General features: G+C 46.1%; 57 protein-coding genes and 1 riboswitch (2 of these 58 cut by a window edge). Of the genes, 16 read left to right on the top strand and 41 right to left on the bottom strand.

Features of this window, described 5'->3' with window-relative positions; translation table 11 throughout:
• Positions 1–1,005, top strand: the 3' portion of a protein-coding gene (locus tag NLX82_RS09380) for an aromatic ring-hydroxylating oxygenase subunit alpha (RefSeq protein WP_028542939.1). Its footprint begins 27 nt before the window's first position; the window shows 1,005 of its 1,032 coding nt (coding positions 28–1,032); its start codon lies off the left edge, out of view; it ends in the stop codon at positions 1,003–1,005.
• Here the strand turns inward: NLX82_RS09380 and NLX82_RS09375 are convergent.
• The 7 genes from NLX82_RS09375 to NLX82_RS09345 all read right to left on the bottom strand — a co-directional run bounded on the left by NLX82_RS09375 (position 992) and on the right by NLX82_RS09345 (position 8,705).
• Positions 992–2,173, bottom strand: coding sequence for a TolB-like translocation protein (locus tag NLX82_RS09375; RefSeq protein WP_254347865.1), 1,182 nt, complete (start codon positions 2,171–2,173; stop codon positions 992–994). The two genes, NLX82_RS09380 and NLX82_RS09375, sit on opposite strands and share 14 nt — an antisense overlap.
• A gap of 122 nt (positions 2,174–2,295) precedes the next feature.
• Positions 2,296–3,879, bottom strand: coding sequence for a sensor histidine kinase (locus NLX82_RS09370; RefSeq protein WP_023987824.1), 1,584 nt, complete (start codon positions 3,877–3,879; stop codon positions 2,296–2,298).
• Entirely contained in the window at positions 3,876–4,562 is a 687-nt protein-coding gene (locus NLX82_RS09365; RefSeq protein ID WP_254347863.1) for a response regulator transcription factor, read from the bottom strand. The genes NLX82_RS09370 and NLX82_RS09365 overlap by 4 nt, the downstream gene beginning before the upstream one ends.
• 34 nt (positions 4,563–4,596) lie before the next feature.
• On the bottom strand, positions 4,597–6,132 hold the full coding sequence (locus tag NLX82_RS09360) for a PucR family transcriptional regulator (RefSeq protein ID WP_028542942.1): 1,536 nt from the start codon (positions 6,130–6,132) through the stop codon (positions 4,597–4,599).
• Positions 6,133–6,390: 258 nt separating this feature from the next.
• Positions 6,391–7,017, bottom strand: coding sequence for an aspartate/glutamate racemase family protein (locus NLX82_RS09355; protein ID WP_028542943.1), 627 nt, complete (start codon positions 7,015–7,017; stop codon positions 6,391–6,393).
• Positions 7,018–7,032: 15 nt separating this feature from the next.
• Entirely contained in the window at positions 7,033–7,983 is a 951-nt protein-coding gene (locus NLX82_RS09350; RefSeq protein WP_023987820.1) for an aminopeptidase, read from the bottom strand.
• 26 nt (positions 7,984–8,009) lie between these two features.
• Positions 8,010–8,705 carry an AroM family protein gene (locus NLX82_RS09345; RefSeq protein WP_069080722.1) on the bottom strand — a complete coding sequence of 232 codons (696 nt, stop codon included), beginning with the start codon at positions 8,703–8,705 and terminating at the stop codon, positions 8,010–8,012.
• Between the two features lie 326 nt (positions 8,706–9,031).
• On the opposite strand from NLX82_RS09345, the gene NLX82_RS09340 reads away from it, so the two are divergent.
• From NLX82_RS09340 to NLX82_RS09315, 6 genes are all read left to right on the top strand, one after another.
• A complete protein-coding gene (locus NLX82_RS09340; protein WP_023987818.1) occupies positions 9,032–9,733 on the top strand; it encodes a response regulator transcription factor in 702 nt (233 codons plus the stop codon).
• A complete protein-coding gene (locus NLX82_RS09335; protein WP_068940128.1) occupies positions 9,730–11,091 on the top strand; it encodes a sensor histidine kinase in 1,362 nt (453 codons plus the stop codon). Before NLX82_RS09340 ends, NLX82_RS09335 begins: the two co-directional genes overlap by 4 nt.
• 22 nt (positions 11,092–11,113) lie before the next feature.
• On the top strand, positions 11,114–11,707 hold the full coding sequence (locus NLX82_RS09330) for a PepSY domain-containing protein (protein WP_023987816.1): 594 nt from the start codon (positions 11,114–11,116) through the stop codon (positions 11,705–11,707).
• 119 nt (positions 11,708–11,826) lie between these two features.
• A complete protein-coding gene (locus NLX82_RS09325) occupies positions 11,827–12,378 on the top strand; it encodes a PepSY domain-containing protein (protein ID WP_023987815.1) in 552 nt (183 codons plus the stop codon).
• A 206-nt stretch (positions 12,379–12,584) separates the two neighbouring features.
• A complete protein-coding gene (locus tag NLX82_RS09320) occupies positions 12,585–13,595 on the top strand; it encodes an aminoglycoside phosphotransferase family protein (RefSeq protein ID WP_028542948.1) in 1,011 nt (336 codons plus the stop codon).
• Between the two features lie 18 nt (positions 13,596–13,613).
• Complete coding sequence (locus NLX82_RS09315; protein WP_023987813.1) at positions 13,614–14,510, top strand: aminoglycoside phosphotransferase family protein; 897 nt, start codon at positions 13,614–13,616, stop codon at positions 14,508–14,510.
• A gap of 151 nt (positions 14,511–14,661) precedes the next feature.
• On the opposite strand, the gene NLX82_RS09310 is transcribed toward NLX82_RS09315, so the two are convergent.
• Positions 14,662–15,684, bottom strand: coding sequence for a globin-coupled sensor protein (locus tag NLX82_RS09310; protein WP_023987812.1), 1,023 nt, complete (start codon positions 15,682–15,684; stop codon positions 14,662–14,664).
• A gap of 292 nt (positions 15,685–15,976) precedes the next feature.
• Positions 15,977–17,872 (bottom strand): PrkA family serine protein kinase, encoded by a 1,896-nt coding sequence (locus NLX82_RS09305; RefSeq protein WP_023987811.1) that lies wholly within the window; start codon positions 17,870–17,872, stop codon positions 15,977–15,979.
• Between the two features lie 283 nt (positions 17,873–18,155).
• Between NLX82_RS09305 and NLX82_RS09300 the strand changes: the two genes are divergently transcribed.
• Positions 18,156–18,989, top strand: coding sequence for a DUF2161 domain-containing phosphodiesterase (locus NLX82_RS09300; protein WP_053325038.1), 834 nt, complete (start codon positions 18,156–18,158; stop codon positions 18,987–18,989).
• Between the two features lie 19 nt (positions 18,990–19,008).
• Here NLX82_RS09300 and NLX82_RS09295 read toward each other — a convergent pair whose 3' ends face one another.
• Positions 19,009–20,262 (bottom strand): aminotransferase-like domain-containing protein, encoded by a 1,254-nt coding sequence (locus tag NLX82_RS09295; RefSeq protein WP_068940122.1) that lies wholly within the window; start codon positions 20,260–20,262, stop codon positions 19,009–19,011.
• Positions 20,263–20,312: 50 nt separating this feature from the next.
• On the bottom strand, positions 20,313–20,969 hold the full coding sequence (locus tag NLX82_RS09290) for a response regulator transcription factor (RefSeq protein WP_023987808.1): 657 nt from the start codon (positions 20,967–20,969) through the stop codon (positions 20,313–20,315).
• 275 nt (positions 20,970–21,244) lie between these two features.
• Between NLX82_RS09290 and NLX82_RS09285 the strand changes: the two genes are divergently transcribed.
• Together NLX82_RS09285 and NLX82_RS09280 are read left to right on the top strand one after the other, a co-directional pair.
• Positions 21,245–21,652 carry a hypothetical protein gene (locus NLX82_RS09285; protein ID WP_023987807.1) on the top strand — a complete coding sequence of 136 codons (408 nt, stop codon included), beginning with the start codon at positions 21,245–21,247 and terminating at the stop codon, positions 21,650–21,652.
• On the top strand, positions 21,649–22,716 hold the full coding sequence (locus NLX82_RS09280) for a phosphodiester glycosidase family protein (RefSeq protein WP_068940120.1): 1,068 nt from the start codon (positions 21,649–21,651) through the stop codon (positions 22,714–22,716). The genes NLX82_RS09285 and NLX82_RS09280 overlap by 4 nt, the downstream gene beginning before the upstream one ends.
• 99 nt (positions 22,717–22,815) lie before the next feature.
• Here the strand turns inward: NLX82_RS09280 and NLX82_RS09275 are convergent, their stop codons facing one another.
• The 12 genes from NLX82_RS09275 to NLX82_RS09220 all read right to left on the bottom strand — a co-directional run bounded on the left by NLX82_RS09275 (position 22,816) and on the right by NLX82_RS09220 (position 35,577).
• Positions 22,816–23,064 (bottom strand): AbrB/MazE/SpoVT family DNA-binding domain-containing protein, encoded by a 249-nt coding sequence (locus NLX82_RS09275; protein ID WP_013309439.1) that lies wholly within the window; start codon positions 23,062–23,064, stop codon positions 22,816–22,818.
• Positions 23,065–23,440: 376 nt separating this feature from the next.
• Complete coding sequence (trmL, locus tag NLX82_RS09270) at positions 23,441–23,905, bottom strand: tRNA (uridine(34)/cytosine(34)/5-carboxymethylaminomethyluridine(34)-2'-O)-methyltransferase TrmL (protein WP_023987805.1); 465 nt, start codon at positions 23,903–23,905, stop codon at positions 23,441–23,443.
• A gap of 239 nt (positions 23,906–24,144) precedes the next feature.
• Positions 24,145–25,236, bottom strand: coding sequence for a 3-phosphoserine/phosphohydroxythreonine transaminase (serC, locus tag NLX82_RS09265; protein WP_028542950.1), 1,092 nt, complete (start codon positions 25,234–25,236; stop codon positions 24,145–24,147).
• Between the two features lie 265 nt (positions 25,237–25,501).
• A complete protein-coding gene (gene glnA, locus NLX82_RS09260) occupies positions 25,502–26,926 on the bottom strand; it encodes a type I glutamate--ammonia ligase (protein WP_023987803.1) in 1,425 nt (474 codons plus the stop codon).
• A gap of 271 nt (positions 26,927–27,197) precedes the next feature.
• Complete coding sequence (aroF, locus tag NLX82_RS09255) at positions 27,198–28,235, bottom strand: 3-deoxy-7-phosphoheptulonate synthase (protein WP_013309435.1); 1,038 nt, start codon at positions 28,233–28,235, stop codon at positions 27,198–27,200.
• A gap of 263 nt (positions 28,236–28,498) precedes the next feature.
• Complete coding sequence (locus tag NLX82_RS09250) at positions 28,499–29,455, bottom strand: 4-hydroxy-3-methylbut-2-enyl diphosphate reductase (RefSeq protein WP_023987801.1); 957 nt, start codon at positions 29,453–29,455, stop codon at positions 28,499–28,501.
• 109 nt (positions 29,456–29,564) lie between these two features.
• Positions 29,565–31,043, bottom strand: a complete 1,479-nt coding sequence (locus NLX82_RS09245) for a sensor histidine kinase (protein WP_013309433.1) — start codon at positions 31,041–31,043, stop codon at positions 29,565–29,567.
• A gap of 1 nt (position 31,044) precedes the next feature.
• A complete protein-coding gene (locus NLX82_RS09240; RefSeq protein WP_013309432.1) occupies positions 31,045–31,734 on the bottom strand; it encodes a response regulator transcription factor in 690 nt (229 codons plus the stop codon).
• A gap of 149 nt (positions 31,735–31,883) precedes the next feature.
• Positions 31,884–33,470 carry a S1C family serine protease gene (locus tag NLX82_RS09235; protein WP_023987800.1) on the bottom strand — a complete coding sequence of 529 codons (1,587 nt, stop codon included), beginning with the start codon at positions 33,468–33,470 and terminating at the stop codon, positions 31,884–31,886.
• 195 nt (positions 33,471–33,665) lie between these two features.
• Entirely contained in the window at positions 33,666–33,974 is a 309-nt protein-coding gene (locus tag NLX82_RS09230; RefSeq protein ID WP_023987799.1) for a hypothetical protein, read from the bottom strand.
• A gap of 84 nt (positions 33,975–34,058) precedes the next feature.
• Positions 34,059–34,634: a 3D domain-containing protein gene (locus NLX82_RS09225; RefSeq protein WP_075153971.1), complete on the bottom strand. Its 576-nt coding sequence runs from the start codon at positions 34,632–34,634 to the stop codon at positions 34,059–34,061.
• A 61-nt stretch (positions 34,635–34,695) separates the two neighbouring features.
• Positions 34,696–35,577, bottom strand: coding sequence for a putative sporulation protein YtxC (locus NLX82_RS09220; protein ID WP_075153970.1), 882 nt, complete (start codon positions 35,575–35,577; stop codon positions 34,696–34,698).
• Between the two features lie 240 nt (positions 35,578–35,817).
• Between NLX82_RS09220 and NLX82_RS09215 the strand changes: the two genes are divergently transcribed.
• The 4 genes from NLX82_RS09215 to NLX82_RS09200 all read left to right on the top strand — a co-directional run bounded on the left by NLX82_RS09215 (position 35,818) and on the right by NLX82_RS09200 (position 39,094).
• Positions 35,818–36,213 (top strand): hypothetical protein, encoded by a 396-nt coding sequence (locus tag NLX82_RS09215; RefSeq protein WP_025723301.1) that lies wholly within the window; start codon positions 35,818–35,820, stop codon positions 36,211–36,213.
• A 207-nt stretch (positions 36,214–36,420) separates the two neighbouring features.
• A complete protein-coding gene (locus NLX82_RS09210; RefSeq protein WP_025723302.1) occupies positions 36,421–36,915 on the top strand; it encodes a cation:proton antiporter regulatory subunit in 495 nt (164 codons plus the stop codon).
• 4 nt (positions 36,916–36,919) lie between these two features.
• Positions 36,920–38,146: a cation:proton antiporter gene (locus NLX82_RS09205; protein WP_025723303.1), complete on the top strand. Its 1,227-nt coding sequence runs from the start codon at positions 36,920–36,922 to the stop codon at positions 38,144–38,146.
• Positions 38,147–38,230: 84 nt separating this feature from the next.
• Positions 38,231–39,094: a YitT family protein gene (locus NLX82_RS09200; RefSeq protein ID WP_075153969.1), complete on the top strand. Its 864-nt coding sequence runs from the start codon at positions 38,231–38,233 to the stop codon at positions 39,092–39,094.
• Between the two features lie 96 nt (positions 39,095–39,190).
• On the opposite strand, the gene mqnC is transcribed toward NLX82_RS09200, so the two are convergent.
• From mqnC to metA, 4 genes are all read right to left on the bottom strand, one after another.
• The gene (gene mqnC, locus NLX82_RS09195; protein WP_023987792.1) at positions 39,191–40,324 is read right to left on the bottom strand and encodes a cyclic dehypoxanthinyl futalosine synthase; all 1,134 of its coding nucleotides are present in this window, start codon (positions 40,322–40,324) and stop codon (positions 39,191–39,193) included.
• A 433-nt stretch (positions 40,325–40,757) separates the two neighbouring features.
• Positions 40,758–41,936 carry an aminotransferase class I/II-fold pyridoxal phosphate-dependent enzyme gene (locus tag NLX82_RS09190; RefSeq protein WP_028542955.1) on the bottom strand — a complete coding sequence of 393 codons (1,179 nt, stop codon included), beginning with the start codon at positions 41,934–41,936 and terminating at the stop codon, positions 40,758–40,760.
• A complete protein-coding gene (locus tag NLX82_RS09185) occupies positions 41,933–43,117 on the bottom strand; it encodes a PLP-dependent transferase (RefSeq protein WP_023987790.1) in 1,185 nt (394 codons plus the stop codon). Before NLX82_RS09185 ends, NLX82_RS09190 begins: the two co-directional genes overlap by 4 nt.
• Before the next feature lie 124 nt (positions 43,118–43,241).
• Positions 43,242–44,159: a homoserine O-acetyltransferase MetA gene (metA, locus tag NLX82_RS09180; RefSeq protein ID WP_068940112.1), complete on the bottom strand. Its 918-nt coding sequence runs from the start codon at positions 44,157–44,159 to the stop codon at positions 43,242–43,244.
• A 118-nt stretch (positions 44,160–44,277) separates the two neighbouring features.
• Positions 44,278–44,403: riboswitch (SAM riboswitch) on the bottom strand.
• Between the two features lie 551 nt (positions 44,404–44,954).
• Here metA and corA point away from each other — a divergent pair.
• On the top strand, positions 44,955–45,890 hold the full coding sequence (corA, locus tag NLX82_RS09175) for a magnesium/cobalt transporter CorA (RefSeq protein WP_023987788.1): 936 nt from the start codon (positions 44,955–44,957) through the stop codon (positions 45,888–45,890).
• A 160-nt stretch (positions 45,891–46,050) separates the two neighbouring features.
• Here corA and NLX82_RS09170 read toward each other — a convergent pair whose 3' ends face one another.
• The 12 genes from NLX82_RS09170 to NLX82_RS09115 all read right to left on the bottom strand — a co-directional run bounded on the left by NLX82_RS09170 (position 46,051) and on the right by NLX82_RS09115 (position 54,785).
• Positions 46,051–47,058: an HRDC domain-containing protein gene (locus tag NLX82_RS09170; RefSeq protein ID WP_023987787.1), complete on the bottom strand. Its 1,008-nt coding sequence runs from the start codon at positions 47,056–47,058 to the stop codon at positions 46,051–46,053.
• A gap of 166 nt (positions 47,059–47,224) precedes the next feature.
• Positions 47,225–48,103 carry an ROK family protein gene (locus NLX82_RS09165; protein WP_023987786.1) on the bottom strand — a complete coding sequence of 293 codons (879 nt, stop codon included), beginning with the start codon at positions 48,101–48,103 and terminating at the stop codon, positions 47,225–47,227.
• A 223-nt stretch (positions 48,104–48,326) separates the two neighbouring features.
• Positions 48,327–49,223: a 5'-3' exonuclease gene (locus NLX82_RS09160; protein ID WP_013309415.1), complete on the bottom strand. Its 897-nt coding sequence runs from the start codon at positions 49,221–49,223 to the stop codon at positions 48,327–48,329.
• Positions 49,224–49,295: 72 nt separating this feature from the next.
• Positions 49,296–49,661 carry an arsenate reductase family protein gene (locus NLX82_RS09155; RefSeq protein ID WP_254347861.1) on the bottom strand — a complete coding sequence of 122 codons (366 nt, stop codon included), beginning with the start codon at positions 49,659–49,661 and terminating at the stop codon, positions 49,296–49,298.
• A 43-nt stretch (positions 49,662–49,704) separates the two neighbouring features.
• Positions 49,705–50,664 carry an RluA family pseudouridine synthase gene (locus tag NLX82_RS09150; RefSeq protein WP_254348199.1) on the bottom strand — a complete coding sequence of 320 codons (960 nt, stop codon included), beginning with the start codon at positions 50,662–50,664 and terminating at the stop codon, positions 49,705–49,707.
• Between the two features lie 21 nt (positions 50,665–50,685).
• A complete protein-coding gene (locus tag NLX82_RS09145; protein WP_028542959.1) occupies positions 50,686–51,249 on the bottom strand; it encodes a cob(I)yrinic acid a,c-diamide adenosyltransferase in 564 nt (187 codons plus the stop codon).
• An 18-nt stretch (positions 51,250–51,267) separates the two neighbouring features.
• Entirely contained in the window at positions 51,268–51,837 is a 570-nt protein-coding gene (locus NLX82_RS09140) for a type 2 periplasmic-binding domain-containing protein (protein ID WP_023987782.1), read from the bottom strand.
• 101 nt (positions 51,838–51,938) lie between these two features.
• On the bottom strand, positions 51,939–52,145 hold the full coding sequence (locus tag NLX82_RS09135; protein ID WP_023987781.1) for an aspartyl-phosphate phosphatase Spo0E family protein: 207 nt from the start codon (positions 52,143–52,145) through the stop codon (positions 51,939–51,941).
• 114 nt (positions 52,146–52,259) lie between these two features.
• The gene (locus tag NLX82_RS09130) at positions 52,260–53,471 is read right to left on the bottom strand and encodes an aminotransferase class I/II-fold pyridoxal phosphate-dependent enzyme (RefSeq protein WP_025723315.1); all 1,212 of its coding nucleotides are present in this window, start codon (positions 53,469–53,471) and stop codon (positions 52,260–52,262) included.
• 12 nt (positions 53,472–53,483) lie between these two features.
• A complete protein-coding gene (locus NLX82_RS09125) occupies positions 53,484–53,984 on the bottom strand; it encodes an Lrp/AsnC family transcriptional regulator (protein ID WP_023987779.1) in 501 nt (166 codons plus the stop codon).
• Between the two features lie 143 nt (positions 53,985–54,127).
• Positions 54,128–54,514, bottom strand: coding sequence for a spore coat protein (locus NLX82_RS09120; protein ID WP_013309407.1), 387 nt, complete (start codon positions 54,512–54,514; stop codon positions 54,128–54,130).
• A 34-nt stretch (positions 54,515–54,548) separates the two neighbouring features.
• Entirely contained in the window at positions 54,549–54,785 is a 237-nt protein-coding gene (locus tag NLX82_RS09115; protein ID WP_013309406.1) for a hypothetical protein, read from the bottom strand.
• A 113-nt stretch (positions 54,786–54,898) separates the two neighbouring features.
• Between NLX82_RS09115 and NLX82_RS09110 the strand changes: the two genes are divergently transcribed.
• Complete coding sequence (locus tag NLX82_RS09110) at positions 54,899–56,137, top strand: NAD(P)/FAD-dependent oxidoreductase (protein ID WP_254347859.1); 1,239 nt, start codon at positions 54,899–54,901, stop codon at positions 56,135–56,137.
• A 71-nt stretch (positions 56,138–56,208) separates the two neighbouring features.
• Here NLX82_RS09110 and NLX82_RS09105 read toward each other — a convergent pair whose 3' ends face one another.
• Positions 56,209–57,462, bottom strand: coding sequence for an MFS transporter (locus tag NLX82_RS09105; RefSeq protein WP_023987777.1), 1,254 nt, complete (start codon positions 57,460–57,462; stop codon positions 56,209–56,211).
• Between the two features lie 116 nt (positions 57,463–57,578).
• On the bottom strand, positions 57,579–57,671 hold the 3' portion of the coding sequence (locus NLX82_RS09100; protein ID WP_069080471.1) for a hypothetical protein. 615 nt of this gene lie beyond the right edge of the window; 93 of the gene's 708 nt are visible here — the last part of the coding sequence; its start codon lies beyond the right edge, outside the window; its stop codon occupies positions 57,579–57,581.

Here is a 57,671-nt window from a genome sequence, read left to right as displayed (position 1 = left end):
GTTCGTGAAAGTGATCAGCAGGTATTCCCGATTGCCTGGTACGCCGTTGGCTGGTCCAAGGAGCTAAAAAATAAACCGCTTAAAAAGCGACTGCTTGGCAAAGATATTGTCCTGTACCGTGATGATCATCGTCAGGTACATGCCATCCATGCTTATTGCCCGCACCGAGGAGCTGATTTATCGCTCGGCTATTGTCAAAGCGGGCACATCACATGCCCATATCATGCATGGTCTTTCGATGAGAGTGGGCAGTGTGTGGATATTCCGGCACACCCGGGACGGGCTATTCCTGAGTTTGCTCATACCTATGCCTATCCCGCGATTGAAAAAGCCGGCCTGCTGTGGGTATATCCTCAGGCCGTTGGCTCAAAGTCTGAGATAAACTCAGAGATGGGGACATCCACGTCCCCACCTCCTCTGGAGATTTTTCCCGAGCTGGAGGACCCCTCTCTCATTTTGTCTCCCTACGATTCCGTGTGGAAGGCACATCTGACGAGAGTTGTGGAGAGCGTGCTGGATGTCGCTCATTTGCCAATTGTCCATAACAAAACGATCGGTAAAAAATCCTCCACCGACATTCATATCGAGTTTGAAGCGGATGACAATCATATTCGAGTGAAAAACGGGAAAGGTCTATTGCAATATACCTTTCCACAGCAATGGATTTTGACTCCCGTAAAAGAAGGACGCAGCAAGTTTATTAATTTCGTCACCTTCACTCCGATTGAGCAAGAGTTAACTGCCATCTACGGAATGGCTGGACGTAATTTTGCCAGATTTGTACCGGGTATGAGCCACATTTTTTCCAGATACAGTGGCAAGGTGCTGGAAGAGGATCGGGCCGTGGTGGAAAGCCAGCATCCGCGTCCAATCCCAGAAGCGCTGCGAATGGAGGCACACGTCCCCGCTGATGGACCTCAGGTTCGGTTTCGCAACCGCTGGTATGATTTCCTTGTCAACGATGAGCCTCGTGTACGACTGGGTCCAGAAACTACTTCCTCTTAAATTCGACGATGTAGCTTTGATTGAGCTGTTTTCCACCTTCCGAGATGTTCTGGTACATGGATAAAAACCGGGCGGATGGGCTCCATACCGTTGGGCTGTCATAGGATTGGATATCGGTCGTAACCGGAGTGGTTTTACCCGTAGACTGGTCAAACACATACAGCCCTCTCATGCCTTGCTGATCCTCATCATAAATGGAATAAGCAAGCTTGGACCCGTCGCTGGACCAGCTTCCACGACTCATTAAAGTGCCTTGACCGACGATTCCTTTCTCTTTGCCCTGTTCATCCAAAATGATCATACGGGCTGGTTCGGATGTATTCCATTTCCGCTTTTCAATGGCAATAGACTTACCGTCAGGCGACACGGCAAAGGACATGCCACCCTCTGCAATGGTCACAGCCTGAGAATGATTGAGGGTGAACCGATTCAGCACCGGATACCCTTGTTTATCACTGCCTGTATAAAATATGGCGTTACCCACTTTTTCGACATGAGACATCAATTCAGAGCGATTCGGATCTTGAAAACTCAATTCTTTAGCTTTTCCGTCCAGACCAATCAGCTGGATTTTACCATCCGGTGTGCCTGTAATGAGATCATTCTCATCGCTCCAGCTCACTTCGTTAGTCATATCCAGCTTGCCGATCGATGTAACCTTACCACTGCCTAGTTCCAAAATGTAGCCTTGAATATCATATTTGCTGCTGGTGCTACCTTCAGTAAAAAAGACATGGCGCTGATCCGGTGATACCACAGCAAGTAACTGTGGAGCCTTACGACCTGGTGTTAAAATCCGCTCCTTGTCTGTCTCTACATTATGAATCCACAGCTGGGTTTTACGCTCCACAATCAGCTCTTCGTCGCTCAGCCAAGACCTCGCGTAGACATCCCCCAGCCTGTCGATAGACGATACCACCAGCTCGTCCGTTACTTGCTGCTGGGCTGCATCCGTGTCAATCACAGTAAGCTGTTGGCCCGGTTTCATACCAGATGCTGGATTTGTCTCTCCTGCGCTCTTCATGCCGCAACCGCTGAACAATGCCCCGGCGATTAAGCCGGTCATGAGCACCCCCGTGGCTTTCTGTCTGAAAACTCTTGTACGGGAATCTTCGCGATGAGAGGAGCCGTTCTTTTGCCCATAGCTGCCTATGTTTTTCTTTATCATGTATAACGGCCTCCTTGTTAACGATACCCCCAGTTTAATGCCCGAACATCTCATGAATACATCGGATTGTTTCCAAGTTGTAAACAAGACACCATTTTAGCCCTGTGCTAACAGTTGGCCATTTACAGGGAGCCATCGTGAACCAAGAGAGGGAGTCTAAGCGAAAATTCATTCCCACTTACATTTGTATGCCCGTTGTCATTTTCCAACCCACTATGATCTGAAGCTGTAAGCTGCAACTCTCCCCCCATGCGCTCCGCCAGTCTGCGCGCCAGAGGAAGACCGAGTCCCGTACCGCTGTCCTGACGAGATCGATCACGACTTAAGGTAGCAAACGGCTCAAAAATCATGTCCCATTGCTCCCTAGGAATCCATGGGCCGGAATTGCGTATACACACAATCACGGTGTCCTGTTCTACTCGATTCGATAACGTAATCCATCCACCGTCCCGATTGTACTTCACTGCATTATCCAGCAAATTCAGTACAATATGCATCAGATGCTTAGGGTCTCCCCACACCTGGGCAGGAACGGTATCTATCGAAAAATTCAGCCTACGCGCTGCCGCTTTTCCTCGAATACGGCTCCCTGCATCTTCCAGCAACGAATGCAGTTTCACAGCCTCCGTATGCAATTCAAAATCATATTTATCCAGCACAGATAGCCGCAGCGAGTCCTCGACAAGCTCGTATAACCGTTTTGTTTCCTTACTGATACTTTCTCTCGCTTCACGCACCAGTTCAGGATCATCCCCATACATGTCCAGTAAATCAGCATAGGCCTGAATAGAGGTTAATGGAGTCTTCAGTTCATGGCTGATATTTCCAATAAAAGATTTTTGCTGCTGCTCCAGCTCTCTCAAACGCTGAACCGCTTCTTCCAGCCGAAGCTTTTCGTTTTCCAGCGCGGTAATGCTCTCCCGGATCACATGACTCATCAGGAGCATTCCTTCATCCAGTCTTCCCAGCTCATCCTGCCGCCGCAGCAGTCTGGTTTCCGGATAATGCCCTGCCGATATCTGTTCGGAAGCGCGAGTCAGTCGTCCGATATCTCTCGTCTGGCGGCTGACATAGCCTAAGCCCAAAATAAAGCTCAATACCAGCACCGCACCTCCCGTCCATAGAAACAAGTGGGCAATGGCCTGGTAGAACTGCTGCTGCGCTTCTGTTGAGCTATGAAGCTGTACCACTCCCAGCAAGCCGTCCGGACCTTGAAGCGGAGCCAAATAGGTGACTGCGCTACCTTCCGTAATATACGCAATTTTGCCTTGGAGCGCATAGGAAAGGGCCTGGCTGACATTTGTTCTAAAAGCCAGCGGTAGAGAATTGCCAACCTCATGCCCCTGACCATCATATAAAATAACGCGCATATTGCTGGATACGCCCAGTTCCACTGCGAGTTGGGGCGCCTGCTTCTTCATGAAGCCTTCCGGTGATTGGCGCACTCCCAACAGGTAAGACTGTTTTACACGCATTTCTACAATTTCGGCCTGGCGCTTTAAACTGCGTTCCATTTGGTCTGTCTGGTTAGCGCGAATGCCAGTAAGCACGAGCCAGCTCAGCACACCGACAGTAAACAGCAGCAAAGCCGCCAGTACCAGGGGAAATTTCCAACGCAGGCTTAAGCCTGTAGGTTTGCGTTTGCGTTTCTGTTGGTCGGTGGACCGCAAGCTTCCTTGCTGATGGAGTGAATGATGTTCGTTCACGTCATTTTCTCTGCCTTATAGCCGATACCATACACGGTCTGCAATATCGCCTGATGCGGCTCAAGCTTCTTGCGCAAGCGCTGGATATGAATATCCACCGTCCGCGTTCCGCCCACATAATCGAAGCTCCATACCTGCTCTAGCAGCTCGTCCCGTGTATACACCCTCCCGGCATGAGACACCAACAGCGCCAGCACATCAAACTCCTTGGGGGTCAGATCCAGCGCTATGGCTCCAAGTTCAGCCGTTCGGCTGAGCGGACGTACCCGTAATGGGCCGAGTACCATTTCTGTTCCTTCCGGGGCAGGCGCTCCTTCTCGCTCCAGTCTCCGTACCAATGCTTTAATACGAGCGAGCAGCTCCCTTAGGTCAAACGGTTTGCTCATAAAATCGTCCGCACCCAGCTCCAGCCCGAGTACCTTATCAACGATATCGTTTTTGGCCGTCAGCAGTAAAATACCGATGCCCTTCCGACTTTCCAAGCGGCGGCACACCTCATATCCACCCAGTTTGGGCATCATCACATCCAGTATGAGAACTTCCGGGTGGAACAAACGCACTTTTTCCAAGGCGTCCTCCCCATCAACAGCAGTTTCCACCAAAAAACCCTCTCGCTTTAACGCATAAGCCAGCGCATTCCGAATGCTCGCCTCATCGTCCGCTATCAGTATTTTTTTATCCATGTCCTGCCCTCCCTGCATTAAAAAAACGCTCCAGCTACCTATGTTCCCGCAAATAATAATGAATCAGACATGTATGACATATAAACTGCTCACGTGGATCGTTAAGATCAAAATCCGTCATGTCGCGTATCCGTTCCAATCTGTATTTTACTGAGTTACGATGTATAAAAAGATAATTGGCTGTATCTACCAGACTGCCCCTGTTTTCCAAATAATAAAATAACGTTTTGAGTAAGTCACTGCCATGTGAGCGATCATATTGCTGAAGTCTCCCCAGCTTGCGTTCAAACAAATTTGAAAATTCCTCTTTGTCCATCGCTTCTCCAAGCATATAGTGCATCTCTATATCGCTGTATTTGCATACACGTTTATCAGGATACAGCCGCTGGGCTACAGTAATGGCACGACGTGCTTCATTGTAGCTTTGCAGCAGCTCCCATAACTTTTTGGCACTTCCGATGCCTAAATAATAATCGGCGGTACCCCAGGCTTTTTCAGTTGACCAGTTTTTCAGCGTATCACTCCAGGACGTTTCCTGATCAGAGCCAGGTGCGTTCTGATGATCATTCGGCTGAAGAGTCGGCAGAAATAATATCGCACGATTTGAACGGAACTCAATATGAGACACCACACGCCGTCGGGTCGATTCCATACTCAATAACCCAGAAAGAATCTCTTCTGGCGGAGCCGTAGCACTTTCCAGTACAGCCACCTCCCAGTTATATTCCGGGTTGAATCCCAATTGACGACCTCTCCGCTCAACCTCATGCCGCACCGGCAACGGAGGTGTCATGAGCTCATCTATAAAATTCCCCCGTAGTCGGCTTTCCGTATCTTCTACTGCCTTTTCACGCATTAATTCTAACGCCATCACCAGCCGTGCCTGCTCAATACCAACCTGCTCCATATCATCCAGTTCATTGCGGGCAATGACCAACTTGGCGACTGTACGTTTATCCACACTAATTGGAAAATGACGAGCATCTTGTACCTTCGCCCAATCCCAATCTTGTGGTGAAGTGACAATGGCTTGACCACCATTATCAACCAAAGCAACCGGAGCTTTAAAAAGCTCTGCTATATTATCGCTTACAGCCTGTATGCCACTGTTCTCCAGCACCATCGTCGTTAACGTTCGATAGATTTCTTCCGAACGTCGCAGCAGCTCTGCCTGTCGGTTCAACACCATATCCATGACACGCTGCGTAATATCCGTATAGGGAATATCGGCTGGAATCTCAATCACAGGAAGGCCACAGGCATTGCTTTCTTCAAGCGCACTATGGGGAATTTCCGTGAGAAAGCGGGTAGGCTTGATCACAAGCGCCGCCGCCCCGCCCTGATGCAGTAATTGAATAATTTGACACAATACCTCAGGCTCATGACGGATCGAATAAGCCGTTGTCATTAACAATACACCTTCCCGGACCCAGCCTTTCAGGTCAGGGACTTCCATAATGTCAATAAACCGGACAACCCGGCTTAGCCCTTGTTCTCCGCTTAATACCTTCGCCTCCTTCAACACGGGTATTGCCATGAGCTCTTGAACTGTTACACCCGGTATTTTCATAAAGACAGACCACCCTGCTATTTATTTTGCAAAATCCTTAGTTCATCTAATTTTCAGGATAGTGTACCAAAAAAGTGTACAAAACAAAACCTTTTACCGCTTGGTCAAATCTATCCACACCAGCCCATTCCTATCTTTAGGAGCTCAATGGAACATAAATAAACCGCCCTTTTCTGGAAAAGGCGGTTTATTTTAATATTCAACTATTTATAATGAAGTTTAAGAACTATCCTGCTTGTACCCCACACGAAGTGGCTGCTAGCGTACCGAAACAGCTGCACCCAACGCCACAATCGGGTCAATAGCCCGAATCCCTAGTGTACGCTCCAGCTCTGGCGCAAAGTTCATCGTTACAAAACCTGTGCAGGCAAGTACAATTACCTCAGCCCCCTTCTCCTGAAGCCGTAACGCTGCTGCCATAGCTGCCTCTTTACCTTGTGGAGTGTTCAAGTCCAGTGTCGTCTGCACACCTATGGGACGCTCTGTACCGATATAGGAATCGCCCAAAATGCGGCGAATCAGCGGCGGAGCCTCCTCCAAAATGGTCAACACGCCTACACGGCTGGCCGATGTCAGAGCCAAGAGTGCCGCACAGGACCCCGCCCCGTATACAGGTACAGATACAGCCTGACGAGTTTCCTCTAGCGCTGGATCAGCCGCGCAGCTAATACCGATAGACGTACAGCCTTGTTCAACGAGTTGTTGCGCCGCGAGCACAATTTTAGGCACCGCTTCCCGGTCTGTGATATCATCGTAGATCCCTTTCGGCTGATCGGGAATACATACACTGGTGACAGGTAGCCCGTAGCGCTGCTCAATGACCCGGCCGTGAAGGTCGATAGCTGCTTTGTCCTGCATGGTAAGCACTCTGATCATTCCAAGCATGATAACTTCCTCCCTTTATCGCTCTAGCAACTGACCAGCCTTCATAATCAGACGATCATCCAGATATACATCCGGTTTTTGTACGACTCCGTCAATATGTACACCCGCAGCGACAGTTCCCCCAAAGGTATTATTGCTGCCAAAAGCGACATGAATCGTGCCATATACTTTCTCGTCCTCTAACACAACACCTGTAATGCGGGCTTTATCATTCGTTCCAATACCAAATTCGGCCAGCATTCTACCATCGCCTTCGCCGAGCATATCCAACAGGGACTGTCCGGCTTCCCCTTCTGCGGCGATTAATCTACCATTTTGCACCGTCAGCAGCAGTGGCTCTTTTAAGGCACCGATTCCTGCTACAGAACCGTCCACCACAATCTGACCCTGTGCCATTCCTTCCAGCGGAGCAATATACGCTTCACCTGAAGGCAGGTTCCCCGATTCGCCAGGATTCAAATACATACCTGTGCTGGGAACGCCGTTGCGCCCTTCTATGGTAAAGTTCAGACTATATCCATCCTTTTCAATCCGTACCTGCTTGGCAGCAGTCAGCAATGCGGTCACCTCTTCGGTCAGCGCCTTGACCTTCGGATAATCAGCAGCAATTGCTCCATTCATGAACATATCGTCTGTCATGCCGGGCATGGTCGCCAGGCGTGCTCCAGCAGCTGCGGCTTGCTTACGGGCACTTGTATGTGTCAGCGAATACCGGGTGACACATACAACAACGTTGGAGCGAAGCATGGCTTCGGCAACAGGGGCTGGAGGCTCCTCGCCCGATTTGGAACGAACCTTCATCGTCAAAATAGCTGCTTCTGCCCCCAGTGCCTTGCCAGCTTCATATATAGACTCGCCCAATTCTTTTTTATCATCGTCGGTTACGACCAGAAGCGTCTCTCCAGCGGTAAGTCCCAAACATTTTTGCAATACATTTTTACTGATTTCAATACGTTGTTGACTCATAGTTCTTACCTCCAATTTTTAGCTCCTTACACCATTTCCGATACCAGTTTGCCAATCAAGGCATTGGACAATACAACGGGAACCCCTGAGTAATGCGCCGCTAGCTCTCTATGCGTTTCCGTATAGCCCATGCAATCCAGTACGATCAGATCGGCTTGATTCTTGAACTGTCCTGCTGCTCGGCGAAATTCTTCCTCACTGCCACTGTAAGGCGAGGCCGCCGCAAACTCTGGATTCAATCCATAAGGGCTGAATTTAAGCTTGAGGTTGTTCTTCTGTTCTTCGAGCGGTCCAATGAGACCCAACCTTCTTCCGCTGGACATGGCCTTTAGTACAGGAGGAAGCACATGATCTGGCTCAATTAGAAAAGCGCTTCGGGTATGCAACCCAGGAAACACACCGGTACAGAGTAACAAAATAGTACGTATGCCCTGCTCCTCCAAACGTGTGATTTTGTCCTGGAGCAGTGGCTGGATTTTTTCGCGTGAAATGACCACCGACTCCCCGGTCGTCAAGCGCGAGGTTAATACATATTCTCCCGGTGACGGTGATAGATGCTGTTGTATATAGTCCAATGAGAGCCCATCTAGCGCACCAGCCTGTACCAGCTCTGCCCGTCCTTCCAATGCCCTTTCTACGATAGGGGTCACATCTGACCGGGGGGCTTGCCCAATCGTAATCATCCCAAGCTTATGCATTTTGAATCCCTGCTTTCGCTTCATTTTATTTTACGCTCCTGGCGACAAAGGGCAAGCTCGCGGTCTGCCCTTATTTCGGTTCTGGTGAATAGTTTTAACTTATGTTACTGCAACTTTCCTCACATAGACAATGTTCGTCCTGACCAAAACAAAGGCTTGTTTGTTGTGCATAAAGGATAAAAAAACAAAATCATAGCGCTACCATTACATTTTATTCCTTTTTAATGTCAAGAAATATAACGCAGCATAAACATCGCTTCCCTCACTGCCCTGCGCTTTGAAGTGCCTTACCTGTCCGTATATGCTAAAATACTTCCGTATCGGCTATTCGCCTACAGGAGGGCATGATCATGAAACAATCTATTTTGATCGTAGAAGACGAAGAAAAGATTGCCCGGCTTCTAGAGATCGAACTTCAATTTGAAGGCTATCAAGTATGTAAAGAAAAAAACGGAATTGATGGGCTGGAGACGTATTGCAAAGGCAATTGGGATCTAGTGTTGCTGGATATTATGATTCCCGGTCTCAATGGCATCGAGCTACTTCGTAGGATTCGTAAGCATGATGCGAACGTTCCTGTCATTTTGCTGACGGCTAAAAGTTCCATTGCAGATAAGGTCGAGGGACTCGATTTGGGAGCCAATGATTATGTTACCAAACCGTTTGTGATCGAAGAGCTGCTTGCACGTGTACGGGCCGCACTCAGAGTGGGTGCAACGAAAGACATGGCTCCACAAGGGGTAGATAAATGGCTTAGTGCCGGGGATTTACGTCTCCATGAAGGTACTCGTGAAGTTCTTCGAGGAGAGCACAACATTGAGCTTACACCGCGAGAGTTTGACTTGCTCGTTCATTTACTCAGACACCAGCGGCAGGTACTTAGCCGTGAACAATTACTGGAGAATGTATGGGGCATAGATTATATGGGCGATACCAATGTGGTCGATGTGTATATTCGCTACGTGCGCAATAAAATCGACCCTACGCGCCAGCTCCCTGAGCTGATCCATACTGTACGCGGAATTGGTTATGTACTGAAGGAATCTTTATGAAGCTACAAAACAAAATCCATACGTACACCTCGTTATTATTCGCGGTCTTACTTGTAGCCATTAATTTTTCGATCTATTTCCTATTCAGCCAATTTTCGATAGACAATCGAAAAGACCAGGTAGAGGCCGCAGCAGAGAACATAGTTCGTGGGATTCAACGTGCTCCGGTATCCGTAGCCGCTGAGGATCTTCTCCGAGCCTATGTACCGCTGGATGGCATGCTTCGGCTGATGAAACCAGAAGGCGACTTTCTTCCCCCTATCACCTCTTCTTCCGAGCAATCTCTTAGCTTGATGAAGGGCGTTTTTGATGAAACACGGCAGGTTCGCATGATTACCTATGAAAGCAATCGTTACATTCTTGTATCGCTCCCCATGATTTGGACCAATGGCGAGGTTGTCAATCTCCAGGTGACCGAAAGTCTGCAACCGACGATGCAGACGCTACAGGTACTCAGAATTGTACTTGTGGCTGTCACTGGAATTGCGCTCATTCCTGTTGTGGTGTCGGGAAGGCTGCTCGGCAGACTGATCACACGTCCAATTACATCTATGATTAGCACGATGAAAGAAATTCAGCGCAGCGGGAAATTTAAACGCCTTCCGCTCAATTCATCATCACGCGACGAACTGGTCGAAATGGGAGAAACATTTAATGACATGATTGAACTGCTGGAGCGGAATTTCGTCAGGCAAGAACAATTTGTATCTAATGCGTCCCATGAGTTGAAGACACCGCTCACCATTATTGAAAGTTATGCCAGCCTGCTCAAACGGCGGGGGTTGCAGCATCCCAACATTTTCGCCGAATCCGTTGAAGCGATTCATTCCGAGGCGATCCGAATGAAGGACATGGCAGAGCAGCTTCTTCTGTTGGCCAGAAACGAAGAACAATGGAATGTCGTGCTGGAGCCTGTACACCTGACCAGAATAGCGACAGAATTAAAAGCTACATTTGAAAATGCGTTCGCCCGACAAATTCAACTGGATGTACAGACAGACTGCATTGGCTATACCGATGAAAATAAGCTGAAGCAGCTGCTATTTATCTTTTTGGATAATGCACGCAAATACAGTGACGAGCCGATACACCTGATGATTGATACGGTGGGCGGTACAGCTCAACCCTGCATAAGAATCACAGATCAAGGAATTGGAATCCCGGAAGAAAAGTTATCTAAAGTATTCGACCGCTTCTATCGTGTGGATGAAGCCAGAAGCCGCGAGGAAGGTGGGGCTGGGCTAGGCTTATCATTGGCTACAGGAATTGCACAAGCTATACATGCTCAAATTGGGCTAGAAAGTGTAGAGGGGAGCGGAACAACTGCAACGATCATCCTCCCTACCGTTCCAAAATAATAAGCCAAAGGAGGGAATAACGATGAAAGCCATCTATGTGTGGATGATTGGGGGTACGCTGGCGGCTGTATTGATTACAATTTGTCTTTTACAGTGGCCTTGGGCACGGTCGTTAGCAGCTTCTCCATTGGAAGAAAAAGCCGTCATCCAATCCGTTTTGCATCAGTATCCCGGCGAGGTGCTCGAATCCCAACGCTTGGGTGATTTTTATCTGATCAGGCTGGAACGCGCCAAAGGGAAGTACGATATAAAAGCCAATGCCTATGACGGTGTCATCGACTCCATTAAGCGGACACAGGCTTATACAGATGCGAAGCAGGAGCCCCAAGATCACAAACCCGGTACCTCACCAACCAGAGACACATCGAATCCAGCTAATAAACCTGACCCGGTTTCTCTCGTTATTACAGAGAAAGAAGCAGCCAAGCTTGCTGCCAAAGCAGTTAACGGAACATCCGATGATATTGAGCTTCATCGCAACGACAAAGGCCTTTACTATCTGGTTGAGGTTGAGGTAAAAGATGGGCGTGAAGCAGTAGTACAGGTCAATGCAGTATCGGGCTCTATCGACTCTATAACGTGGGAAAAAGAAAAACAGGAGCACAACGAATCATGACGACTTGATGATCATCTCAGCTCATGTTTTCTCATGGTTTTCTCATGATTCTATTATGTTCCTCTCATGTTCAAGAGATAAGCTGTATTCATGCTTATAGCACAAGGAGGAATTATGTAATGAAAAAAAACTATACATTAGGAATTATGGCAGCCACGGTTCTGCTTGGAGTTACAGTTACGGGTGTCTCAGCGAATGCCGTATGGGCCGCTAAACCTACGGGCCTTATTGGAGCGACCGCCGCTGCCAACATTGCCAAGAAGGCTGTGGGGAATAATGCACAAGTTGAAGATGTCGAACTGGAGCGCAAGAACGGAAAAGTCTACTATGAGGTGGATCTCCAGCAAGGGGATAAAGATTGGGATATAGATGTTGATGCTTATACTGGGAAAACCATCCGTTCCCATTCTGAGCTTGATCATGACTCGAATGACGAGTCCTCCCTTAACAAGCCAAATCACATCACCCTGACTGAAAAACAGGCTGGACAAATTGCGCTTAAGCACGTACCCGGGAGTACCCTTTTGTCTTCTAAATTGGATAAGGAAGATGGACAGTTCATCTACGAGGTAAAGGTACTCACCAACGAAGGAACCGTTGAGCTTGAAATCCATGCATCATCTGGCGCAATCGTGGATACAGACGAAGATGATGATGACAACGAATATTAATCACCCAGGTCATAATCAGGGTAACTAAATACAGAGCTAATTAAAACGGAGCAGCGAACTTTCGCTGCTCCGTTTTTTTGACCAATGTGACATAGGAAAAGAACGAAGATGGCTTCATAAAACTGCACCTATTATTTCTTCATGAATAGACTGATAACTAACAGAGGATTACCTTTTTCTTCAATCCAAAGTCAAGCGAGGTTCTTATGGCGAAATCCTATACTAAAGCACAGATTCGCAAAATCACCCGTCGTTTCGGCCTGATCCCGTTAAAATCAAGCTTAGTCTCATCATTATACCGAAAAAATGCAGTGATCCAGGTGAAAACGAAAAAGGGAACTTATGCATTAAAGCCCTTTAGTCGTACAAAGATGATCCGTTCAAATACGATTCAACAGATGGAACGAGCTGCGAGTCATATAAGGCTTTTGAAAAAGAGAAAGTATACCTACATGCCCGCATGGCTCCCCACTCATTCCGGTAAGTTATGGACTCTACATCAAGGAACGCCATTTTATGTAAGTCAGTGGATCAAAGGACGGGGACTGGAGACCGCTGAAGATTTCGAAAAACTGGGGCGGGCACTTGCCACACTTCACGCCACCTCCACCGGCTTGCATCGGATGGATAAAGGAAAGTCCCCTCCAACCATTCAACAATTGCGGATATGGAAAAACCAGGATCGTCTTTTTCAAAGAAAAATGATAAAAAACAGTCGCCATGATAAAACGTACCGCAACTGGTACAATGCTCACGGCGAAGACTGCAAACGTTTATCCAGGCGAGCATGGAAGGATTTGCAGGATGCATCCATCATAAGGCTGCTTCGGATGGAACATCGGCATCCCTCCTTGATACACAGTGATATCACTACCCCAAATGTCATTATTTCGGATGACGGTCATCTCAAAATCATTGATTGGGATCGGGCTAAGATCGGCTCAATCTATGCTGATTTGGCAAAGGCCCTTATGAATACGACTCAATTCAATCCTGAATTTGTGCAATCCTTGCTGAAGGGATACCAAAAGCGTAAACCACTAAGCCGTACTGAACGGAAGATTGTTACAGCTTTATATAAACTACCACGAGAAGCCTGGCATGCTTCCCGACACCCGAATCGTTCAAGAGATCGCGAAATCCTGGACAATTGGGATCAGTCGTGGCCTCTTCGATTACAAATCATCCATATTTTACAAGAGTGGGCTCATGTATAAAAGAAAGTGAGGATCAAAATGTCGATTTTATCGAACGTTGAGCAGATGTACGGAATCAAAATTCAGCGTACCCGTCAAATGAAGGACATTCACAAGATTGAGACCGCTAATACGACTTATTGCTTAAAACCCTACAAATTTCCGGAAGAAGAGATCCGTTTTATTACACGTGTCTTGTCCTACTTGGATGAGCGCGGGTTTACACGCAGCCAAAAGGTCTATCCAACAGTGCAACAAACGGCTTACATGACCTATGAAGGTGTTTCGTATACATTAACCAATTGGGTTCATGGACTCAGACCAGAATTCACAAAAAGAATAGACTTCAAAAAGGGAATTGCTACTTTAGCCAAATTCCATTCCAGTGCCGTTAGCTTTCCTATCACTGAAGCTCCGCCATCCAGAATCCGTTATGAAGGCTTGAGCGATGAAATAGCTGGATACAAAAAACGCCTCATCCCATACAGAGGCACAGCACATCTCGTAGCTCTTTGTGAAGAAGTGTCCCATCGCCTACAGCAGCCCAAAGTTAGAGAAGCTATTGCTCAGGAGCAAAAAGCCGCCGCATTTATACACGGCGACTATAATTATCCCAATCTGATTAAAGACAAACAGCTCAAAATCCATTTGATCGACTTTGAAAATTGCTCCCTACATGTAAGGATGAAAGATCTCTCCCATCTTCTTCATCGGAATTGTCTTTGGAATGGGACAAAGATGCTGCGCGCGATAGATTACTATCAACGATATCGTCCATTGAGCACCCATGATTTGCATCTGCTTCACGCACTATTGATCTCTCCCTATCATGTAGTCCGCAATATCAGAATAGGCGGCTTCCGTTCTGCCAAGCGAGTCATTCCGTCGTTCGTGCATTTGAACAAATACCGACGTGAACTTAGATCGTTATTATAATCTGTCAGCTTGGAACTAAACAAAAAAAAAAAAAAAAAAACAGACCCGCTGAAAAGGTCTGTTTTTTTGTGTTCTGACAACAACTACAGGAAAAGCGCATGCCGCTAAAGCCAATCGACTTGCTGCCTCCATAGTACATTCAAGCCACATCTTACACCTGCAGCATTTCCGAGGAGTGCTGCAGCATTTCCAATTCCTTCACCATGTTTTCGATCAGCTTTGTGAACGAAGCCAATTCCTCTGAGCTGGAAGCCTGTTGCCGGGCACTGGCTGTTGTGGCAGCTGTTTCGGATTGTACACTGTCAAGCATACGGGCAATATCCAGCACCTTGCGCTGAATTTGCTCCTGTGCTTGCTTCGAATTAGATGCAAGCTTTCGCACCTCCTGTGCCACAATTTGAAACCCGCGCCCTGCTTCCTGCGCATGGGCAGCCTCAATCGCCGCATTCAGTCCCAGCAGATGAGTCTGATCGGACAGTTCCCGGATCGTACCGCTCATCTGCTCAATATGCTTAATCTCGTCACTCAAATGCTGTACCAATTCCTCTGTATGTTCCTGCGAAGAAGCAGTGTTGCAGGCACTCTCCGCGATATTATCCGTATTTTCCCTAAGCTCAGCAATCATCCCGGTCAAATTTTGCGCAATTCGGGACACAACGGTCAGCACCTGCGTTTGTTCGTCGGCCAGCTCGTTGATTTGTTCCTTTTCCTTTTCCTGATAAGCTTCCAGTACAAGCTGGGAATCCAGGTTGAACATTTTGGAAAGAGCATGCACAATAAAAAACCAGTCCTCTATCCCCGAACGCTTTAAAATGTCCACTGCAATATCAAGATAAGCAATGTACGTGCCCAAATAATAATCGGAAGACAATCCGATTCGGGAATGTACCTGCCCCACAAAAAGACGGTGTTCGATAAACGGATCATCTATTTTTCCATCTGCGAGAGAAAGCCAGTATTCACGTTGTGTTTGTTTTAGTCGTTCAATATTCGACCATTTGGAAATAATCGACATGAGATGCGGAACCTTTTCTACATGCTCATAAAACCGATCGACCACCTCATTCACAATAGATTGGAATAGTCCCTGATAATGATGTAATAAAGCCAAATCATCATCAGTAATACCAATATATTGTATCTGTTTTAATCTACTCTCCGCGACATGAATCATAAGTTCCTCCAAATAATAGTTTACATATATTTTACATTACCATATTTATCGGCAACTTTTTAGAAAATGTTAAAAAAGTAGAAGATTGATTATGGTTTTTTTCATAGCAATTTCAGAAAATACATAATCACAACTGCCTGATAATACAAAAAAAGAATCCGACAGCACCTGTAATCCCCTGTGCTTGCCGAATTCCCTCTACGAAACACGTTGATCGGATACCTCACAACCGTGTGGCACCATCCAGATCAACCCATGGTTTCACCATACTGTACTTGTTTATTATTTCGTCTTACCGATTCAGGAGGCTACCTACATACCTCAACAGATCGTTAGCGCTGGCTCCTGTGTAGCCATGCTCCTCAATCAGTCGCTTAATCACTTCATTCATCCGTTTGAGCTGATTAGCGTCAGGCGTTTTGGTCGAAGTTGTAATCTTCACAATATCCTTCAAATCGGCGAACAACTTCTTCTCAATGGCTTCTCGCAGCCGATCATGATGATGATACTCAAACTTCCGTCCCTTGCGAGAATACGCGGAAATACGGATTAATATTTCTTCACGGAATGCTTTTTTCGCATTTTCCGATACCCCGATTTGCTCCTCAATAGAGCGCATGAGCCGCTCATCCGGGTCGAGTTCCTCATCTGTGAGCGGATCGCGAATTTTCGCCCAATTGCAAAAAGCTTCGATGTTATCCAAATAGTTGTCAAACAACGTCTTGGCTGATTCCTCGAAAGAGTACACAAAGGCCTTCTGCACTTCTTTTTTAGCCAATTCGTCATATTCCTTACGAGCCACGGAAATGAAATTCAGATAGCGCTCTCGTTCTTCCTTTGTGATGGAGGCATGTTGATCCAGACCATCCTTAATTGCTCGTAAAATGTCCAGGGCATTGATGGATTCCACATTTTGCTTAATCAATGCACTAGAAATACGATTAATGACGTACCGCGGGTCTACCCCGGACATACCTTCCTCCAGAAACTCACTTTGCATTTCTTTCAGATCGGCTTCCTTGTATCCTTCGACCTCTTCACCGTCATACATGCGCATCTTTTTGACCAGATCCATCCCCTGTTTCTTCGTCTCCTTCAAGCGGGTAAGCACGGAGAAAATGGCAGCCGTTCGCAGCGCATGAGGCGCAATGTGGATATGTTTCATATCACTTTGTTCAATGAGCTTGGCGTAAATCTTTTCTTCCTCAGATACTTTCAGGTTATAAGGAATCGGCATTACAATCATCCGTGATTGCAACGCCTCGTTCTTTTTGTTTGCAATAAAGCTTTTATACTCGGATTCATTGGTGTGAGCCACGATCAGTTCATCTGCACTGATGAGCGCAAACCGCCCAGCCTTGAAGTTTCCCTCTTGGGTCAGAGAAAGCAAATTCCATAAAAACTTCTCATCGCATTTCAGCATTTCCTGAAACTCCATCAGTCCACGATTCGCTTTGTTCAATTCTCCGTCAAACCGATACGCACGCGGGTCGGATTCCGAACCATACTCCGTAATCGTGGAAAAGTCGATGCTGCCCGTCAAATCAGCAATATCCTGTGACTTCGGATCAGAAGGGCTGAACGTACCAATACCAATCCGGTTTTCTTCCGATATAAATACCCGCTCCACGCGGACCTTTTCAATATCGCCATCAAATTCCGTGCGCAATCTCATCTGGCAGGATGGGCAGAGATTACCTTCAATCCGTACACCCAGCTCCTTTTCAAAATCGGGACGCAGCTCATGAGGAATCAGATGAAGCGGGTCCTCGTGCATGGGGCAGCCTTCAATCGCGTATACAGCTCCCTGATCCGTTCTCGAAAATTTCTCCAGACCACGTTTTAGCAACGTGACCAGTGTCGATTTCCCCCCACTGACGGGTCCCATCAAAAGAAGGATACGCTTGCGTACATCGAGCCGCCTGGCTGATGAATGGAAATATTCCTCCACCAACTTTTCCAGCGCTCGATCCAGTCCAAAGATCTCCTGCTCAAAAAATTTGTATCGCTTATGTCCCCCAACCTCTTCTACACCAAAAGATTCAATCATCTTGTAAACCCGTGCATGAGCTGTCATCGCCGGCGTCGGGTCTTTCTTGAGTATCTCAATATACTCTCTAAAAGTGCCGCTCCAGGCCAGACGGTTGTTTTCCGCCCGGTACTCCGCAACGCGTTCAAAAATATTCATGCTCGGTTCCTCCCATGACTGCGTAATGACTATCCTCCACTCCTGATGATTATGGCTACACTCGTCACGCCTTTCAGGATATGATGCAATCCCCTTAAAAAAAGTGTAATACATACCTATGCAGATTGATTTAAGAATTGACCTATTTTTTATGACAGGTCTCTCTGCTTTTTCGAAAAAACCAAGGGATACACTGTGCTAAAATATACAACAACGACGCGGACCTGACGCATTATGGTACAATATAAGCTCGGAATAATGGGATAAAGGAGCGGGAGAAGTCATGGCGGTTCGGCATGAGACGGAGCTGTACGCTCCGGTGAAAGCCTTTTTTGAGAACTTGGGATATGAAGTCAAAGGAGAGGTACGCAACTGCGATTTGGTGGGTATCAAGCCAGGACAACAGACACCACTGATTGTGGAGATCAAAAAGACGTTTAACCTGGCGCTTGTGCTGCAAGGCATGCAGCGTTTGAAACTAAGCAGCAATGTATATGTAGCTGTAGAACGAAATCGTGCAAAAAAAGGAGCCGTGAATCAGCGCTGGAACGAGCTGGTAGGACTGTGCCGCCAGTTAGGACTTGGCTTGCTCACTGTCACCCATTTTAAAACTAAGCCGCCACTCGTTGAGGTACTGTGTAAGCCTGCGGCGCCTAGCGACAATGTCCACAATGCAGCAAAGGTACGCCCCGGCTCGCGCAAGGAAAAGCTGCTGCGGGAATTTCACGCACGCAGCGGTGACCACAATATCGGCGGCAGCACCCGACGCAAGCTGGTCACTGCCTATCGGGAAAAAGCGCTGCGCGTAGCCGTAGCCTTGCAGAGCTTGGGGGAAGCCGCTCCGGCGCAGCTCGCCCGCATAGCAGCCGTCAGCACAGCTGCTGCCGTACTTCAGCACAACTACTACGGCTGGTTTGAGCGCGTATCCCGCGGCCGCTATCGACTGACTCCGTTTGGCGAAACTGCCCTGAACGAGTATGCGGCAGTACTGCAAGAGCATGGCATTAAAACGGCCACTGGAATGGACGCAGAGCTTGACGAGGACAGTGGACAGCTTCAGATTGCGGAAGCGCCAATCACTTACTCCACCGTTGCTGCGGAAGCGGAGGATGACTGACATGGGGCGATGGTTTTTGCTAGCTCCGCGCAGTAAATTCACTGATCGTCTCACCGATCAGATTCATGCCCATAAGCAATTGCTCACGGCCCGGATGGCTAAAATTGAGTCGGATATGGGACGCGCCTTCACTGCCAACCGCACATAGCGCACCTGGCATAAAGGCTACGCCTTTGGGTAACGCCGCCTTTAGCAGCAATGCGCTGTCCAGCCCATCGGGCAACTGCACCCATACATACATGCCACCGGACGGAATATGATACGTCACGTCTTTCCAAAACGGGCGCTTGAGCAGCTCCAAGATTAATTGAAGTCGAGTCGAATATTCCTTGTTCAACATCGCCAAGTGCTCGTGCCATTGAAAACGCGAGCTGGTCAACAATTGGAACAGCAGCCGTTGGTTCATCGTACTGGATTGCATATCAGCCAGCTGCTTCAATGCGTACATCCCTTCAATTAACGGTGCAGGACCAGCAGCCCAACCCGTTCTCAGCGCAGGAGCAACTGTTTTATTGAACGAACCGATATAGAGTACTTGACCTCCCTGGCCCGCATGATCCAGCGCAAATAGTGAGGGGTAAGTCTCAGCAAATTTTCGACTCTGACCATGCGGACTCTTGTCATGGGACTCATTTTTTTGCTTGAAATGCAATTCACCATAAGAATCATCCTCAACTACTAACACCTCATGATGCCTGCACAGGTCCAAAATTTCCTGCCGCCTAGCCGCGCTCCACAAGGAGCCCGTCGGATTCGTAAACGTTGGCGTGGCAAAAAAAAGCTTGGGTCGATAACGGATCATTAAAGCTTCAAGCTTATTAGGAATGACACCTTCCCCATCTGATTCTACAGGAACGATCTGCGCACCCTGCATAGATAGTACTTGTAAACATCCAGGAGATGTCGGGTTTTCAACTAATACCGGATCACGCTCATCCACCATCAGCCTTATGATCAGGTCAATGGCCTGCTGACTGCCTGTCGTGAGAAGGATTTGACCTGGTGGTACTCTTACTCCTTTACGCTGTTCCCACTCTCCCGCAAGCCATGCCCGCAAAGGGAAATAGCCCTCCGGTTCACCATACTGGAGGGCGTCAGGGCCGGAGCCAAACACATCATGGGCCGCTTCTTCCAGCAACTTCACCGGAAACAGCTCTTGTGCAGGTAGTTCTTCAGCCAGAGATATAAAGGAGTGTCTTCTCGCATTTTCCCGGATATGACGCACTGGAGAAGCCAACATCGCAGCCGTTCGTGAAGCAAAGGAATATTGCATGAACATCCTCCTTCTCCTGAAAAATAGGTCATGATCTCCGGGCTGACGCGTCAGGCATATAGCTGCTTCATCTGACGCGCATATAAGGCATAACGTTCAATCGCCTGCGCCCGGCTGGACACGCCTAATTTCGCATAAATTTTACGTAGATAATTATCAATGGAGCGCCGGCTAACTTCGATCTCGATAGCAATTTTGTCATATGTAATACCTTGTACAATACGTTCCATAATAAACACTTCGGTTTGTGTCAATTCGTCAAAAGGCTCGGATGCCATTAACGGCATAAAGGGCCAGTTTCCACACCGAATCCAGTCCATTGGTAAAGAAGCAAATCCTTCGCGTAAACCGTTGATCAGATGGATTAACTGGCTCGGTGATGCCTGCTTGGATAACATTCCATTTGCTCCAAGCGAAATTAGCTGCTGAAACAACGTAATATTATCCTCATCCGTCATAATAACAATATGGCTGTCCGGAGACAAGGCCCGCATTTGTGTCAAAAATGGTTCCGCCGTTCCCTCAGGTAACCTGTAGTCCATTAAAATGATTTCCGGTCGAATGGAACAAGCCAGCTCCAAGCCTTCCGTTCCGGAGGAAGACATCCCTCTGACAAGCAAATCCTGCTGGTCTTCCAAAATAAGCTTTGTTCCCAGCATACTTGTAGGATGGATATCTATGATGACCACCTGCCATACTTTTCTCATATCTAAACCTCCTGATTTTACAAAAAAATACATAGTTAGTAGCGAAAATAATTCTAAAATTGGGGATTGCATATGTAGAAATTGCGCGAATGTGAACGTATAGGAAGCGAAAAACGTTTAAGGAAATTGTATCCTAGGACTTCCTTCCGATGCAATCTCTTTTTCCAATATTTTTATACGACTATTTCGCTTTTGCGAAATAAATAGGCCCATGATAGAATTGGTACTGCAAATAAAGACTGGAAATTTGACTTTACACGGGAGTTGAAAATCGTATGCAAGCTTCACCTGAACGTCCTCCTACCGAAGCTCGGCGGAGCAATTCAAGAAAGGGGTTACCCGTAAAGGCTTTTCTGCTATTTTGGTTCATTCTTATTATACTAGGTGCTCTCGCAACCTATCTGTATAGCAATCACTTAAAGCAGCAAATGCTAAACGAGATGCAAACCCATACAGACCAACAGATTCAAGCACTCAAATCTGACTATGAAAAGCAACTGACTGCTCTTTCCAAGGAAGTTAGCGGATTGCAAGGAAAAGTCCAGTCCTTCAATGAACTACTGACCTTTACGAAGGATAATGCAAACAATAAGACCGATAACAGCAATAAACTGTATACCCAATTAAACGAAGTCAAGCAGCAACTCAATACACTTCAGAAAAAAATGGACTTGCTAAAATGAATGTAGACGCAAAACAAGTGAACCGGTTCTTTATGTTGGCCCTTGCTCCTTTTATCGGTTTGTTGGGGTGTATTTTGTTAGTGCATCCCTCATTGAGCTTTCCTGGGTCTACTTCTTCGAGTCTGCAAAAAGCTGAAGTCACTCTACAAACGCAATCAGTAGGCAAGCAGCTTGATGAAGCCAAGCAAACGGCAACATACACCTTGTCTACGATTCGCCGGACTTCTGAGCTATACAAGCAAACGACCCAAACGATGAATCAGCTTGTCGTGACTGCCTCTACGCAGTCCAAGCGGCCCGCGATCATCTATGATCGACGTATCACCGCCAAACTGGGGGTTCCCTATGAGCGGGTAGATAGCAACCGGATTACCATTGAATTGTTTAAGGTAAACCCGGGAATTTATCATGGCTACGCTATGAAGGTCAAACTTAAAGATCCTACTGCTATGAAAATGTCTTTGGGAAGTGACAAATTGGGTGGCTCCGAAACCACCATGCGTGCAGTCTTGAGACACGGAGCTATTGCAGGCATCAATGCAGGCGGCTTTGCGGATGGAGACGGCAAACGCTATCCATTAAGCACTACTGTCTTGAACGGCCACTACCTTACTGGCTTTCAGTCCAGTTTTAAGGATTTATCCTTCGTCGGACTGAGTAACGATGGCAAGCTTATCGGTGGCAAATTTTACAGTCAAGGTGCTCTTGACAGCTTAAAGCCTGCCTTTGGGGCTACCTTCGTTCCCGTCCTGCTGCAAAGGGGACAAAAAATGCCTATTCCTGACAAATGGAAAGTCTCCCCCAAGCGGGCCCCGCGTACGGTCATTGGCAACTATAAAGATGATCAGTTGCTCATTATTGTCGTAGACGGCTACAATGAAAGCGGGGGTTCGGGCGCGACGCTCGAAGAACTGCAAGGGAAAATGTACAATCTAGGTGTTCAAGATGCCTATAATTTGGACGGAGGCGGTTCCTCGTCGCTTATACTTAACGGTCGAGTCGTAAACAAACCGTCCGATGGTAATTTGCGTCCAGTCCCTACTCATTTTTTGTTCTATAAATAGCTACCTAATAGTCTACTACTAAATTAAATATGCTAGCCGACGTACGGCTCTATCCGAAAAAAAGCATCACGAACGAATGTCGTGATGCTTTTGCCTCATTTAGGAGGAATACTGTGTCATTTCTGTCAGGCATTGAGCACAAATATAACGGTCTTTGAAATCGTTCACTTGTTCTACTGACCCGCAGAATACACATTTTGGACGGTAACGCTCCAAAATAATGTGGTCACCCTGAACCAAAATTTCGACAGGATCTCCCTCATTCATTTGGTACCTTTTACGCAGTGACTTAGGCAAAACTATTCTCCCCAGCTGATCAACTTTACGTACCACACCGGCAGGTTTCATCGTGATCGTACACCTCTCCTATTGAGTAATAACTTACAAATTTCTTACCATGCGAAAAACTAGGTACAAAGACACTATTCTTTATGTAGTATTCGCTGTCTTTTTGTCGAATCCTGCTGATCACAGGAAATTTTATTACATTTTTTCATAAAATCATGAACCATATCAAAGTATGGTACAGAATGTCTATAATATTTTTATCGACCGGAAAGCCAATTATCATTAGCCCTCGCTGAGAAATTTCGCAAATTTTCGACCATACAACCTTTATTTAAGCTCCACTGTCATGTACCTTTGAGCAACAAAGGTGAAACTCTTATTAGCAACTAAGGTCCTGGTTCTTTATTCGCATTTATACTTGTTCACTCGATGCTCTTTATGATAAATCCGGAAAATCCATTTGTCTCAGCGCTTCATATACAATAATCGCAGCGGAATTCGACAAGTTTAGAGATCTTACTTTATCAGACATAGGCATCTTGATACATGTATCTGGATTAGCAGCTAGCAGCTCTGGAGGCAAACCTTTCGTTTCTTTACCAAATACCAAGAAGTCTCCATCCTGAAATGCAATATCACTATATCGCTGATTCGCTTTGGTCGTCGCATAAAAAAAGCGGCCTTCCTGATATTTCTCCTGCACTTCAGCAAAAGACTCGTGATATTCAATGTGGACAGCATACCAATAATCAAGTCCAGCCCGTTTTAACGTGGCATCGTCGGTACGGAAGCCCAGTGGCTTCACCAGATGCAGATGAGTTCCGGTTGCAGCACACGTTCTGGCAATGTTACCTGTGTTAGCCGGGATTTCCGGCTCGACAAGCACAATATGTAATGGCATCACGTTTCGTTCCCTTCATCATTAAATTCATCAGACAAATAACCTACAGTTTAACCAAAGTGTATACATTAAAAACATACACATTCTTTTATTTTAACAAAATCAGACAGATATGAACATCAAACGACAAAAATTTCAACCCACACCACTAAAAGCCTTCCCCTATACACATTCAGGGAAGGCTCTACATTTACTTTTTCGATTTTAAATATCGTGTATCGAAATATATGTCCGCGTAATTAACTGTTACGTTGCTTGAATCCGTCCATAAACTCGGCTAATGCTTGACAGTTCTCCAGTGGAACAGCATTGTAGATCGAGGCGCGAAGCCCTCCTACACTGCGATGTCCCTTCAGTCCGATAAATCCGGCCTGTTCGGATTCCTTAATAAATTGTTTTTCCAGATCCTCATTCGCGAGGCGGAAGGTTACATTCATGATAGAGCGATCAGCGCTGTCCACACAACCACGATAGAAGCCTTCGCTACTGTCAATACGGTCGTATAGCAAAGCAGCTTTCTGCTGGTTCACACGCTCAATGCCTTCCAAACCGCCTTCTTCCTGAATCCATTTCAGCACTTCATTCACCATGTATATGGCAAAGGATGGGGGAGTATTGTAGAGAGAGTTATTTTTTTCATATGTGCTATAACGCAACATCGTAGGAATATTGTCTGGTGAGGAAGTCAGCAACTCTTCACGGGCAATCACGACCGTCACACCAGAAGGTCCCAGATTTTTTTGTGCGCCAGCATAAATCAATCCAAATTGAGTAACATCAAAAGGCTTGCAAAAAATATCGCTGGACATGTCCACAATCAATGGTACAGACCCCGTATCCGGGAATTGCTTAAATTGTGTACCTTCAATCGTTTCGTTGGACGTCATATGCACATAAGCAGTATTCTCAGGCAAGTCCAAGGAATCCACATTCGGAAGACGCATGTACTTCTCATCAGCGGAGGATGCGGCAATATGAGCCTTGCCCAGTAGCTTGGCTTCTTTATATGCCTTGTCCGACCAGCTACCTGTCATTACATAGCTCGCAGTCTGTCCTTCGCGCAAGAAATTTAAAGGCAGCATTGCAAACTGCGTACTTGCGCCCCCTTGTAGGAATAACACCTTGTAGCCTTGTGGATTGCCCAGCAGAGATAACAGACGTTCCTGCGCCTCATTATGAACAGATTCATACACAGCTCCACGGTGAGACATTTCCATGATCGACATCCCTGTTCCCTGGAAATCTACGAATTCAGCTTGTACACGTTCCAGTACTTTAAGCGGCAATGCCGCTGGTCCTGCATTAAAATTGTAGGCTCTCTTACTCAACAAATTCCCATCCCTTCTCTACTCTGGTGTGGATATTATCGCTATGATAGCAGTATTCATAAATGCGTTCAAGACTTGTATAAAAATGTTTTCAATTTCATTTATGATGTGACAAAGTTGTGAATGTTAACGTATTTAACATCTTTATTTTGTAATTTTCACTTTAATATTAAAAGGTCCCCGGCATAAGACCGGAGACCTATCTTGAATAACAACTGTTACCCGTAAGCTAGTGGTTGTTATTCAAAGCAGCTAAGCAATCAAGTTATTAGCAGTCAAAATACAGGCTATATTCGTGTGGATGAACACGGATGTTCACCGATTTAGCTTCAGAACGTTTGAACTCTACATAGTTATCAATAAAGTCCTTCGTAAATACGCCGCCTTCAGTTAAGAATTCGTAGTCAGCTTCCAGAGCATCCAAAGCCTCATCCAATGAACCAGGTACGCTACGGATTTTACCTTTTTCAGCGTCAGACAGCTCGTAGATGTTGGTGTCAAGTGGACCATAACCCAATTCGATTGGGTTCAATTTGCGCTTGATACCATCCAGACCCGCCATCAGCATCGCTGAGAAGGCAAGGTAAGGGTTAGCAGTGGAGTCTGGTGTACGGAACTCGATCCGACAGCCTTTTGGAGTAACAGCCGCTACTGGAATACGTACAGCCGCAGAACGGTTACCTTTGGAGAATACTAGGTTAACTGGTGCTTCGTAGCCAGGAACGAGACGTTTGAACGAGTTTGTGCTTGGATTTGTCAAAGCGATCAATGCAGGTGCATGGTACAGAATACCGCCAATATAATGAAGAGCCATTTCGCTCAGATTAGCATAAGCACCTTTTTCGTAGAACAAAGGAGTGTCGCCATCGAAAATGGATTGGTGAACGTGCATACCACTTCCGTTGTCCCCGAAAATTGGTTTCGGCATGAATGTTGCCACTTTACCATATTGACGAGCTGTGTTGTGTACAATGTATTTATAGACGAGCAGGTTATCTGCTGTTTTCTTGAGTGTGTCAAAACGGAAGTTGATTTCCGCTTGGCCTGCCGTAGCTACCTCATGGTGATGGCGCTCAATTCTCAGACCTGCTTCTTCAAGCAAACGGCACATTTCACTACGGATATCTTGTTGGGTGTCTACTGGCGCTACAGGTACATATCCGCCCTTCACTCCCACTTTAAAGCCCAGGTTGCCGCCTTCTTCCTTACGGTTCGTGTTCCAAGCTGCTTCCTCGGAATCTACGAAGAAGGAGGAGCTATTCATGCCGCTTTCGTAGCGAACATCATCAAAGATGAAAAACTCGGACTCAGGTGCAAAAAATGCTGCTGTACCCACTCCTGCGGATTGCAGAAATGCCTCAGCTTTTTTTGCAATGCCGCGAGGATCGCGGTCGTATTTTTCGCCATCTGGCGTAGCAATGTCACACAGAATATTCAGTGTAGGATGCTGAGTGAAAGGGTCGATAAAAACCGCTTCTGGATCGGGCAGCATAACCATGTCGGATTCCTCGATGCCACGATAGCCGGGAATGGAAGAACCGTCGAAAGCAACACCGTTAACAAATGTTTCTGCATCTACTTCGGAAGCTGGCAATGAAATATGGTGAGCACGACCAGACAAATCTACAAAACGAAAATCTACCCACTCAATATTATTTTCCTGAATTGTTTTCAATACGTTTTCAACGGACATGTCTTCTTCCTCCCAATTTTTCCGAACATTAAGTCTTATACAACCCTGAAATGTTCATGATCGAATGTTTTTTTCTGTCGTCATTATAAATCTCAAACATGACACGGGTCAATAGCTATGTAAGGTATTTTTTAAACTAATGTTAGATATGCTTACGCCCTTGATAACATTTGAATAGCACAAAAAGCCCGAAACATCGGGCTTTTAGGCAATTTAAATCTCATTACTGCGTTGCAGCAAAACTTTTATGCATTAATGTTAAACATTGGTTTTAAGCAATGGTAGTAGGCGTGTGAAATGTTTTCCCCACAGCAGGAGCCAATATTTCCAAATCTTTCAGCAAATCTGAAAATTGATCTGGGAACAGAGATTGTACGCCGTCACCCGTCATCGAGTTGTCGGGATCTGTATGCATTTCAATAATTAGTCCGTCCGCTCCGGCAGCGACCGAAGCCTTCGTCATAGGAACAACCAATTCACGTCTACCCGTGCCATGGCTAGGATCAGAAATAACCGGCAAATGGCTCAACTGTTGCAACACAGGGATCGCAGACAAATCGAGTGTATTTCTGGTGTAGGTTTCAAATGTGCGGATACCGCGCTCACACAGCATAACATTCGGATTTCCACCTGCCAAGATGTACTCGGCAGCATTCAAGAACTCGTCATAAGTCGAGCTAAAACCGCGTTTGAGCAACACTGGCTTGCCGCAAGTACCCAACTTGCGCAGCAGATCGAAGTTTTGCATATTACGTGTACCTACTTGCAGGATATCGGCATATTCCGCACAAATGTCTACGTATTCAGGTGTCATAACCTCTGTGATGGTCAGGAGGTCGTGCTTTTGACCTGCCTCAGCCATCATGATCAAACCTTCTACACCAGTTCCCTGGAAGCTATAAGGCCCTGTACGCGGCTTAAAAGCACCACCACGGAGAACTTGCGCACCTGCTGCTTTGACCAATCCGGCAATTTCATCTATCTGTGCAGCAGATTCAACGGCACATGGTCCACCCATAATGACAAGCTCGCCTCCGCCGATATTTACACCTTTAATGGAGATAACCGTATTTTCCGGATGAAAATCACGGCTGGCCAATTTGTAGGACTTCGATATTTTAACCACATTTTCTACGCCTTTCATTTGACGCAGATGTTCAGCCAGCTTGGGCTCTACGCTACCGATCAGTCCGATGATCGTGCGATCCGATCCCCTTGATACATGAGCCTGCAATCCTTCTTTCTCAATAACTTCAACAATAGCTTGAATATGTTCTTCAGGTGTTTGAACACCAGCGATAACGATCATTTTTTTCTTCCTCTCTATGACACATATTTTATTAACCCATTATAGATTGATATTATGACACTTAGACGCTTGTTCGCTTTTAAGCTTTTATTCGTTAAAGCAACTATACCTGTTTTAGCTATACTCGTCAAGGCTTAATTATCCCGAATTATTCAATATTCTAACTTAGTGAAGCTAACCGAATAATATCTATAAATTAAAACAATTTAAAAAGCCGCTATCCGGATGGTTGTATCCGAATAACGGCTGTAATCAATCACAAACTATTTCGTCGTTTTTGACTTCTCCCGTACAGGAGGCAGCAGTTTTTTCATATCTATGGTTCGCTGAATCTCCCACGTATCCGGGTTAGCCGCATCATACTGCTCCAAATACGTGATAACCTCTTTGGTAATCAGTGTCGGCGTGGAAGCCCCAGAAGTCACAGCCACTTTGGCTACGCCCTCAAGCCACTCCCTCTTCAGCTCGGTCACATCAGAAATACGATAAGCTGTTGTACCAGCAATTTCCTCCGAAACCTGAGCCAATCGGTTTGAATTGTTACTGCGCGGATCACCGACAACGATCACCAGATCCGCCTGTCCAGCCTGCTCAGCTACCGCTTCCTGACGTACCTGCGTCGCCAAACAGATTTCATTGTGTATCTCAGCACCTGGGAACTTCTCCAGCAGCTTCTTCATAATGTGCTTGATGTCCCATTGACTCATGGTCGTCTGATTCGTAATAAGGATTTTGCCAGCTGGTAACGTAAGACTGTCGATTTCTTCTTCCTTTTCAATCAGATGAACATGGTCAGGAGCAATACCGATAGCTCCCTCCGGCTCTGGATGATTCTTTTTGCCAATATAAACAATCTGATAGCCTTCGGCAGACTTCTCCCGAATCAGATCATGCGTTTTTGTGACGTCAGGGCAAGTCGCGTCTACCGTAGTCAACCCCTTGTCTCGTGCCAGCTTGCGAACCTCTGGTGATACGCCATGAGCAGTGAAGATAACAGTGCCGCTCTCTACCTTGCTTAAAATCTCCATACGGTTCGGGCCGTCCAGTGTAATAATCCCTTCGTCTTCAAAGGAATTGGTGACATGACTGTTATGCACAATCATGCCTAATATATAAATAGGCCGGGGTAAGTCCAGATTTCTGGCTGCCTGACGTGCCAATACCATGGCATCGACTACGCCGTAGCAGTAACCCCGGGGCGAAATTCTGAGTACTTCCAAAATGAGCCCCCGCTTTCTTCGACACAGTATACAGCTCCAAAACTGGTAGCTGTGGGCTTCCACGCCTCTACCGGCCAATTCTATGATGTAGTTGCCTTCCTATTATAGCCTATTCCAAAGGCGCGGAAAAGCTGACCGGAAGCCAGATGACAAATGTCGTTCCTTCTCCTTGGCGCGTAACCACTTCCACAGACCCGTGATGTTCATCAATAATCCACTTGGCAATAGATAGCCCCAACCCAATTCCCTCCGTCACCCCGCGTGACTCATCTGCCCGGTAAAAGCGGTCAAAAATAAAGGGAACCTCACTCTTATCCATTCCAATGCCCGTATCACTGATCCGTAGCCCCACCTGTCCTTGATAAATAATGGCATCAAATCGGACTGTGCCTTCAGGTGTATATTTGAATGCATTATCAATGAAAATGAATAGCATTTGCTGCAAATAATCCTTGCTGCCATCCATATAAATACCATTCAGCAACGAAAAATCTCCCACATTCCATTCGGCCGTTCGCTCTAAAAACTGAGCACGACGGGCAACCTCACTTACAAGCGGTTCCAACGCAACGGGAGTCTTATCGAACGTTTTCCCTGTGTCCGCTCTCGCGAGTGACAACATATCACTCACCAAACGGCTCATCCGTTTGCCTTCATCCGCCATGTCATTTAATGCCTCCATAGAAAGCTCGCGAATCATCTCTTCATCCATATTCGGTCGCTCTCCTGGTTCGGTAGTCCACATTTTGAGCAAAAAATCAACGTTGCCACGGATCGTCGTTAGCGGCGTACGAAGCTCATGGGAAGCATCAGCCACAAAACGACGCTGTGCACCGTACGCATCTTCCAGCTCCTTGTAAAACACCTCTGTACGCCCCAGCATGTTGTTAACCGTCCCGATTAATTGTCCAATTTCATCTGGTGGTCCGTCATATTCAATCCGTACACTCAAATCATTACTGGATTGAATCTGATTTGCCCCCTCAATGACCTTGACCAGCGGCTTCATAGACTTGCGAGCCAGAAAGAGACCTGAGGTCGCAGCAGCGAGTAATGCAAACAACGAACCGTATACAAGCACATTTTGTAACCTGTTCATGAGTCGATCCTGAGAGCCCGTGAATTGTCCTACCTGTAGCAACCCGACCACCAACCCCAACTCCTCGGACTTAATGGGCTGTTGATAAATCATAAAGGAATCCCCATTTACGTTCACACGTCGAATCCCCTCATTTTGAACTGCTCCTGCCGCTGTAGATGGAACAGGGAAGGTGATATTGAGGTCTTTCATATTTTGGGTAGTTTTGGTAACCCCGGACGTATAATTGTAAATTTGTACATATAGCTGTGAGTCATCTATTCCACGCCCCTGCTCCAATCCTAAATCCAGGTTAGGGACTTCAAACAATCCCCCTTTAATAATAAGGCGTAATTGCTTGTTAATCTGTGGCGCCTGAGTCATAAGCTGACTTTTCACTTCATTATATGTGTAGTAATATACTAGTCCGTAAATAGCCAGACCAAAAATGACAAGTACAATAGCCAAGATGCTCGAATACCAAGCTGTCAGCCGCCACCGAATAGACATATTACACATCACCTCTTAAAATATAGCCAGCTCCCCGAATTGTACGAATGAGCCGTTTACCGCCATCCTGCTCCGTTTTTTGTCGTAGCATGGCAATATATACTTCCAGCACATTCGATTCTCCGCTATAGTCATAGCCCCAAATTTTGTCCATAATCAGATCACGCGACAGAACACGCTTGGGGTTTTGCATGAACAAATGGAGCAGTTCAAATTCTTTGGCTGTCAGTTCCAAGCGTTTGCCGCCACGAACCACTTCACGGGATTCGTTATCCAGTTGTAAATCCTCGAAGGTAAGCCGATTTCCGTTATTGTCCTGTTGTTCGGTTTTACGCCGCAAAAGCGCTCGCACTCGCGCCAGCAGCTCCTCCAGAGCAAACGGCTTGACGAGATAATCATCGGCCCCTAGATCCAAGCCCTTAACCCGATTCTCAACCTCATCCTTGGCTGTAAGCATCAGGACAGGTACCGTGCTTCCACCCTCCCGCATGCGACGGCATACCTCAAAACCATCGACCTGCGGCATCATTACATCCAGCACGACCACATCAGGCTCAGCTGTCAGCATTTTATTTAATCCCTCTGCTCCATTGGCGGCTGTCAGCACTTCATAGCCTTCAAATGCCAGCCCTCTGCGTAGCATGGAAACAATTTTTTCATCGTCATCAATAATCAGAATAGTAGAACGCATACACGATCGAACTCCTTTATCTCTTCTTTTCCCTCTATTGTAGCAGGAGTAGACGCGTGTAGCATCTGGCTGCTCCATACAGCAAGAAACGGAAGGGATCTTCCTTCCGTTTCTTGCGTGCACATGTTCATTTTTGTAGAGTTATCAGCTTATTGCTGAAGCGTCGAGCTAAAGTCATTTTTGTTGCCTATTTTCAGCTGAACATCTTTTTTCTGCCCAGCTCGTTCGATGTTAAGCGTCAGTGCTGTACCCACTTTTTGTTTTTGAATGAACTGGATCAGCTCTTGTGATGTGCTATAAGGCGTGCCATTGGCTCCGATAATCACATCGTAAGGACGCAGATCGGCCTGATAAGCTGGCGATTTGTATATAATATCCCGTACTACCGAGCCTTCGGTTAGGGATGTGCCCAATTCTTTGGCTACTTCAGGACTCAAATTTAACAGACTTGCACCAATGAAAGGTACAGGTTCTTTCGGGATAGGCTGGTTATTTTTCAGCTTATCGACGACTTCCAAAATTGTATTGGACGGAATCGCAAACCCGATTCCCTGTGCGTCTGCACTAACAGCTACGTTCATACCGATAACCTGCCCTTGCAGATTTAACAGCGGTCCGCCAGAGTTACCAGGGTTAATGGACGCATCCGTCTGAATGAGATGCTTGTATTGCGTCGGTTTTCCAGTCGATTCACTATTAATGGTGATCGTACGTTCTTTCGCACTTAGCACCCCGGCTGTTACCGAATGCTCAAAGCCTTCAGGGTTGCCGATTGCGACCATCCACTCGCCGACTTTAGCGTTATCGGAGTCACCCAAAGTTACTGTCGGAAAGTTGTTTTTGCCTTCAATTTTAAGTACCGCCAAATCAAGATCAGCATTTTTGCCCAAGACTTTGGCTTCGTAAGGCTTATTAGTTCCCTCTACTGTAACCTGAACCACACTCGCGCCTTCAACAACATGGTTGTTGGTTAGGACGTAACCCGATTTATCAAAAATAAAACCGGAACCAATACCAAGCGGAGTCAGCTGCCCGCTGTTGCTACCTTCATTTTCATTACTGTTACCGCTGCTGCCACTGTCACCATACTGATTACCGAAAAAGTATTGATACAGCGGGTCATTGTAATAAGGGCTGCTTTGTCTGCCGCTGCTGCCACTGGTTTGTTTGGCAAGCGTTTCGATTTTGACGACTGCAGGACCAGCTTTAGCCACAACAGATTGAACATCAGCGGTACCTGAAGGCATCACAGCCGGAACTGCGCTTGGAGTCGAGCCGGTTGTTCCTGAATTAGTCGTTTCTCCACTTTCAGCTGCCGCCGAAGTTAACGCCGTCTCGGGTGTGAACATATTTGTTCGGTCAGCTGTGTACATCAATACCGTAATGACCAGCATCCCAGCCAAAAAAGATAAGAAAATTGTTTTCACCTGCGACTTGGGCTTATTCGGTTTGAATTGCCAGTTGCCACCATTCCGACCCGAACCATCCTGTTGCTCAGGCATAGCGCGATGGTATGAGGGAGGAAGAGGTCTCACTGCCTGTGGTGGCGTAATCTCAACATCCTTTTCCACCGACTGCCCTTCCTTACGTTGTCCGTCCGATTGAACTGAAGAAAAAGGGCCGTAAGAATAATAATATGAGGAACCGTTCGAATCGTTTTGCCGAGTTGCATTATCGGTATCAACCTGATCGTTGTCGTTCCGGCGTCCGGAGTTATTATTTTTAAATTCGTCCATTGTATATCTCCTCCCAAACCCTATGCTTCAAGGTGGTGTTGTTTAACTGACTTTATTTTGCACTTTAAACCTTAATTCCACCTTAAAAACAATTAAAAAGGAGATAAAACCTTAGACCTATTGTACCTATTCACTTTCACTTAAAACGAAATGCCCCGGATATAATCCGGAGCATTATCAATTGTATATGCTTTTTTATTTCGTGTTAAAGTTTTCGTCGAACTTTTCGTTCGGTGTTTGAGCATTGTTTTGAACTTTGTTGCGACTGGAGTTTTGAACTTTTTGAGCTACAGCGCCTGTACCGCCTTGTTCTGTTGCAAATTCTTCATCATACTTCTCATTTGGTGTCTGAAAGTTGTCTTGAATTTTATTTTGTTCAGACTGCTTTACCTTTTGTGAAACGACACCTACCGTATTGTCTTGTGCAAATTCCGCTTTGAACTGATTTCCTGCGCTTGCCTTGAAGCCTTTGTTCGTGAAAGAACTTCCGCCTTGATTTGGCATAATTCTCAACCTCCCAGTATGTTTTGCGGGATAAGCTCATCCCGCAACATAGTATGTGATGTTGGAAAAAACAATATTCAAGGATTATATGGAAGCATCCAGTGTCGCGGTCGGAATAGTTTTATGCGTTTCTATCGCCTTTTGGAGCGATTTGACCATCTTTTCTGTACATTTTCCGTTCCCTTTTTTTATAATTTGAACATCCACATCTTTCTTGCCCCATTCAGAATACACCTGCCGGGTTGTTTTAAAATACAAGTCAATTTTATTGCCCTTAATCGCAGAACCTGTATCTGCTACAATCCCGTATCCGTAACCTGGAATGTACAATATGCTTCCCAAAGGAAACGTTTTGGGATCAGCCGCAATCGTAGACAGTGTGTTCTTGTCACGACGCACTTTTACACCGGAATACGTAATACCGTAACCGGGATGACTTGGCCGTTTGCCAGTCGATTCATAGCCTGCTGTATATCCTGTTGCCGTGACCGTCATGGTCGTAATAACCTGCTCTTCGCGTGGAGCTAAAACAGGTGTGGACTGCCATTTTTTATGCTGGATCGGTTCTTTGTGACCGTAAACTTCTTTGCCGGGCAATACCAGACAGGTTGCAATTAACACGGTTCCCAAAATCCGTTTCCATACCAACATGGATCTCATAAAAAACCTCCCCTTGAGGCAAAGGCTTTCCAGAAATCCATTAGTTTATACGAACAGATTATTATTTTTGAACATCCTGACCTGGATAAAGTCTGCTCAGCTTCACTTTATCTTCAAAAATATGCAGGAGTGTCCGCACTATGGGGGTGTGTTCATCGTCTGTGTGCAATATAATGGAAGCAGGAGAAATCGAAATAAGGGTGCTCACGATTCGATCCTCGACCTCCATTTCCAATTCAATGCCTGGCATCTCGACAATGATGTCATCTGCATCAGGAGTCGGTATGGGCACCATGGCACTATCCAGAATCGTAAAATTATGTCCGCCTTGGTGAAGTACGTGTACGAGCGGAACTTTGCTTTCCTGAAAAAAAACAAAATATTTAAGCAGCCCCATAAATTCTTCGTATTGCCGATCTGCCCAGAATTCTTCCATAGCATAGTCGACGATTTCTTCAAGCTCTTTTTTATACGCATGGAGCCTAAATTGAATCAGTCCTTCCAAATTGATCACACGGAGCTCCTTGAAATCCTTCTCCAGGAGAGTAGTCAGCTTACCATGACGCTTCAAACGACCTCTGGGGCCATCATCGTTTAACAGTGAACGAATCATACTGCGAATTTGCTCTGCATCCTCTTTCTCCAGCAACGAACAGGCTTTGGTGAGAATGAGATTGAGCAGCCCCCACTCCTTGACTTCGATAATATAATCCGCTATTGCCGAAGACATGATGCTGTATACACAGGGGAGAAAGCTTTCAAACGCCGAATTGCTTTCTGTGCCCTTGCAGGTCCATGCCACTTTGTTATCCAGCTGTCTGAAAGTGAATCGAAATCCGCGCCGTGACATATGTAGTCCCTTTGTTCTACTTTTGACCACTTCGTAAAACCGGTCGGTTTCCTGATCTCCGTCTGTATTGGTCCACACTGTAAACAGTTCCATTGGCTCACTCCTTTCGATCACTGCTTTCAGTATATGGCGGCCTCTGAAGGGTTATACGAAGTGAACGACTGGAAACAGAAAGACATATTCAAAAGAGGATGATCTGGTTTCAAAAAGCCGGTTGGCGTGTTATAAACATTACTGTGATATAGGAAAAAAACCGAAAGACGTTTGAATATTTAGGGTGGGGTATGTTAAGGTTATAGTAATATGAATTTTTCACAAGAGGGAGGAGATAAGATGTCAACGATGCTGAACATGCTGCGTACATTCATGATCGTCATATTGAGCCTCGTTCAGATTTTGTCCCTTCCTGTGACGTTTCATGCGGAAGACACCACTCAATCCCTTCAGTTTACGGCGGGATCTTCTCTTATGCCTCATGCTGATATTTCCTCGTTAGAAACAGACTCTCACGGTCTGGAGCATCATTCCAAACCAGCTATACGCAAGTCCTCCCCTTTACTTCATCTGGTGATCGCTGCGGCCAAATCACTTCCCTTTGTCATTTTGATAGCGCTTGTGCTGCTATTGAGCATCCCTAAACTACGTCTGCCTTTTATTCCTGTCATTTGCAAACTAAAGAAGCAATTGTACTTGTTCCCCATCAAATTCACCTCTAGTTATGTGGCTTAACCTCCCTTTGCATGCACATCACCACATTTGCATGTCTATTTGTTAACCTTTCCCAATAAGTGTAATACGTAAAGTCTATTTATCCGGTTTTTTATGTTAATTTATAAAATTTAATACAAAAAGAAAGTTTCCATGTCACTCCCAAAGTATGTGATTTATTTCCCATACCATTCATTTAAATAACGTATCATACAGGAGGCTTTACAAATGGATATTCGAGAGTCTATTTTGCCAGGAATCGGGATTAAGTATCGAATAGATGCAGAGAGCGGCGACCGAATTGTCATTATTATTCATGATGATGGCAGGCGCGAGTTGTATCACTTTGATTACGAGGATCTGGAACAAAGTATTTCTATGACAACCCTGAATGATCAGGAAGCGCGATTGGTAGCCTCCATCATCGGTGGTATGACCTATAAGCCCAAACAGCTTGAAAGTGTAGAAATGACGTTTGACGATTTTATTATCGAATGGTATAGAGTGGAATCTCATTATGCAAGTGTCGGCAAATCCATCGGTGAGCTGGATGTAAGGCAAAATTCGGGAGCCACTGTTATTGCCATTGTGGAGAAAAAAGGAAAGAAATATGTAAATCCTGGTCCTGAAGTGATTATTAACGATGATGCCACTGTAGTCGTTGTTGGGGAACGCGATCAGCAAAAACGCTTTAAACAAATCCTTATGAACGGAAGCGGGTGATTGGATGGATCATCTGGTATTTGAGGTTGGATTGGCTATTGCTCTCATCGCTGCAGCCGGACTTATTTCCTCCAAACTGCGCTTCTCGGTCATCCCTTTTTATATCCTGATCGGAATGGCAGTTGGACCGCATGCGATGGAGCTATGGCATTTTGATTTTCGCTTTATCGAAAGCGCCCCATTTATTGATTTTATGGGAAGAATCGGAGTGCTGTTTCTTCTCTTCTACTTGGGTCTCGAGTTCTCAGTAGGTCGGTTAATTAAATCAGGTCGTTCCATTGCTGTGGGCGGTACCATTTATATTGGCATCAATTTTACACTGGGGCTGGCTCTTGGCTTCCTGAGCGGCTTTCCTGTAGCAGAGACACTGGTTATCGCCGGAATTACAACAATATCATCCAGTGCTATTGCTGCGAAGGTGCTGGTAGATCTCAAGCGGACCGCCAATGCTGAAACTGAAATGATTTTGGGCATTATTATGTTCGAGGATGTTTTCCTCGCCGTATACATCTCCATCCTCTCCGGATTGGTTCTTAGCGATTCATCCTCGCTCGGGGGTGTGCTGCTATCAGCGCTAATCGCGCTAGGCTTTATGCTTGCAGTCATTATTATCGGCCGTAAGGCCGTCCCTCTGTTAAATCGGATTCTCCGTATTCGCTCCAATGAGGTATTCGGACTTGTTGTTTTCGGCTCTCTGTTTCTGGTGGCTGGTTTTTCGGAAACGATTCATGTGGCGGAAGCTATCGGCGCCCTGTTAGTCGGTCTGGTACTAGCCGAAACGGAACACGCCAAACGGATCGAGCATTTAATTGTTCCTTTCCGCGATTTCTTTGGCGCCCTGTTTTTCTTCAGCTTTGGACTATCCATTGATCCACTGTCCCTGGGAGGAAACGCGATATGGCTTGCACTGGTAGCAGTCATCCTCACGTTGTTTGGTAACATTTGGGCAGGAATGCTGGCTGGGCGTACAGCCTCCTTATCTCCCAAAGCGTCAGCAAATATCGGCCTGACCATTGTGGCACGGGGTGAATTTTCGATTATCATGGCCAACTTGGGTAAAGAAGGCGGTTTGCTTGATATTGTTCAACCCTTTGCAGCCATCTATGTACTCATACTGGCGATTCTTGGACCACTTCTGACAAAGCAGTCAAAACCTATTTTTAATATGTTAAACAAAATATTTAAGTTCAAGGACCCCCGCCTACGAAAGGAAGAAAGTAACTCGGCGTAACTGTAAAAGCTGGATACGACAATCCATAGGAGGGAAGGCTATGCCGCACGCTGTAAAACATGCCGAAACTCTATGAGGCGGCTTGTGAAGCCCGCTTCAGGAGATGCGAGCAGGTTCCCTGTCTTTTATACGGTGATTGGCGGAATTACGGCATCCGTCGGTCTGGAATTGTTTTTGCATCCGCATGATATGATCGCTGGAGGCGTCACGGGGATCTCCAGACTCATGTCGCTTTATACACAGGAGCATTTTGGGTTACTGCTATTCGTTTTGAACTTGCCACTCATGCTGCTGTATTCTCTGTCTACTCACAAACCCATGCTGCTTCGTGCACTACCCGGCTTGTTCGCCTTTTCGGGCTCAGCCATCATTCTTTCGCCTTTTCCGGCAGTGAGCGGCCATCCGGTCGTATGTGCTTTGGGCGGCGGAATCTGTATAGGGCTTGGCGCAGGGCTGGCAGCTCGTCACGGTGGTCTGCTCGATTCACTAGGACTTAACGAGTCAGACGATGGCCGTCCATCCACATTATTGCTAACACATCGCAAGATTCCGTTAATACAGATTGTTATGCTATGTAATGGTCTGCTGCTCATTACGGCTGGCTTTGTGCTAGGCTGGGAGCCAGCTCTCTATTCAGCCTTATCCTGCCTCGCTGCCTATGAAACGACCCGGCTGATGTTTACCGGTCTGACGCGTATGGTTTGTGTAGTCAGCAAGAAGCAGCAAACCATCGAAGATGCCATATATCGCATGCTGCGTATACACAGCACGCCTGTTGTAGACTCTGCCCAGATAGAGGGCAAGATTAAAAGCGAATCTGAGGATAAAAAAGAACAAATGGTCATCGTTTACAGCGTTCATCTGTTGGATTTGCAGCGCTTTAAGGCAGTCATCCAAATGGCAGACCCGCAGGCTGAGATCATGTATATGAAACGATGGAAAGCTTAGCAAAGTAACACATCAAAAAACGCTTATCTACACTAATCCTTGTACATAGATTAGTGATGGATAAGCGTTTTGTAATTAACAATATATTAACGGATATTAATTTTGCATGATAAAATCATGTTCAATACTGCTGGCACTGTCAAAAGTACGAATAATATCATAACGGGTATTGCGCTGTGCCGGAACGTGACCCGTCTCGCGGATCAACTGTAAAATGGATTCGATGTTAACCTTATACGTTGCGCCTGCAGCAGAAACTACGTTTTCCTCAATCATGGTGCTGCCAAAATCATCGCAACCGTAGTACAACGATTTTTTACCGATTTCAGGTCCCATGGTTACCCATGAAGACTGAATATGCTTGATGTTATCCAATACAAGACGACTGATCGCAACGGTCTTCAAATATTCCTCCGGCGTCTGGCGTTCCTTCTTCAAATTGGTGTTGTCTGGCTGGAAGGTCCAAGGAATAAAGGCTAAAAATCCTTCAGAATTATATTTGTTTTCAATGCATTCGTCCTGAGCATCACGAACACGCAACAAATGCAGCGCACGCTCCTCCATCAACTCACCAAAGCCGATAACCATCGTAGCAGTCGTGTTCATCCCAACCTTATGAGCCGTTTGCATCACATCCATCCAATCACGCCAAGAGCCTTTGAGACGGCTAATTTTCCGGCGTGTGCGGTCATCCAAAATTTCTCCGCCTCCACCCGGAAGCGAATCCAATCCAGCTTCGTGAATGGCTCGAATCGTGTCTTCCATGGATAGACCGGATTTTTCCTTCATTTTGTGAATTTCAGCTGGCGAGAAGGAGTGCATCGTAATATCGGGAAAACGCTCCTTGATAGCTTTCAGCAAATCCGTATAATAACTGAACGGCAGATTCGGATTCACACCGCCTTGCATTAGAATTTCGGTGCCACCTACATCCTGCGTTTCCTTGATCTTCTGAAAGATCACCTCGTCCGGCAAAACATAACCTTCATCAGAACCCGGTCTACGGTAAAAAGCGCAGAAGCGACAATATACGTCACATACGTTCGTATAGTTAATATTTCGTCCGATGACGAAGGTTTTAATGGGATCGGGGTGCATGCGATTCATAACTTTATTCGCCGCATGACCTATTTTTTCTACCTCATCTGATTCGAACAAAGCAACGGTATCCTCTAAATTCAGGCGTTCGCCGCGTAGGGCTTTATCTAAAATATGGTCGATTACACTCATGGTGTATCCTCCTTCGCTGTCACAGGGCGACGAAATGAAAGACAGGACTTATGAACGAGAATGCTTTCACAAACCTGCGTTCGAACCCTGCCGTAATGTATGTTCATGACTGGCCTTGTATGTTGTCTGTGCTATTTAGCATAGTAAAACCTAATGATAATACTAACATATCTTTAGGTAAGGAACCATACTTATTCCCGCTTCTTTTTGCTTTTCACCTAGGAAAACAGGCAACTGCCAAGCTTATCTCAACATTGCATATAGACAAGAAATAGGAAAACAGAACTGAAAAGTGCATTTTTTCACACTGTCCTTCATGTCATTCTTATAGAAAACAGCAAGCCTCCTGAATGAATGGAAACTTGCTGTTTAGTACTGTACATATTTGCTCCCTGCCTGAAAACGACAAAGATACTACTGATGTGCTAACGCTCTAGCGCAGCGCCTCATCCAGATCACTAATCAGGTCGTCAATATCCTCCAGACCTACGGAGAAACGAAGTAATCCGTCCGTAATCCCGCGCTCCAATCGTACACTATGGGGCATAGCCGCGTGTGACATCATCGCCGGATACGACAAGATGCTTTCCACAGCTCCCAGACTCACCGCTACAATTGGAATACGTACGCGACTGAGGACTTCTTTTGCACGCTCACCAGAACCCACATCAAACGATATCACTGCACCATAGCCGCTGGATTGACGCTCATGAACTTCACGTCCTGGATGATTCTCCAGACCCGGGTAGTACACCGCCTCAATGTCGTTGCGCTCGTTCAGCCAATTGGCGAGCTTTGCTGCACTCTTTTCGCTGTGAGCCATACGAGCCTCCAGTGTCTTCATACCGCGCATGAGCAACCATGACTCCTGCGGAGCCAGCACGGTACCCAGTCCATTTTGGAGCTGCTTGATTTGTCTCCCCAGCGATTCGGTACGTGCTACCGCAAGTCCTGCCAGCACATCGCTGTGTCCGCCCAGAAACTTGGTCGCACTGTGCAATACAATATCGACACCCTGCTCAATCGGACGTTGATAATAAGGTGTCATAAAAGTATTATCCAATAACGTCAAAAGTCCGTTATCCTGTGCCCAAGAGGTTATTCCTGCTACATCGGTAATTTTGAGTGTCGGATTGGACGGGGTTTCCATATATACAGCCCTTGTATTCTCCTGTAACGCCTCTTTCACAAGGTTGAGGTCCGTCATGTCAACAAAGGTCGTTTCGATATTCATCCGTTTCAAAATGGAGGTCAGCAGTCGATATGTTCCTCCATATACGTCCTCTGAAACAATGACATGATCTCCAGCAGACAAGAGCATAAATGTAGTAGAGATGGCCGCCATACCTGATGCAAAGGCAAAACCGCTAGCTCCGCCTTCTAATAAGGCGATATAATCCTCCAAAGCTTGTCGTGTCGGATTACCTGAACGGCTATAGTCATGCTGTGGAGGATTAAAAATATCATGATGGTGAAAGGTAGAAGCTTGATAGATCGGGACGCTCGAAGCCCCCGTAACACTGTCAATTTCAGAGCCGAAATGCAGCAGCTTGGTAGCGAACTTCCGCTCTTTGTCCAGATCCTGGCCGATCCTTCTCGCATCCTCTATCATTGCTGCTCCCCTCCTTCTACTTCTTGACGTGCCGCTTCCAGCGCCGAACGCAAATCTTCAATTAGGTCGTCTGTATGCTCAATGCCGACGGAGAAACGCAACAGCCTGTCATCTACCCCGACTGCATCCCGAATTTCTGCTGGTATGTCCGCATGTGTCTGCACAGCGGGATAGGTCATTAATGATTCCACACCGCCGAGACTTTCCGCAAACGCAATGAGCTTAATGTGACGAAGCAAAGGCTCCACATAACGAGCATCCTTTACTTTAAAGGAGAAGATACCCGTATTTCCGCTGGATTGTTTATTTTGAATCTCACGACCTGGGTGGCCTTCGAGAGCTGGATAAAATACTTCCGCCACCGCCGGATGCGTCAGTAAATAGTTAGATAGCACTGTTGCATTATGCTGATGTCGGTCCATACGCAGCGCTAACGTCTTCATCCCCTTCATCAACTGATAGCAGTCGCTCGGGGAAAGCACGGCCCCTATGGAATTGTGCAGGAAGGAAATTTCAGCCGATAGCTCTTTGCCTTTGGTTACGATCAACCCTGCCAGCACATCGTTGTGTCCGCCCAAATATTTGGTTGCGCTATGTACCACAATATCCGCGCCCAGCTCCAATGGCCGCTGGAAATATGGGGTTAGCAGCGTATTATCTACAATGGTAAGCAACTGATGTTGTGATGCCCACTCGGCAACCGCTCGAATATCAGTGATCATCATTAACGGATTTGTAGGTGTTTCTATGAATACAGCTTTGGTATTCGGTCGACATGACTGTTCGAGTGCTTCAAGATCATTCGTATCCACATAACTTGCTGTTACACCAAATTTAGATAAAATACGCTCCAGCAAGCGATATGTCCCGCCATACAGATCCAGCGATACAATGAGGTGATCTCCCTGTCCAAACAATGCAAATACCGTTTGCAGCGCCGCCATACCTGAGCTACATGCAAAACCTGCATCACCAGATTCAAGTGCAGCAGAAGCCTCTTCCAGTACCTTTCGCGTGGGATTGATCGTCCGAATGTAATCAAATCCTGTGCTTTGACCTAGACGGGGATGGCGGAACGCCGTAGATTGGTAAATCGGGTAATTAACAGCCCCGGTTACTGGCTCCTCTACTGAACCGATTTGTGCCAATCTGCTTTCGATTTTCCACTGTTTCTCACTCATATGAATCCTCCTGTTAACTTCCATAGTGGGTGCTATAACATATCCTGCAAAAATGGATGTCAAAGACTATACTGCTGCGCTACTGCAAGGTGGTACTGTACAAGGGTAAACTACAAGCCCCTTTTTAAATCTGGGGCCCGATATCGTAAGGTGTTTCTTGGTATACATAATAGTTCAGCCAATTCGAGAATAATAAATTGGCGTGTGCCCGCCAGATTGAGGGTGGTGTGCGCTTGGGATCATCATTAGGGAAATAATTTTTGGGGACTTCAACATCCATTCCTTTGCCCACATCGCGGTCGTATTCCCATTTCAGGGAAAGCGGGTCATATTCAGAATGCCCAGTTACAAAAATTTGTTTACCGTCAAGCGTGGCTACGAGGTACACTCCAGCCTCCTCGGATTCGGATAAAACTTCTAATTCGGTAATATGATCAATATCTTCCCGCCGAACCTCCGTATGTCTGGAGTGAGGAGCATAAAACAATTCATCAAAGCCGCGTAGCAATTTTACTTTAGGTTTAATCACGGTGTGTGGAAATACGCCAAAGCATTTGTAGTCGAGCCCGTATTTAGGGACATCGAAATGATGGTATAAGCCTGCCTGTGAGGCCCAACAGATATGCATGGTCGAAGTTACATTCGTTTTCGTCCATTCAAAGATTTGCTGGATCTCCTCCCAGTAGTTAACATCCTCAAACTCAAGCTGTTCAACCGGGGCTCCTGTAATGACCATGCCGTCAAAACGACTGTTCTTGATCTCGTCAAACGTTTTATAGAACATGTTCAAATATTCTTGCGATGTATTTTTGGATACATGAGATTTCATGTGCACCAGCGTGACGTCCACTTGCAGCGGCGTATTGCCGACCAAGCGCAACAGTTGGGTTTCCGTCGTCTCCTTTGTAGGCATTAAATTCAAAATGGCGATACGCAACGGACGAATATCCTGATGATAAGCCAAGCTTTCATCCATTACGAAAATATTTTCGCCCTCCAGCACTTCCTTGGCAGGTAGCGTGTCTGGGATTTTAATCGGCATGTAAACTCACTCCTTGTTCGGTAAGTTTTGCGAAAATCGTCTTGTTGAGATGTCGGGCATATAATAAAAAGACCTTTCTCAGGTTAGAGAAAGGTCATATTTGTATCCATATGCGCCTCTCTCATCTGTCAGGGCAACGCTCTTTGTACAAAGCGCGCGTCCTGCAAGAATTAGCACCGTGCGATTAAAATCGCCGGTTGCCGGGTATCATCGGGCTAGTCCCTCCACCTGCTCTTGATAAGATTTCGCTATATTCATTTTGGGTTCACAAAGTTCTTGTTGTTCACTTTAATGCATCGGCTGGGCTTCGTCAAGATGGGACTTTTAAATTTGTACCCTGCATTCACATTTTGTCTACCTTTTCCATAGGTTAAATCATATCCCTCCTATCGTTGAAGCTCTTGCCACTACTGTTGATTTAGCCCATGATTTTGCGCTTGAAAGGCCGTAGGCCGAGCGTTATACTATACAAGTGCTATTAGGCAAAAATATGGAGCAGTAGTGCAGATTTGAGTGTTTCCTGCGATACTGTGGCAATCTAAAAAAGAACATTTGAGAGGTGAATCCGGAATGGAAGGCGACCCGAGTCCGAATAGGCGGCGATCCCTGAACAACAGCATAGGAATGACTTCAGCTTGCCGAAAGACGGGACGCCAGGCTCTGCATGCTCCAAAAGCCTCCGGCTTTTGATGGGAGTGCACGCTTACCCGCACCGGCTAACTGGCTAACTGAGTCCATTCCTTATGCTTAAGGTAAACGTATTTCCGTTACGACGGAGCATAAGGAGTGACATATATGAAAATCCGTTTGGTCAACAACGGGGTTTTTACCCCTGTCGAAGAAATTGAAATGGCGCTTACTGCACCGGCAGAAGGTTTTTATTGGATTGATGCCGATGTCGATGATTTGGCAGTGCTTCAGCCTTTATTTTCCATGCATGATCTTGCAGTAGAAGACTGTTTGAGTGAAGAAGAACAGCGTCCGAAGATTGAAATTTATGAAAGCCATTATTTTATCGTTGTAAATAGCATTCGTTTTGATGATGAAGAAATATTTTTGCGAGCTTTGAACATTTTTCTCGGCCGCCATTTTATCATTACGGTGACCAAGCAGAAAATAAATGAGCTTCGTACCCTCAAGCCTATGCTGTGGGAGCAAGAAGTCAGCCAGCCTGACCGTTTTATGTATCTGTTGGTCGACTTGATTGTTGACAACTATTTTCTGGTTGGTGACCGGATTGAGGTCCGCATTGAGAAGCTGGAAGAAGATATTCTAATGCATACGAAAAAGTCGCATTTGAACGAAATCATCGGCTTACGAAGTGAGATTCTGTGGCTGAAAAAAGTGCTGGGTCCACAAAAAGAAGTCATCAATACCCTGAACAAACGGGATTTGCGGCTCATCGACGATCAATTGCAAAAATATTTCAGCGACATTTATGAAAATGCTGTGAAAATTTCGGAGACTTTTGAAACTTACCGCGACTTGATGGGTAACCTTCGAGAAGCTTATCAATCCAGTATCGCCAACCGTGCCAATGAAATTATGCGTGTGTTTACGGCAATTACGACCGTATTTATGCCATTGACAGTCATTACCGGAATATATGGGATGAACTTCGATAATATGCCTGAGCTTCATACACGTTATGGCTATTTTGTCGTCATTGGTATTATGGTGGCATTAGGTGTCAGTATGTTCTGTATTTTCCGCAAGAAAGACTGGGTTTAAAAAGAACAGGGGGAAAAGTACCGAGTTGGATACTTTTTTCGATTTTCAGCTTGGTCATAAAAAGCAGCAGCCGTGTCCTGTGTGGAACTCGCTGCTGCTTTTTAGTATGTTGAACCCTGAATGTACTTTAATACTTCAGCTTTATTCAATCAGTTCTATATTATCCAACATGTCGGTCGGGTACCTGCTGATGACGAAACCGTATACGGATCAGACGCAGACGCTCGTAAATTTGATCCAGTCCTGTTTCGGTTGCCTTTTCTTCCCCATACACTTTCAGCATGACGGGCTTGAGCAGCGCATCCCCCAACTCTTCATAAGCAGACCAGATGGCTGCCTGCTCTTCCTCAGATACATTCACCAATTCCTTGCGGATCAGCTTCTCCATATCAATGCCATCCCTGTCCAAATGCTCCACAGCTTCAATCATCTCTCTACGATGCAAACCTGTCTTCATTCCGATATGCTCCAGTGAAAGACCGTCCGAAATGCCTTCGATAATCGTTCTAGTTAGGCTGAATTTGTTCAGCTCCTGCCTGTACTGGTTCTCTTTTTGCTTGTATAGCCATGACAAAAAAACTTCTTCTTCCAGCGTCTCTGTTACCCAGTTTAACGGAAATGGTGTGGTCCGGTCATTTTGTGTCGTAATAGCCAATAGCTCCGTCCCATATTGCGACACTTTACCCTGCCCCATACCAGGCAGTTCCAACAGTTCTTCTTCGGTATGGGGAAGATAGACGCTAATGAGTCGAAGCAGCCGATTCGTAGCGATAAAATAAGGTGCTTTTCGTTCCGTTGCTGCCTTTTGCCGTCTCCACATCGTCAACTGCTCATACACTTCATCACGTGGAAACAAATCACTGTAGCAATACAGCTTTTGCAGCGTTTGTCCTCGTCCTGATGATCCTTCTTGCTCATGAAATACGCCATGGATTAAGGGCCTATAGCCCTCAGCCATTTTGAGCGCCAGCTCATGACGGTATACATGTAGTAATTCCTGCCACAAGCTGCCCTCATACCAAAGGTCGTCTATACTTTCATCCGGGACATGCTGTGTGCTCCAGCCTGCACTCCATCCCCCTTCATGCTGCCCAATCCATACCTGAGCAAAGTCCTCATAGCCCTGTTCATTTCGTTTGGACAAGCGATTTAAAAATACAATATCCATGATTTCTTCCTCCCTCATATCGTTGAAAGACAGTCCCGCACAACACAAAAACGCAAAAAAAAGCACCCATCCTGCGTATTCGCAAGAAAGGTGCTTCCCTTTTTGAGCCGTACTATACTGTTGCCTATATAATAACCGTACCTTGGAGTGCCGTCAACCATAAATTCTAATGATTCAGCTTTTCCTTTGCCAATGCCAGAGCACCGCACAATCCAGCATTGTCACCCAATCCCGGAGATACGATATATTGCTCAATATCTGTTGCCAGACTCGAATGCTGTACGTATCCGTTCAAAAGTTCTTGAAGCTTGGTACGAATGAGCGGGAACAGTTGGTCCTGCTTCATCACTCCCCCGCCCATAATAATTTTTTGCGGTGACAGGATTAATACATAGCTCATTAAAGCCTGTGCCAGATAGTACGCTTCCATTTCCCAGGCCGAGTGATCGACAGAAAGCTCATGTCCTTTAACCTTCCATCTTTTTTCGAGCGCAGGACCTGCTGCCAGTCCCTCCAAACAATCTCCGTGATAAGGACATGTCCCCTCGTAAGTATCTTCTGGGTGACGACGTACCAGAATATGCCCCATTTCCGGGTGGGATAATCCATGTATCAGCTTTCCACCAACCAAAGCACCCGCCCCGATGCCTGTACCTATCGTAATATACAGACAGTTGTCCAATCCTTTGGCGGCACCCCAAATAGACTCACCAAGTGCTGCTCCATTCACATCCGTGTCAAACCCCATAGGCACATCAAAATGCTCTTTCAGTTTGCCAATCAGATTGTAATTTCCCCAATGTGGCTTTGGCGTTGTTGTAATATAGCCATATGTATCACTACCTTCGATAGGATCAATCGGCCCGAACGAGCCTACGCCCAATGCTTCAATGCCCTTGCCTTCAAAAAATGCGATGACATTCTCCATTGTTTCTGCTGGGGTGGTTGTTGGAAAGCTCGCCCGTTCCAGTACCTCTCCACGTTCGTTGCCAATTCCACATACAAATTTGGTACCGCCTGCCTCAATTGCTCCCAATACTGTCATAGTTGCTGTTGTCCCCTTTCGATAATCCGGTTCTCTCTCCACTATATTCACCTGAAATGTACCTGAGGTCAATCCCCTTATCGCAATTGTATATAATCCTTCACATGACTATATAACTCCGTCGACATATGGGTATACAAATAAGGACACTAACGCATCAAGCGTCAGCATCCCTATATTACTTACTTTACCTGAATTGTACGTACCAAGCCTAACAGCTTCATTAAGATCCGGTTGCGACACCCATCAATGTACACAAGCTTTTCATTTCAAGCTGCTCAAACTTGTCTACAATTTGCACGTGATCCAGCGTCAGCAGACAGCTATCCAAAGCACATGCTACAGGTACACCACAGTGAATTTCAGCAAGTTTGCGTGAAAGATGCAGCATATCCAAATCACTCTCAATTTTTTTACGGACCGAGGGTGTTAATTGATCCAGATTCTCCAGAATGCCCTCAATAGAGTCGTATTCCTGAACCAGCTTGAGTGCCGTTTTCTCGCCAATACCTCGTACTCCGGGATAATTATCGCTTGCATCCCCCATCAGGCCTTTAAGGTCCACCACTTGACGTGGCTTAAGCCCTTTTTCAGTCAGCAGGGTCTCCGGGGTGTATACCATATAATTGCCGTGCCCTTTTTTCATAATAATGACCCGTGTCCGCTCATCCACTAATTGAAGTAAATCATGATCTCCTGAGAGAATCATTACATCCATGTCCTCATTTTGCGAATAATGACGTGCAAGCGTACCGATACAATCATCGGCTTCAAAGCCTTCCGCTCCAATGTTGGGAATGCCGAGGCTGTCCGTCACTTCACGAATCAATGTAAATTGGGGAATCAAATCATCCGGTGCGTCGGCTCGGTTTCCTTTATACGCAGCAAAATGTTCCCCACGGAATGTCGTTCCGCCCATATCCCAGCAGCAAATGACATGTGTAGGATTAAACGTTTGGACTGCGTCCCAAAAATATCGAATAAAACCATATATGGCGTTCGTTGGCACCCCAGCTTTTGTACGACGGATATAACCGTTTGCGGCGGTTGCATAATAAGCGCGAAATAGCAGGGCCATGCCGTCAACCAGCATTACGGATTGTTCATTGCGTTGTGTCACAGATTGTATTGCTCCCATTCATCATAATATTTAACCCCCACAGTATAACATATCGTGAGTGTAAATTGGGCGTTATTGAGCTTCCCATGTGCCCTCAAATGTTTCCTCTTTGAATCCTATCGTTACTTTGTTCCCGTCGGTTACAATCGGGCGTTTGATTAATCTACCACTCGAGGATAAAAGCGAAATTTGCTCTTCACGACTCATGTCTCCAAGTTTATCTTTCAGCTTTAGCTCTTTGTACACCTCACCGCTTGTATTAAAAAACTTTTTCAGCTCCAGCCCGCTTTTTCGAATTAAATCTTCCAATTCCTCCGGGCCGGGCGGCTGTTCAAAAATAGGAATAAGTTCCGTCTCATGTCCCTTGTTTTGCAGCCATTTCACTGCATTACGACAGGTACTGCATTTAGAATACTGATATACTTTCAGTTGGCTCATCGCTAGATTAACCTCCATTTGGTTTTGATAGCTTATTTATATTTTATTCTGAAAAATATTGCGCTCTTAATAGCTCCTGCATTTCAGCCATATCTTCAGGTAGAGGAGCATAGAACGTCAGCCGCCCCCCGGTTACAGGATGCTCCAAGGAAAGCTCTAAGGCGTGCAAGGCTTGTCGAGGCATCCTGGCATCAAGCTGATCATATCGCTCACGTTGCGCAGCATCATCGGGTGTAATCCGGTACATTTTATCTCCGATCAACGGACAACCGATATAAGTCATATGCACTCGAATTTGGTGCGTACGCCCGGATTCCAACTTTAGTCCGATGCGACTTCCCCCGTTCCACACTTCCTCCAGCTTATACAGCGTAAGGGCAGGATAACCATCCGGGGTCACCATACGTAAATGCGGATTATCCGGGCTGCGGTCAATTGGTCCGTCTACCTTACCTTCCTGCAGCTCAGGACGCCCATGCACCAGAGCCGTATAGCGCTTATCCACCGTTCCCGCAATCATCTGCTCAGAAATATGCTGGTGTACATACGGATTTTTGGCTACTACCAGCACACCCGTCGTCTCTTGATCAAGACGATGAACAGGACGAAACCGGAACAGTTCTCCCTTGGCCTGCCAATAATGCACAACCCCATTAGCCAGTGTTCCTGTGTAATGACCGTGAGTCGGATGGACAATCATACCCGCCGCCTTGTTCACCACTAACAAATGTTCATCCTCAAACAATATCTCAAAAGGAATGGGTTCAGGTAAAATATCATCAGAACGCTCGCGCTCCATGCGAATTTCTACTTGATCCCCGGACTTTACCTTAACGCTGATGTACACACGTGTCCCGTTCAGCATAATACCTTGCTCGGTCAGCTTGAGTTTGGATATTAACTTTCGAGAAATGTTCATACGTTTTTGTAAAATAGTCTTCAACAGCATGCCCTCCTCCTCAGGAGGGATCGTATATACGATAGGTTCATAGTACAAGCTCATCACAAATTCCCGGTTGCCTCCTTATTTGCGGAACACTTTTTTGCTGCGCACATATTCGACATCGGGCACACCCTGACGGACATTCGCTGTGCGAGCAACGGCAAAGAAATAATCGGAAAGACGGTTCAAATACCGACGTACCGCCGGATTGATGTCCGTATGTTTACCTAGTGTAACAGCACGGCGTTCCGCGCGTCGGCAAACCGTACGGCAAACATGAAGCGTTGAGGATAATGTGCTACCACCCGGTATAATAAAACGCTCCACCTTCGGATTTTCCTCCTGACATGCATCAATCCAGCCTTCCAGTCGCTCTGCCAGCTCGTCTTTCACCTTATATTTGCTTTCACTGATTTTAACAAACGCCAAATCCGAACCACAATCAAACAGCTCCTGCTGTATTTCCTCCAATTGAGTCCGAATATCCGCAAACTTTTCCCCTTCGGCAAAGCTGATCGCTTGTCCTACAAAGCTGTTCAGCTCGTCAATTGTACCGTATGCCTCCACACGGTCATCATCTTTGGACACTCGACCTCCAATCACAGAAGTTTGTCCTTCATCACCTGTTCTGGTATAGATCCCCATATTACTCCATCCCCCTTATCATTCCGTAAGTGCTTTCAGCACCTTGATGGCTTCTTCCTTATTGCTTGTACGAGGCGGCACGGTAGCAAATAATGTTTTTGAGTTATATTTTAGCTCCTTAAACATCTTCATCTGCTCCACCGGAATTCCGAACAAATGAGTTTCCTTGCTTACATCTGTTTCTTCTTCCTCCTGCCCCTTCTTCTTAAATACGCCGCCCTCGAACACGCCCCGAGCGTACGTCTTCTTGTCAAAAGCATCATCTAACGGCAGATTCGAACCATTCTGTCCATACAGCTTCATGTCCTCTTCCGGCAAAAGAAACAGATCATGCTCCCCGGCCGCATATTCTACAACCAGCTTCTGCTGGTTATACAGCGGACTGACTGAAATCTCAATAGTCGGAGCCTGTTCGCCCAGCTTATCCTTAAGCTTTTGTGCCAGCTCTTCACGGATGACTGAAGCATCCCCTTTATCCATAATAAAAATGGAGAAGCTGTCCTTGTCCCGTCCCCCACATCCAGCCAATAATACAAGTGTCAACATTCCGATAATCCATGGCGATAGCCTTTTTAGCCCTGTTCTCATATGTACGCCCCCTCTTCCATGCCATTAATATATCATAAGTTGTGAACGCAAAAAAAGAAGGCCCTACGGCCTCCTTCTTACCTTTGGCTGACTTCACACGGTTAAACCTTGCATTCCGTACCATACATTTTCATGTATTCATTGATTTTCAAATCGAGCTTGCAACTAATCTCGATGACAAGATCAGAGGTGAAGGACTGCTCTTCCTGAAACGTCCGCATCATCTCATTGCGCAGGAACAAAATTTCATCTTCTAGGGAAATGTCGTATCCTATTGAACTAGACGAATTATATCCAACATATGACATGAGCATTCCTCCTACAATTGAAAAATTGAACTTCCTGCTTTCGAATTCAAATTATAGCATAGAAATTTAGAAATAAAAGACTATTTTTTATGAATTACCCATAAAAAAATAATTTTAACCTTCTTTTCTTACTTTTTCTACAAAATGACCAATCCGATCCAGTGCCTCCGTCAGCTGAGCAACAGAAGTCGCGTATGAGCAACGAAGATAGCCTTCGCCTCCCAAACCGAACACATTACCCGGTACAGCCGCAACTTTAGCCTCTGCCAATAGACGCTGTGCAAATTCATCTGAGCTAAGTCCCGTGCTTTGAATACTAGGGAAAACATAAAAAGCCCCTCTTGGCTCATGGCACTCCAGGCCGATTTCCCGGAACCCTTCAACCATCAGACGGCGACGCTGATTATAGGCTTCTACCATACGATCTTTCTCACCCAAACCATTCCGCAAGCCTTCCAGTGCCGCAACTTGCCCCATAGAAGGCGCACACATTACGGTGTACTGATGGATTTTGAGCATAGCCGCAATCAGATCTGGATGTCCGCATGTATATCCAATACGCCAGCCTGTCATGGCGAAGGCTTTGGAGAAACCACTGACGAGAATCGTACGATCCATCATACCAGGCATAGCGGCAAAACTAACATGCTTCTCTCCATAATTCAATTCAGCATAAATTTCATCAGAAATGACGATCAAATCATGCTTTTCCACGACTTCGGCAATCGGAAGCCAATCTTCATAAGTCATCGTAGCCCCAGTTGGATTACTCGGATAGCATAAAATCAGCACCTTGGATTTAGGTGTAATTTTTGCCTCCAACGCCTCAGCCGTCAGCTTAAATTCATCCTTAGCAAATGTTTCAATACCTACCGGAATCCCGCCTCCAATTGAAGTGATTGGAGAATATGAAATGTAGCACGGCTCGGGCACGAGAATTTCGTCGCCAGGTACAATTAACGCACGCAAGGCAAGATCAATCGCCTCGCTTCCCCCAACGGTCACGATAATCTCATTTTTAGGATCATAATTAACTTCAAATTGCTCATTCAGATAATCACTAATCGCTTCACGCAGTTCTGGCGTTCCCGCATTAGACGTATAGCTGGTAAAACCTCGCTCTAATGAATAGACACAGGCTTCCCGCATATGCCAAGGGGTTGTAAAATCCGGTTCGCCTACACCAAGGGTAATAATATCCTTGTTGCCACCCACCAAGTCAAAAAACTTACGAATGCCCGAAGATGGGATCTCGCGCACCAACGGGGACAAATAGGAACTCATGGCTTTGTTACTGTCGGTAAATGTTTCTGTTTTGAGATTCATCATGATCTTCCTTTACGGCGAAATCACCAGACGATTATCTTCCTGATGATCCTCAAAGATAATTCCGTCCTGCTTGTATTTTTTAAGCGTAAAATTAGTCTTGGTGGACAAGACCGAGTCAATAGGAGACAGTTTCTCCGACACAAAATTAGCGACCTCACGGAGGTTGCGGCCTTCAACTTCTACCAGCAAGTCGTATGCTCCAGACATGAGATAAACCGATTTAACTTGCGGATACAAATAAATCCGTTCTGCAATACCTTCAAATCCTCTTCCACGCTCGGGTGTAATCTGTACTTCAATCAAAGCAGTAACCTTTTCGTCGTCGACTTTATCCCAATTGACTACGGCGGCGTACTTAACGATTACATGTTGGTCTTCTAGCTCTTTAATTGAGGTGCGTACATCCTGCTCGTCAACCCCCAGTAAAGTAGCCAACAAAGTCGGTGTTCTTCTTGCATCTTCTTTTAACAATTCCAGCACTTTTAATTTCAAACCATTTAGCTCTGTCATTCTACATAAGGCCTCCATCGAAAGAGATTACTATACATCATACAATACGCACTTTAAACCTGCAAAGAAAAACCGTCCGCCCCGGTAAACCCGGCAGACGGACGGCTGTTATGGGAAATTGCTTCAAAAACGGAATATCCCGTTTACATATAGTAAGGGTTATTCTGGTGAGTAGGCTGCCCTTGCTGATGCATAGGTTGACCATATCCCCCCGCTGATGACGACTTTTGCTGAATGAACTGTTGGCATTCGTGTTGGGTCTTGCGAGCTTCTTGAATCTGTTTGTCCAAATCGATGCGCAGTGCTTTTGACGAAGTGGAGTACATATTGTTTTGACTCATCAGACGATACAAATCGCCTTGTAGGCGCAGCGTATCGTTCGTAAGGTCGGTGAACATCTGACGCACAGACGGACAATTGGATTCCGTTGTCGCTGTTGTATACTCTCCCACCGTGCGTTTCATATCGGCAAGAATGGTATAGAGCAAATCTTCTTCGGGCATAAATGACGTATTGTTCTGTGAAAACATCGTGATATTACCTCCTTTATTGGTTAATCCATAATTACTGCTGCGGTTGCATAGGAGCAAGCTGCTGGTGCTGTTGAAGTGCATTGGAAAGCAGGTTCAGGTGGTTCTCATGAGTTCTCGCGAATTGCAGACAAGCTTGCTGAATGGCTGGATGCTGAATGGATGCTGCTGTCGCCGTACATTGCTTGAGCAGCAGTTCTTCATTGGAAATGGAGTCCACGATGTACTCCAGCTCTTTGCCTGTCAAGGGTTGCATGTTGGTAGATTGCATAGTCTCTGTGCCTCCTTAAATGTTTTGTTGCACGCTGGTTATCTTGTCCGTTTGGCGAAATACTATGTACACATAAGAGATACTACATATTGCCTATAAGGAGTGCTGTTTATATGGAATTGATTAGCGGGAATACGTATTGGCCGAGTACCTTGGAGCAAACATCGGATTTTCCGCCTTTGGCAGAGGATTTAAATTGTGATGTACTGATCATCGGAGGCGGGATGGGTGGGTCCATCTGCTCCCGGCTATTGGGAGAACGACAGGTAGACACCGTGGTTATTGATAAACGCAAGCTGGTACATGGAAGTTCTTCGGCCAATACCGGACTGCTGCAATATAGCAATGATAAGACCTTAACCTCCTTCATCAATACGTTTGGTGAAACGAACGGTGTACTGTTTTACCGTATGTGCAAAGATGCTCTGGATCAGTTGGAAAAACTGTCTACCACGCTGGAAGTTGATCCGTCCTTTATACGCCGCAGTAGCCTGTACTATGCAAGTACATCGGAGGATGTGCAGATCCTTCAGGAAGAGTACAAACAGCTAACCCGGTTTGGATTTCCCGTCGAATACTGGGATGAGCAACAGATTGCAGCCCGATTTCCTTTTCGAAAATCAGCAGCCTTGTACACGCACGAAGATGCCGAGGTTAATCCATTTTTGTTTGCCCAAGGACTGTTGCAATCCGCCAGCCGTCTCGGTGTACGCTTATATGAGCATACGGAAGCCAAGCATTTTGAATTTAATGAAAATGAAGTTGTTTGTTATACCAGCGGTGGAATTATCCGAGCGAAAAAAATCATTTTTGCAACGGGTTATGAAACACAGGAGATTAAAACAGATCGCGGAGCCGTTCTAGAAAGCTCTTATGCTATCGCCACCAATCCAATCGGAGATGTTCCCTTGTGGTATGAGCAGTGTCTGATTTGGGAAACTACTCGTCCTTATCTGTACATACGCTCAACACCGGAAGGACGCATCATTATTGGTGGTTTGGATGAACCTGTACTGGACGCCCATCAACGTGAAATCAGGCTGCTACACCAACAGCAAAAGCTGCTGCAAACGCTACAGGAGCATTTTCCGGGTGTTCCATTTCAGATCGACTATGCTTGGGCGGCTGTATTCGGCTCCTCTCACGACGGCTTGCCGTATATTGGTCCACATCCACGTTTTCCAAACTGCTATTTTTTGGAGGGTTACGGGGGAAATGGGACGGTTACGAGTATGATGGCCGCACAGCTATTGGCTGATGAACTGACGGGCACACACCGACCTGAAATGGAGCTTTATTCTCTAAACCGTACTACCAAGCCCTCGCCTGAAACAACGGAACCGATGGTTTAACATATGAATACAAAAAGAACCTCTTTCCCCTACTAATTGGGTCTGGAGGTCTTTTTTAATGTATTTTCAAACTATTCGGTTTGCTTGTGCCAGCGTTGTGCATGGGAATGAGATTTGCTCTGCTTCGTCTTTTGTTCCATTTTCAGCACACTTCGCATAAAAAACCATCCGAGCACTGGCATCAATGCAAGGCCAATCAACAACCAGATCATCGCCGTAGGAGCCTTGCTGATACTTAGGACACCCAAGAAAATGAGTGTTCCGGTCAATCGGCCTACCATTAAGCATAGTTCGCGCAGTACAACCAGTTCCACTCTCTGATTGGCATCTCCTTTACTCGTCCCCATTAAATCAAAGCTCGCAGAAATCATGGGAATTAAATATAAAGGCATAAATAAAGCGGTGCCGATCCCCATAATCAGTAGTGTGCTATACTCCATACGCCACAATAACGGTAATAGCGCGATCACCAACAACACGGCACCCAACAGCATACCCGCCGAACGATAGTGTGGCTTGAGCCATTTTCCGACAGCCCAAAAGCTGAAAAATGATACCGCCGAGGTGATAAGTGAAAACTGTGCCAGCTTCCATTCCTGTTGGGTAGCTACATATACGAGCAGCGTAATCAGGAAGGCAAACACCCCTTCACGGATGCCCTGGGCAATAAGCGATAACGACAACGGACGCCACATACTCCCTTTTTGTGACAATCGTTGCTTGGGCTCTTTCCAATTGTAATTTCCTGTCGGCTTACGTTTGCGAAGAAAGAAACTAAGCACCACTCCTACGACATAAAAGGCCAAGGAAATACTAAATATCACGCGATAACCTGCGTCATCCTCCATACGGGCAATAATCCAACCGGACAGCCAAGGACCCACTATACCAGAAAACGAGCCCAGCAGACCCACCCATCCGTTAAAATGATCACGGCTTGCCTGATCCGTGACTTCGAAAAAAATCACATTAAACGCCAGCCAGAATAAACCTAATGCTGCACCCAGCAGCATCCCGAGCGGCCATATGTAGTTCACAGCCTGCGGTCCCGTATATAACACGATCAGATAAAATAGGCCTGATAATGCGGTCCCCACGCGTAGGGCATTCATTTTGTTATGTTCCTTGACCCACTTTCCAGCCACCCAGACCATAATTCCCAGTGCAATTTGTTGACTGACATTAAACCAGCCGATCATCGCGTAATCCTGCCTGCTTTTCCACAAATACACGTTAAGAAATGTGCCTGACAATGCTGCTGCAAACACAAACAATCCATTCAAGCTTAATAGCAGAATGGATTGTCCGTTCAGGTTTGATTTCAATGCAGTTCCCCCTAACCGAAAAATCACCAATCAGCTTATTTCAAGCCAGCTTGTTCAAAGATTTCTTCGATTTAAGATGCCCGTATTGAGCTTGGGCCTATCCGGGGAATTGCTATTTAATTGTTGGAAATACCGCTGAGCTTCTCCAGCATCCGCAGTCGGTCATTCTCTGACAGTGTCTGCTGGACATGGAAGCAGCTAGGGCACAC

The sequence above is a fragment of the Paenibacillus sp. A3M_27_13 genome (assembly GCF_024213315.1).
Taxonomy (GTDB): domain Bacteria; phylum Bacillota; class Bacilli; order Paenibacillales; family Paenibacillaceae; genus Paenibacillus; species Paenibacillus polymyxa_B.
This window is presented reverse-complemented; position numbering and strand designations above follow the sequence as displayed.

Excerpts from the sequence above, each read along its gene's own strand:
- NLX82_RS09280 (WP_068940120.1), top strand. The coding sequence starts at position 21,649 with ATGAATGTAGACGCAAAACAAGTGAACCGGTTCTTTATGTTGGCCCTT.
- NLX82_RS09300 (WP_053325038.1), top strand. The coding sequence starts at position 18,156 with ATGGCGGTTCGGCATGAGACGGAGCTGTACGCTCCGGTGAAAGCCTTT.
- NLX82_RS09365 (WP_254347863.1), bottom strand. The coding sequence starts at position 4,562 with ATGGATAAAAAAATACTGATAGCGGACGATGAGGCGAGCATTCGGAAT.
- trmL (WP_023987805.1), bottom strand. The coding sequence starts at position 23,905 with ATGCCATTACATATTGTGCTTGTCGAGCCGGAAATCCCGGCTAACACA.
- NLX82_RS09135 (WP_023987781.1), bottom strand. The coding sequence starts at position 52,145 with ATGTCATATGTTGGATATAATTCGTCTAGTTCAATAGGATACGACATT.
- NLX82_RS09345 (WP_069080722.1), bottom strand. The coding sequence starts at position 8,705 with ATGAAGCGAAAGCAGGGATTCAAAATGCATAAGCTTGGGATGATTACG.
- NLX82_RS09110 (WP_254347859.1), top strand. The coding sequence starts at position 54,899 with ATGGAATTGATTAGCGGGAATACGTATTGGCCGAGTACCTTGGAGCAA.
- NLX82_RS09170 (WP_023987787.1), bottom strand. The coding sequence starts at position 47,058 with ATGGATATTGTATTTTTAAATCGCTTGTCCAAACGAAATGAACAGGGC.
- NLX82_RS09355 (WP_028542943.1), bottom strand. The coding sequence starts at position 7,017 with ATGCTTGGAATGATCAGAGTGCTTACCATGCAGGACAAAGCAGCTATC.
- NLX82_RS09290 (WP_023987808.1), bottom strand. The coding sequence starts at position 20,969 with ATGAGAAAAGTATGGCAGGTGGTCATCATAGATATCCATCCTACAAGT.
- NLX82_RS09320 (WP_028542948.1), top strand. The coding sequence starts at position 12,585 with ATGGCGAAATCCTATACTAAAGCACAGATTCGCAAAATCACCCGTCGT.
- corA (WP_023987788.1), top strand. The coding sequence starts at position 44,955 with ATGAAAATCCGTTTGGTCAACAACGGGGTTTTTACCCCTGTCGAAGAA.
- NLX82_RS09245 (WP_013309433.1), bottom strand. The coding sequence starts at position 31,043 with ATGTCTATTCGGTGGCGGCTGACAGCTTGGTATTCGAGCATCTTGGCT.
- NLX82_RS09375 (WP_254347865.1), bottom strand. The coding sequence starts at position 2,173 with ATGATAAAGAAAAACATAGGCAGCTATGGGCAAAAGAACGGCTCCTCT.
- NLX82_RS09240 (WP_013309432.1), bottom strand. The coding sequence starts at position 31,734 with ATGCGTTCTACTATTCTGATTATTGATGACGATGAAAAAATTGTTTCC.
- NLX82_RS09325 (WP_023987815.1), top strand. The coding sequence starts at position 11,827 with ATGAAAAAAAACTATACATTAGGAATTATGGCAGCCACGGTTCTGCTT.
- glnA (WP_023987803.1), bottom strand. The coding sequence starts at position 26,926 with ATGTCCGTTGAAAACGTATTGAAAACAATTCAGGAAAATAATATTGAG.
- NLX82_RS09140 (WP_023987782.1), bottom strand. The coding sequence starts at position 51,837 with ATGAGAACAGGGCTAAAAAGGCTATCGCCATGGATTATCGGAATGTTG.
- NLX82_RS09310 (WP_023987812.1), bottom strand. The coding sequence starts at position 15,684 with ATGATTCATGTCGCGGAGAGTAGATTAAAACAGATACAATATATTGGT.
- NLX82_RS09220 (WP_075153970.1), bottom strand. The coding sequence starts at position 35,577 with ATGGAACTGTTTACAGTGTGGACCAATACAGACGGAGATCAGGAAACC.
- NLX82_RS09230 (WP_023987799.1), bottom strand. The coding sequence starts at position 33,974 with ATGCCAAATCAAGGCGGAAGTTCTTTCACGAACAAAGGCTTCAAGGCA.
- NLX82_RS09340 (WP_023987818.1), top strand. The coding sequence starts at position 9,032 with ATGAAACAATCTATTTTGATCGTAGAAGACGAAGAAAAGATTGCCCGG.
- NLX82_RS09155 (WP_254347861.1), bottom strand. The coding sequence starts at position 49,661 with ATGAGCCAACTGAAAGTATATCAGTATTCTAAATGCAGTACCTGTCGT.
- NLX82_RS09215 (WP_025723301.1), top strand. The coding sequence starts at position 35,818 with ATGTCAACGATGCTGAACATGCTGCGTACATTCATGATCGTCATATTG.
- NLX82_RS09130 (WP_025723315.1), bottom strand. The coding sequence starts at position 53,471 with ATGAATCTCAAAACAGAAACATTTACCGACAGTAACAAAGCCATGAGT.
- NLX82_RS09205 (WP_025723303.1), top strand. The coding sequence starts at position 36,920 with ATGGATCATCTGGTATTTGAGGTTGGATTGGCTATTGCTCTCATCGCT.
- NLX82_RS09125 (WP_023987779.1), bottom strand. The coding sequence starts at position 53,984 with ATGACAGAGCTAAATGGTTTGAAATTAAAAGTGCTGGAATTGTTAAAA.
- NLX82_RS09165 (WP_023987786.1), bottom strand. The coding sequence starts at position 48,103 with ATGACAGTATTGGGAGCAATTGAGGCAGGCGGTACCAAATTTGTATGT.
- metA (WP_068940112.1), bottom strand. The coding sequence starts at position 44,159 with ATGCCGATTAAAATCCCAGACACGCTACCTGCCAAGGAAGTGCTGGAG.
- NLX82_RS09360 (WP_028542942.1), bottom strand. The coding sequence starts at position 6,132 with ATGAAAATACCGGGTGTAACAGTTCAAGAGCTCATGGCAATACCCGTG.
- NLX82_RS09225 (WP_075153971.1), bottom strand. The coding sequence starts at position 34,634 with ATGAGATCCATGTTGGTATGGAAACGGATTTTGGGAACCGTGTTAATT.
- NLX82_RS09120 (WP_013309407.1), bottom strand. The coding sequence starts at position 54,514 with ATGTTTTCACAGAACAATACGTCATTTATGCCCGAAGAAGATTTGCTC.
- NLX82_RS09330 (WP_023987816.1), top strand. The coding sequence starts at position 11,114 with ATGAAAGCCATCTATGTGTGGATGATTGGGGGTACGCTGGCGGCTGTA.
- NLX82_RS09185 (WP_023987790.1), bottom strand. The coding sequence starts at position 43,117 with ATGAGTGAGAAACAGTGGAAAATCGAAAGCAGATTGGCACAAATCGGT.
- mqnC (WP_023987792.1), bottom strand. The coding sequence starts at position 40,324 with ATGAGTGTAATCGACCATATTTTAGATAAAGCCCTACGCGGCGAACGC.
- NLX82_RS09190 (WP_028542955.1), bottom strand. The coding sequence starts at position 41,936 with ATGATAGAGGATGCGAGAAGGATCGGCCAGGATCTGGACAAAGAGCGG.
- NLX82_RS09295 (WP_068940122.1), bottom strand. The coding sequence starts at position 20,262 with ATGCAATATTCCTTTGCTTCACGAACGGCTGCGATGTTGGCTTCTCCA.
- NLX82_RS09115 (WP_013309406.1), bottom strand. The coding sequence starts at position 54,785 with ATGCAATCTACCAACATGCAACCCTTGACAGGCAAAGAGCTGGAGTAC.
- NLX82_RS09350 (WP_023987820.1), bottom strand. The coding sequence starts at position 7,983 with ATGAGTCAACAACGTATTGAAATCAGTAAAAATGTATTGCAAAAATGT.
- NLX82_RS09305 (WP_023987811.1), bottom strand. The coding sequence starts at position 17,872 with ATGAATATTTTTGAACGCGTTGCGGAGTACCGGGCGGAAAACAACCGT.
- aroF (WP_013309435.1), bottom strand. The coding sequence starts at position 28,235 with ATGATCGTTATCGCTGGTGTTCAAACACCTGAAGAACATATTCAAGCT.
- NLX82_RS09145 (WP_028542959.1), bottom strand. The coding sequence starts at position 51,249 with ATGGGGATCTATACCAGAACAGGTGATGAAGGACAAACTTCTGTGATT.
- NLX82_RS09275 (WP_013309439.1), bottom strand. The coding sequence starts at position 23,064 with ATGAAACCTGCCGGTGTGGTACGTAAAGTTGATCAGCTGGGGAGAATA.
- NLX82_RS09335 (WP_068940128.1), top strand. The coding sequence starts at position 9,730 with ATGAAGCTACAAAACAAAATCCATACGTACACCTCGTTATTATTCGCG.
- NLX82_RS09210 (WP_025723302.1), top strand. The coding sequence starts at position 36,421 with ATGGATATTCGAGAGTCTATTTTGCCAGGAATCGGGATTAAGTATCGA.
- NLX82_RS09315 (WP_023987813.1), top strand. The coding sequence starts at position 13,614 with ATGTCGATTTTATCGAACGTTGAGCAGATGTACGGAATCAAAATTCAG.
- NLX82_RS09150 (WP_254348199.1), bottom strand. The coding sequence starts at position 50,664 with ATGAGCTTGTACTATGAACCTATCGTATATACGATCCCTCCTGAGGAG.
- NLX82_RS09235 (WP_023987800.1), bottom strand. The coding sequence starts at position 33,470 with ATGGACGAATTTAAAAATAATAACTCCGGACGCCGGAACGACAACGAT.
- NLX82_RS09285 (WP_023987807.1), top strand. The coding sequence starts at position 21,245 with ATGCAAGCTTCACCTGAACGTCCTCCTACCGAAGCTCGGCGGAGCAAT.